Raw genomic sequence first — 50,152 nt, forward strand, 5'->3', positions numbered from 1 at the left:
CAGCTAATTTTTTTACCCTTTTTGGGTGGTTTTTCTTTTGCCCAATCTCCAATTGTTGATTCTTTAAAAATAGAATTAAGCAAAGCCAAACACGACACTACTCGCTGTAATATCTTAAACCAAATGGTTGAAGAAGAATTGGACGATGAACTCTGGCCAAAATACAATGAAGAATTGAAGCAACTTGCAGAAAAAAACCTTAAAAACAATCTTTCTCTAGAGTTAAAAAATATATATAATAAAAATTTAGCCACAGCATTTAACAATATCGGGTACCTAAATGCCTCTAACGGCCAAATGGCTGATGCCATTGAGAACTACTTAAAATGTATTGAAATTCAGAAAAAGATAAACGCAAAAGAAGACCTTTCTTCTACACTAAGTAGTGTTGGTAATGTTTATAGAAAAAGTGGGGATTACCCTAAAGCATTAAAATATTATAATCAAAGTCTAGCTATAAGCAATGAAATAAGTGATAAAGAAGGTGAGGCTAATTCCATGTATTTTATTGGATGGGTTTATGATAATCAAGGAGATATTACAACCGCTTTAGAGTTCTATATTAAGAGTTTAAAAATTCAAGAGCAATTAAAAAATACGGATGGAATGGCTCGTGCCATAAACAACATTGCCTACATATACAATAATCAAGGCGACACAAAAACCGCTATTGATTACTATTTAAAGAGTTTAAAATTATATACGGAAATTAACGATGTGGTTGGAGTTGCCTCAGCATTAAATAACCTTGGTAATATTTATGATAAACTCAATGATTTGTCTAAAGCTAAAGAGTATTACAATCAAAGCTTTGCAAAATTTAGTTCCATTCCATATAAAACTGGAATAGCATATACCTTGAATAACTTAGGAAATGTATGGTACAAAGAAGGTGATTTAAATAAAGCTTTTGAGTATTATACCAACAGTTTGGCTATTCGATTAGAAATAAAAGACATGCAAGGAGTAGCTATTACAAGTTCAAATATTGGTGAAATATACTATAAACAAAAAAATTTAATTGAAGCTCAAAAAAACTGTTTGTATGGGTTAACTGTTTCTCAAGAAATTGGTTATGCTTCGGGAATAAAAATGGCTTCGGGAATTTTGTATAAAATTTACGAAAAACAAAACAAAGGAATGCAAGCGTTAGAAATGCATGTTTTGTACATACAAATGCGTGACAGTATTAATAATATTGAAACTCAAAAAGCAGTGATAACTCAAGCAGCAAAACATACTTACGAGAAAAAAGCTGCAGAAGATAAAATTCGTGCCGATGAAGAGAAAAAATTAAATGAAATCAAACTAAAACAAGAACGAACACAACGCTACTCATTGTATGGTGGATTAATATTGGTTTTGGCATTTTCTGGCTTTATATACAGCCGTTTTAAAATTACTCAAAAACAAAAAATAGTTATTGAACAACAAAAAGCTGTGGTAGAAAAAGCGCATGTTTTGTTAGAGGAAAAAAATGAAGAAATTATTGCCAGTATTCGCTATGCAAAACGCATACAAGATGCATTGATGACTTCACAAAAATACATTACACGAAATATCGAGCGGTTAAAAAACAATTCCAATAACTAAATGTTCTCTTAATTTATATTTTAAAGGATTTAGGTCTTGTTTTAATCCCCTTTTTGATTGTTTCTTTTCGTAAATTTGCATAAAAATTATACCCATGGATTTTCAAGAAAAAGATATATTAGAAGCTTTAGGTTATGTAATAGAGCCCGATTTAAAAAAAGACATCATCACATTAAATTTAGTTTCAAACATTGCTATTGAAAACAATGTTATCAAGTTCGATTTACAAATTAACAACCCTGCAATGCACAACAAAAAACGTATTGTTGAGGCTTGCGAATTGCATTTAAGCAAAGTACTTAAAACACCTATAACAGCAGAAATAAATTTTTCTGCTATACCAAAAGCACCAGAAATGCCTAAAAGCAGCAAGGTGTTGCCACAAGTAAAAAACATCATTGCTATTGCTTCTGGCAAAGGTGGTGTGGGTAAATCTACCGTTACAGCTAATTTAGCGGTGGCATTGGCACAAAAAGGTTATAAAGTGGGATTGGTCGATGCTGATATTTATGGCCCATCCATGCCCTTAATGTTTAATGTAGAAGGTGAAAGACCTACTTCTGTTGAAGTAAATGGTAGAAACTTAATTCAACCTATTGAGAGTTATGGTGTAAAATTGCTTTCTATTGGCTTTTTTGCTGGTACCGACCAAGCTGTAGTTTGGCGTGGACCAATGGCTACCAAAGCGCTTTCGCAATTGTTTACCGAAGCAAACTGGGGTGAATTGGATTACATGTTAATTGATTTGCCTCCAGGAACTGGCGATATTCATTTATCATTAGTACAAACTGTTGCTGTAACTGGCGCAGTTGTGGTAAGCACACCTCAAAAAATGGCGTTAATTGATGCCCGAAAAGCGGTGGGCATGTTTAAGCTTTCTCAAATTAATGTGCCTGTTCTAGGGTTTATCGAAAACATGGCTTATTTCACACCAGAAGAATTACCAAACAACAAATATTACATTTTTGGTAAAGATGGTTTAAAAGAATTGGCAGAAAAAGAAGGCTTACCCTTGTTAGGCGAAATACCATTAGTACAAAGTGTTAGAGAAGCTGGAGATGTTGGTCGTCCAGCAGTATTACAAGAAAACACTCCTCAATCAAAAGCCTTTTTAGCCTTTGCTGATAAGGTAATTGAGCAGGTGGAATTACGTAACCAAGCTATGGAACCAACCAAAAAAGTAGAGATAACCACCATGTCTGGTTGTTCAACTAAATAAAAAGTTTAATTTTAACTACTTTATTTTCAGTTATGAATAAATCAGAAATAATAGAAAAAGTAAATCAAGCACTCGACCAAATTCGTCCGTTTTTGAACGATGATGGCGGAGATATTGAATTGATTGAAGTTACTGATGACTTTATGGTTAAAGTAAAATTATTGGGCGCTTGTAAAAGTTGTTCCATGAGCCCAATGACCTTAAAAGGTGGTGTTGAAGAATCTATTAAACGAGTGGTGCCTGAACTTAGAGGTGTTATTGCAATTGAAGACGAGGCTATCGTTTAGCCGAAACTATTCGTCATTACGAGAGAGGAACGAACAAAGTAATCTTTCAATAAATAGAAAATACAATTCATGAAAAAAATTATTTTCCCAAGCATGGTGGTTTTAACCCTATTTTCTTGTTCAGAACAAGAACAAAAAGTGAAAAAAACAGCTATAATTTATCCTGAAACCAAACAAGGCGATGTTATTGATAACTATTTTGGGTTTGAAGTTCGCGACCCTTACCGTTGGTTGGAAGACGACCGAAGTGCTGAAACAGAAGCTTGGGTAATTGCCCAAAACAAAGTAACCTTTGGTTATTTACATGCCATGCCACAGCGCGAAATTTTAAAAAACAGAATTTCGGCATTGTGGAATTACGAAAAAGTAGGCACTCCATTTTTTGAAGACGGTGTAAAATACTTTTACAAAAACGATGGTTTACAAAACCAATATGTATTGTACAGTCAAAAAGGTGAAGAAGCTGCACAGGTTTTCTTAGACCCGAACCAATTTTCAAGCGATGGAACAACCTCTTTGGGTGATGTAAGTTTCTCGAAAAACGGAAAACTATTGGCTTATTCCATTTCTGAAGGTGGTAGCGATTGGCGCAAAGTGATAATCATGAACGCCGAAACCAAAGAAATTTTAGAAGACACCTTGATTGATGTGAAATTTAGTGGCTTATCGTGGAAAGGAAACGAAGGATTTTATTACTCGAGCTACGACAAACCAAAAGGAAGCGAACTTTCGGCTAAAACCGACCAACACAAATTGTTTTACCACAAATTGGGTACAGCTCAAAAAACCGATGAATTGGTTTTTGGTGGAAAAACTGAACAAAAACGTCGTTATGTGGGTGGTTACGTTACCGAAGACGATAGTTATTTAATTGTTTCTGCTGCCGAATCTACTTCTGGCAATGAATTGTACATTAAAGATTTAACCAAACCAAACAGTGCAATTGTACGTGTGGTTGATAATTTTGACTCCGACAGTTATGTAATGGAAAACAAAGGTTCGAAATTGTTTATTTCAACCAACTTTAATGCTCCAAACAAACGAGTAGTAACCGTTGATGCAAAAAACCCAAAACAAGAAAATTGGGTAGATTTTATTCCTGAAACAGAAAACGTGTTGAGTCCTTCTACTGGTGCTGGATACTTTTTTGCACATTACATGAAAGATGCGGTTTCGCAAGTAAAACAGTTTGATTACGACGGTAAATTGGTACGTGAAATTGCTCTACCAGGCATTGGTACAGCAAGCGGTTTTGGTGGTAAAAAAGAAGATACTACCATTTACTTTTCGTTTACCAACTACAACACTCCTGAAAGCAATTATGTTTTAGCTCCAAAAACTGGCGAATCATCATTGTACTGGAGTCCGAAAATTGATTTTAACCCTGCTGATTTTGAATCGAAACAAACGTTTTATACCTCGAAAGACGGAACAAAAGTGCCGATTATTATTACGTACAAAAAAGGGGTGAAATTAGACGGTAAAAACCCAACCATACTTTACGGTTACGGAGGTTTTAACATCAGCATTACACCAAGTTTTAGTATTGCTAATGCGGTTTGGATGGAAAACGGTGGGGTTTATGCGGTTGCCAACTTGCGTGGCGGCGGCGAATACGGTAGAAAATGGCACGATGCAGGAACGCAACTTTTAAAACAAAATGTGTTCGACGATTTTATTGGTGCTGCCGAATTTTTGATTAAAGAAAATTATACTTCGAGTGATTACTTGGCGATAATGGGTCGTTCAAACGGTGGTTTGTTGGTGGGTGCTTGTATGACTCAACGACCAGAATTGTACAAAGTAGCTTTCCCGGGTGTTGGTGTTTTAGACATGTTGCGTTACCACACCTTTACTTCTGGTGCAGGTTGGGCTTACGATTACGGAACATCGGAGCAATCGGAAGAAATGTTTAAGTACTTGAAAAATTACTCGCCAGTACACAATGTAAAAAAAGGAACAAAATACCCAGCAACGTTGGTAACCACTGGCGACCACGACGACCGTGTTGTACCAGCACACTCGTTTAAATTTGCTGCCGAATTGCAAGCCAAGAACGATGGTGCCAACCCTACTTTAATTAGAATTGAAACCAATGCCGGACACGGTGCTGGAACTCCAGTTTCTAAATTAATTGATGCCAATGCCGATGTGTTGGGTTTTGCTTTTTACAATATGGGAATTGAGTTGAAATAATCTATTCATGATTAAAACAGTTTTCATTTATATAGATAAGTTAATATCCTATATTGTAGGGGCATATTTAATTTATTTACTCATTCTATTACCGTACACATTTAGTTCTTTTAATCTATTTCATTTTATTGGCATTTATAGCTTAACAATTATTTTATTATTAATAATTCTATTTTCTTTAAAAAACTCAAATAACAAGCTGTTATTCGTATTAAGATTGATTATTAACTATGTGTCTTTGTTGATTTTTATTGTTAGTTATTATCAATGGTCTTTGACAGGATTTGACCATTTTTAAATTATGAGAAATATCCCACTGCTACCCCCCCCGCTACCGCGAGTGTCCCGCTCGTGGGTTAAAGACTAAAACTACCAAAGCAATAAATAACTATATTTGAAAAAACATTGAAAAAAGCAATGGCAAAGAAGCAAGCAGCATTAGCAATACCAAAAGATATAATCTTAAGCAAGATTTTTGAAATTAGAGGTCAAAAAGTAATGTTAGATAGAGATTTAGCAGAACTCTACGATGTAAAAGCTATCCGATTACGTGAACAAGTAAAAAGAAACTTGGAGAAATTCCCAGAACATTTTATGTTCCAGTTAACTGAAAAAGAAACTGATAACATGGTATCGCAAAATGCGATACCTTCCAAACAACATCTTGGAGGTTATTTGCCTTACGTATTTACAGAGCACGGTGTGTTACAATTAGCAAATGTTTTAACAGGTACTAGAGCAACACAAATGAGTATTAAAATAATAGAGGTTTTTGTTAAAATGCGTGAAATACTCCTAACCCACAAAGATATTTTAGCAGAGCTGGAAACTATAAAACAAAAATTAGGTTCGAATAGCAACGATATTGAATTAATCTTTAACTATTTAAAGCAGTTTGAACAAGCTAAACAACAAGAATTTGAATACCAGAATAGAGAAAAAATAGGTTTTAAACCCACGAAAAAAGATAACTAATTCTCAAAAAATATTATCAATCAATCAAGCCCAACAACTTGCTTTACACAGCCAAGGTTTGTTAGGTGCTGGTTTTGGTAAAGGTAAAAACGGCGTTTTAACTGCTATCGAGCATTTGGGTTATGTGCAAATTGATACGCTTTCGGTGGTGGCTCGGGCACATCATCATACCCTTTGGAGTCGATTACCAGATTACGCAGAAGCATTCCTCAATGAATTACTTGAAAAAGACAAAACCATTTTTGAATATTGGAGCCACGCAGCATCGTATTTACCCATGTGCGATTATCGGTTTTCCTTACCACGTAAGCAATTGTTTGCATCAGGCAAATCACACTGGTTTGAACAAGATAAAAAACTAAACCAATACGTTTTAGACCGTATAAAAGCCGAAGGACCTTTACAATCGAAAGATTTTGAGCACAAACGAACATCGCCAGGCAACTGGTACGAATGGAAACCCGCCAAAAAAGCCCTAGAACAATTGTTTATGCAGGGCGATTTAATGGTGGCTAAACGACAAGGTTTTCAAAAAGTGTACGACATTGCTGAACGCGTTTTACCAAAAAAGGTAAACACCTCTACTCCAACTGAACAAGAATACGCCAAACATTTGATAAAAAAAACCATACAAGCTCATGGCTTGGTTGACGAAGCTCAAATAACCTACTTACGACCAAAAGCGAAAAAAGCAGTAACGAACACATTAAAAGAATTGGTAGAAAACAACGAAATAGTAGAAATAAGCATAGAAAACCAAAAAAACACCTTCTACTCCACCAAAGAGCAGTTAAGTGTTTTAAACTCGATTAAACCAACCGAAAACATTCATTTTTTATCTCCTTTCGATAATGCGGTGATACAACGCAAACGATTACAAACTTTATTCAATTACGATTACCAAATTGAATGTTATGTACCCGAAGCCAAACGAAAATTTGGTTATTTCTGCTTACCCATTTTATACAACAACCAATTTGTTGGGCGTTTCGACCCCAAAGCCGACCGCAAAACAAAAACTTTTCATGTAAAACAACTTTATTTCGAAAATGGCTTTAAACCCGATGCTAAATTTAATACTGCTTTTACAACAAAGCTGAACGAGTTTGCAGCATTTAATGGATGTAACAAGGTTGTTTTGCCATAGTTTCGTCATTGCGAGGCACGAAGCAATCCCACATTTTAAACAATAAGACTGCTTCATTTTACCCCAAAAGTAAAATTCGCAGTGACGTAAGTTCTTAACATAAGCTTAACAAATAGATAAAGATTTGTTTCCAATTATGATTAAAGTATGGCGTTACTTTGCATTGTAAAAATTAAGAAACTATGAAAAAACAAATCACCCTTATATTAATGTTAGCCTTAACCACAGGTTTATTCGCTAACAATAACAACGAAAACAAAGCAAAATTAGCTGTAGTTAAAGGAAAAGTGTTAGACCAACAAGAGTCGCTAACCGGCGTTAAAATTATGGTTGACAACGTTCCTACTACAGTTTATACCGATTTTGATGGTAATTTTATTTTAACCAACCTTACACAAGGAAAACACACCATAAGTTTTAGTATGGTTGCTTACGAAAACAAGGTAATTGAAATAGATTTAACCGAATCGCAAAACATTGAAGTTAAACTTGATTCAAAATAAATTACCCTCTTAAAAGATTAAAAACCTCGCTAACTGCGGGGTTTTTTTATAACTTTCAGTACTTTTTTTCGTACACTTACTCAATTAAAAAAATCATTTTATGAAAAAGTTGTGTTTTATACTTGCTTTATTAGCCTCTCCAGCCATTTTCTTTGCACAAGAAGTAACCAATAAAGAAGGAGTTTTTGTTGGAAATAATGGCGAAAAATATAGTGGAAATCTGGTTTCTTATTTTGAAAACGGAAACAAAGAATACGTGTATGAAATTAAAAATGGCATCCAGCACGGAAAAGCAGAATTTTTTTACTCTTCAGGAAAATTAATGGAAAGCGGAATGTTTGCTAATGGATTAAAAGCTGGTAAATGGACAAAGTGGTCGGAAAAAGGACTAAAACTGGCTGAAGCAAACTATACCAATGGCGAAAAAGATGGCACATGGATTATTTGGGATGAAAATGGTGTGAAAAGATATGAAATGCTTTACAACAAAGGACAAAGAGCTGGAGCATGGAAAAGCTGGGACGAAACCGGAAAAGAAGGAGAAACCAAAGTGTACACCTCCAATTAACTTCATTTAATACAACCTTAACCTTTAGTTAATCAATAAAATTGGGCATTGGCTTAATTTTCTGTTCTAATAACAGAGAATTAAAATGTGCCCTAAAGTTGTCATTATTTCTAATCATCCTACCGAACACAAAAAGTTGGAACATCTTTTAGTGCAAGAAGGGTATGAGGTTTTTCAGCTTTCAGCAATCAACGCTAAAAATGTAGCATTAATTGATAACATTGCTCCTCAAATTATTTTGCTTGAAATGGATTTGGGAGCTTACGATGGCATTGAGGTTTGCTACCAATTAAAAATTGAGAAGAAAATAGATGCGTTTATTGTAATTAATTCTACCCAAGAAGAAGATTACGTTCAAATTGAAGCTTTTAAAGCTGGTGCTGACGATTACATTATCAAACCCATTAGCAATAGGATTTTATTAAAAAAGATACAAGCATTACTGAACAGGTCGTCTCAAAAAACAATCAACAATAACATTAAAGGCACGTTAATGCACAACGACATTGTTGTTGATATTGATGAATATGCCGTATACAAAGGACAACAAAAGATTGAGTTGCCTCGAAAAGAGTTTGAGATTTTGTGTCTGTTGTTTAAAAATCCACGCAAAGTTTTTTCTAGAGACACCATTTACCAATCGGTTTGGGAAAACACAGAAAACTTAAACCCTCGAATTATTGATGTACACATTCGAAAAATTCGTGAAAAAATTGGTGATGAAATTATCCACACCATAAAAGGTGTAGGATATCAATTAGCAAAATAAAAACAGTTACTTCTTTATTGTGGGTTTAACCCGCAATCATTTTCCGAAAAATAGATTCCTGATGTCCGCTATCGCTACCTCAGGAATGACGAGAATTATATTACATTTAACTGTACAAATCCTTATTTAAAGGTATAAGCATAGCTAACTCCAAAGAATCTTCCTTCGGTAAACGATGAGAAAATTTCGTCGTTGGCTCTAAAGGAAGAATAAATTCGTTGACGTTTTTGGTTGAGTAAATTGTTTACATTAAAACTCACTTTATGTCTTTTTAATTCACCACCAAACGACTTGCTCGCCTTAAATGTTACATCATGGAAAGTGTTGTCGTAAATATCAGGTATCCTTCCAATACCAACTATTGCTAAACTTTTTCCTTGAACATTGTAACTCACATTAACATCCAACCCTTTATCGATGTTGGCATAACCAATAAATGTGTTGATTAAGTAAGGTGCTTGTCCTTGAAAAGCCCTAGTTTTTTCAACATTTTCACCATCACGAGCTTCTAAAACTCTAAATTGGTATTCTACATCACTCATTTTTACTTGCGATTTTGCAAACGTAACATTACTACCTATCGAAACATTTTTAAGTCTAGTATGAATAAACTCTAGTCCTTTTTTAACCTCAAACTCAATACCTAAAACCGTAGCATTTTCTACATTTCTTGGAATAATATTATCAGCACTGGTTGCATTGTATGAAACAATTTCAATAGGATTTTTAAAATCTTTATAAAAACCACTTACCGAAACCAAATCGGATGAACCCATAAATTTCTCAAAACGTAAATCGTAGTTGTTAACGTATGTCTGAACCAAATCTAAATTTCCAATAAAGGTTATTTGAGTAACCGCATCATAAATTTGGGCTCCAGATTTTTCTTTAAACGATGGGCGAGCTAATGTTCTGCTGTAATTTGCCCTTATATTAAAATCTTTAAACAGGTTGTAAATTACACCAACCGAAGGTAAAAGGTCTGTTTTATCTAACACCACTCTATCGTCGAACTTATCCAGTTTTGGGTCAACAACGGTTTGTTTTTCTCCTGTGTAACGCATTTCGGCTTTCTCTACTCTTGCACCGTAAATAACTTTTAACGAACTATCTAATGGTAATTCATTCATTAAATAACCTGCAATTATGGTTTGACTAGCCTGATAAATGTTTGAAGAATCAACCTGACCAATGGCATAAATTCCATTTCCTGTTTTTGGAGAGTTTGCCGCACTAAACAAATAATCGTTGGTAAAAAGTTGATTAGGGTCTCCACTATATTCTTTTTTCCCAATGTTTCTAAAGTTGTATTCTACCACATCAAACGAACGGTCTTTATAAATATAGTTTGCCCCTCCTTTCAAGGTACTTTTTAATCCCGACCACTGATTAAAATCCCATTTAACATCAAGTTTAGCATTGATATTTATTTCTTCTAAATTTCTAAATATTCGATTAATTAAAGCGCCCTCACCTGTTGCTAGGGTGTATTTTCCATCAGGAGTAACACTAAAAATGGTTTGGCGTAAATCTGGTTCTTTGTTTAGTGCTAACGATGGGGAGATTGCTGTTTTAATTTCTAAATTTTTATTTACTTGATGTTTTGAACTCAACAATACATTGGAAATACTTCGTTGGTTGTAGTATAAAATGGTTTTATCAAGAGTTACATAGTTGTCTGAAAATTCTGTGTTTTCTTGTAATAATCTTGTTGCTGTTTTAATTCCGTTTTGAGTATGAAACATGGTTAACGAATATTTAGCTTTTTCACGTTTTACAGAAAAACTAGCTAGTCCATTCCACATGGTTTCTTCTCTTCCAACAGCACCAGTATTAAGTTCTACGGGCTGTAATTTTGATATAGAGGTAGAATCGCTTTTTTGGAAGGTGTTGAACTCAAAATCATCATAATAAGTATATCGCATACTATACCCCAAAGCCATTACATAACCATACGTAGTTTTTTCTCTTTCGTGTTGATTACCATAGCTGATACTATAATTTTGATTTAAATAGCTATTGCCTTTAATAGTAGCCATTTCTTTATCAAACGATTTTGTAACAGCCTCTAAAACCGCATTGTTTTTTGGTGTTATCAAAGGTCTTGGTATAACTTGTTTAGGATGTAATGGGTTTGATCTAGGTGCTGCTCCATCTGCCCATAAATCAGAAGTTACACCTTCATAAGTCAAGAAATTTGACTTAAAGTGCATATCAGGATTGTAATTAAACGAAGCGCTCAATGCAAACATTTTGCTTTCTGGAAAGTCTTTAGTAACAATGTCAACCATACCACCAGTAAAATCTCCAGGTAAATCAGGTGTAAAGGTTTTGTAAACCACAATATTGTCGATAATTTGTGTGGGGAAAATATCTACTTGTACAGAGTTTCTATCTGGGTCTAACCCAGGAATGGTTATGCCATTTAAGATGGTTTTAGTATATCTATCTCCTAAGCCTCTAACATAAACATCTTTTCCACCTTGAATAGAAACTCCTGTAACTCTTTTTAATGCTCCTGCTGCAGAATTATCGCCAGTTTTTGCAAAAGTTTGAGCCGAAATACCATCAACAAGGTTGACTGATTTTTGTTTTATGGTTGATATTGCAGCTTCATTGTTTCTAATTTGTTTTGCTGTTAATTCAAAAGTTTCTCCAGTAATCGATTGGTCTTTCATTCGGATAGCAACAACAGTTACTCCTCCAGGTTTAACCACAACATCGCTAATTTTTTGAGTTGCAAACGATATGTAAGAAGAAATCAAGGTGTATGTTCCTGGTTCTACCGAAATGGAGTAATTTCCATCAAAATCAGTAATTCCTCCAATTGTTGTTCCTTCTATTACTACACTACAGCCAATAAGTGGCAACCCTGTTCCGTCTTCAATAATTGTTCCTCTAATTTTTCCTTTTTGTGCACTTACTCCAAGTGTTATCATTATCATTAATCCGGAAAAAATTGTCTTTTTTAAATTCATGTTGTTTGTTTTTAAAATAGAAATTGCCACAGCTAATTCCTGTGGCAATTTTACGACCTTAAGATAGTCTGAATATTAGGCGAATATTAACTAATTGTTAATTAGCCATACGAGCCAATCCTGTTCTTCCAGCCAATGTCCATCCAACAAATTGTGAAGGATCAAATCCATTTGTTAAACCTGTATTAACCGTATTGTTATTTAAAAAATTGGTAGCATCAGCACCTGGTTGGTCGCTACCGAAAACACCTGTTAATGATGATAGGTTAAATGTGTTACCAGTTATTATTAACGGATAAGCACCCGCACCAGAATAATTTGCATAAGCTTCAGAGCCATTTACCGAAACTTTAGCTCCTGCCATAAAGTTGGTGAAATAAACATTTTGTAATGTCCCTTGAGCATTTGATTTAAACACGGCAAACTTTGCATCATTACTTGGATGTCCCACCACATAAGCTTTATTAACAGTAAACACTCCTGCGTTATTTGCTGAGCCTTCTGGACCATCAATTTCAAACGCATCACCATCTTGGTTTTCTCCAATAATTGCCATCACATTGGTTATTGTTCCTGAATATGCTTGATCAATATCGTAACAATCGTCATCAATTTTTACCACTATAGCATGATTAAGATTTACTGTTCCACCAAAAAATTCAATGCCATCATCTAAGTTTGCGTAAATTTCTATGTGGTCAATAGTAGTTCCGCTACCTACTCCACCAAGTGTTAATCCATTAATTTCGTTATTAGAACCTATAATAACTCCGCTATGTCTAATCGAAACATATTGTAATTCTCCCGAGTTATCTGTAGCATCAGAACCACCGTAGGTTGTACCAACAGTTCCCGCTGGAATACCTTCAATTTCAGCAGTAGTTCCAGAGCTTGGAGAAATTGGAGCATCTCCCAAAATAATAACACCTCCCCACAAACCTTTATTTGCAATGGTTAAGTTTGGACTAGTAATTTGTCCTGGTAAAATTTGGTCGTCAGTTGATGTAAAAATAATTGGCTCTGCAACAGTTCCTGTTGCATGAATTTTAGCTCCAACACCAATAATTAATGCCGAAGCACTTGCGTCAGAACCTGGCTTTGCTTTAATTACTGTTCCCGCTTGTATGGTTAATTCTTTACCTGGCTCCACAATAACTCTACCATCTAATACTATTATTCTATCTTTTGTCCAAATGGTATTTGTTGTTATGTTTCCTGATACGGTCAACGTTGGGAAAGAAGCATCAGGAGTGTTTTCAACCGGTACATCTATCGGGTCAGGAGTTTTTTCTTTAGAGCAAGAAGTGAAGAAAGTAGTTGCACCTATCAATAATATCGATGCAAGTAATACATTTTTTGTTTTCATTTTATTTGTTTTAGTTATTATCACATTTATTTTCGATGCAAAATAACGGCAAGCAAATTATCTGAACTTAACCCTAATTTTATTGTTGTTTTATGATGCTGTTAACAGAATGTTACCAGATGAATCTAAAAAGCCTATTTTTATTGTTTAAAGCTCTTTTTATAATGCACCTACAATTTAATGTTTACTTAACACGTGAAATAAATTTAGGGCGTAACTTCGTAGAAACAAACAAGTAATCTGATTATGGAAAAAATACTTTTGGTTGATGATGAAAGTGATATACTAGAATTCGTTAGTTATAACTTAACTAAAGAAGGTTTTCAGGTGTTAACTTGCAGCAATGGCAAGGAAGCTATTAAAATTGCTCAACAAGAAAACCCTGATTTAATTATTTTAGATGTAATGATGCCAGAAATGGATGGCATAGAAACCTGTCATGAATTAAGAAGTATAGACAAATTAAAAGATACCCTTATTATATTTTTAAGTGCACGTGGCGAGGATTATTCCCAAGTTGCAGGATTTGATGCTGGTGCTGATGATTATGTTTCTAAACCAATAAAACCAAGGCTTTTAGTAAGTAGGGTAAAAGCTATTTTAAGAAGAAAAGGAGGGAAAGCGGAGGAAGAAGAAGTACATGGTAACATTAAAATTAACCGTGAAAAATATTTAGTCTATAAAGAAAATGAAGAATTCTCTCTTCCAAAAAAAGAATTTGAACTGCTCGCCTTATTGTTTTCAAAACCAGGAAAAGTATTTACTCGAGAGGTTATTCTTGAAACGGTTTGGGGCGGAGAAGTTATTGTTGGCGACAGAACCATAGATGTTCATATTCGTAAATTACGCGAAAAATTGGGCGATGAGTTAATCAAAACCATTAAAGGTGTTGGTTATAAGTTTGAAATCTAATTAGATAACTATTTTCTAATTAAGTTTGTAGCATGAACAATCTAACCCCAAAAGGTATTGCTCTCAGAATATCATTATTTGTAGCTACTACAGTAACTATCATTGTATTTTTTGCTGAATATTTCTCCGAGTCTATTCACTTTTTAACCCTATTTCTTGTTTTCGTATCATCACTTATCATTTCCTATTTTGGTTTTTTAATGGCTATCGAAAAGTTTATTTACAAAAAAATTAAACTTATTTATCGTACCATTCACAACCTAAAACTAAAAAAAGAAACTGCTTTATCTGATTTTAGCCTAGATAAAGATATTATCAGCCAAGTTCGTGAAGAGGTAATTGATTGGGATAAAAAAAACCAACTGGAAATAGAGCGTTTAAAAGAAATGGAATCGTACCGTCGAGAATTTGTTGGGAACGTTTCGCACGAATTAAAAACCCCTATTTTTAGTATTCAAGGCTACCTACTTACTCTTTTAGAGGGTGGTATTTATGATGAAAAAATCAATGTCGATTACTTAACACGTGCCAACAAAAGTGTTGACAGAATGATTGCTTTGGTTGAAGATTTAGATGTAATCAGTAAATTAGAATCAGGCAATTTGGCCATGAATTTTACAAAAATTAACATATTGGATTTAACCAAAGAAGTGATTTCATCGTTGGAGTTTAAAGCTCAAGAAAAAAACATTAAAACAACCATAGAAAACAGCCTTAACAAACCTATTTGGGTGATGGCTGATGAAGAAAAGATTAGTCAGGTTTTAACCAATTTATTAGTAAACGCTATTAAATATGGTAAAGAAAATGGCGAAGTAAAAATCAAATTTTTTGACCTAGACGAAAATATTTTGATTGAAGTAGAAGATGATGGACAAGGGATTGAAGAAAAACACCACAAACGATTGTTTGAACGCTTTTATAGAACAGATCGAGGTAGGGCAAGAGATTCGGGTGGAACAGGTTTAGGGTTGGCTATTGTTAAACATATCATTGAAGCCCATAACCAAACCATTAATATAAGAAGCACTGTTGATGTTGGGTCAACATTTTCTTTTACACTCAAGAAAGCAAAACAATAAACCAAGTATTTTTTGGCTATATTTGATTATATAAGTTTTTAGTTTTTACTTAGTACATTTACTTGAATCTAAATATTTTTAATAGTGGCGATAAAAGTTCTTTTGCAAAAAAAAGCAGAAGTATGGCTAAATTCTTAGCCATTGGAGCAGGCTCTCTAGCTATCGTATTTAGTTTATTTATATGGTTCTACTTTTCGTCTTCTATTTCCATTCGTGCTATATCCATTTTTTTACCCATAACTTATTTTATTGTTTACTTACTAAGTTTTACTAAACGTACTAATCAACAGCTATATAAAATCATTTTTTACAACTTTATTTTAACCTCCTATTGTCTATTATATATTGCTTATCAATTTGATTTTAATAGTGAATATGTTATTATAATGTTGGTAATTTATAACATTACCTTAATTGCTTTACCAACTCCAAAACAGGTGCTGCTTTATTTTGGATTAGTGTTTATCCCTTTAGAAGTTTTGTTATTATTCTCTTCTATTTCTATTGGGTTTGCATTATTAATTACTGTTTTCTTTGGATACGCTTTTGCTTTGAGTTATTTTATTTCACTCCAAAAAAAGAAGCTTAATAAAAGAAGTCATCAAAATGGAGAAATTCTAAAGACCTTAGCAAATAACACAAAAGGGGCAATTTTTTTAGTCGATTATTTTTCTAAAGAAATCTGGGATGCTAACGAAAAATCGAAAGATATTTTTGGATTAACTGATATTGATGAATTGCTCAATAAACAATACTATACCATATTTTCTGATGAAAATTATACTCGTTTAAATAAAAATGAAATAAGTCAGCATATTTCAGCACTTGGTCATTTTCAATCGGAGGTTTTATTAAAAAAATTAGATGGTACTGAATTTATGGGTGATGTTATGATCTCTCCATTTAAAGCTGCTAAAAACAACTATTATTTAATTCAAATCCACTCCCTATCAGCAAAAAAATAAAGAAGAACCAATATCTATTGATATTGACTGTTTTAAATTTATTTTAATAATCAGTAATCCTATATTTGTATCATGCAAATCCAATTATCAGTGGTCATTATCACATTTAATGAAGAAAAAAACATTAAACGATGTTTAAACTCTGTTAAGAATGTTGCAGATGAAATTGTTGTGATTGATTCATTTTCAACCGACCAAACAAAGGAGATTTGCTTAAAACATGGAGTAACATTCATTGAAAAAGAATGGGAGGGTTATTCTGGCTCTAAAAACTTTGGCAACCAAAAAGCAAGTTACAACTGGATATTGTCTTTAGATGCCGATGAAGCACTTTCGGAAAAACTGATTCAATCCATTATAAGTTTTAAAAACAACCCAATAGGTTCGTGTGGTAAATTTAATCGATTAACCAACTATTGTGGAAGCTGGATTAAACATGGGGGCTGGTATCCCGATGCAAAAATTAGAATATTTGATAAAACCTTAGCAAAATGGGATGGGTCAATACACGAAGAATTGGTTTTTTCAACTCCTACAGCTGTTAATTATTTAAGTGGCGATTGTTTACACTATAGTTACTATAGCCTCGAACAACATTATGCTCAAGCTGAAAAATTTACTAGCATTGCTGCACAAGATTTGTTTGAAAAAGGTAAAAAGCTTTCTTTTATCAAACTTTATTTTAGCCCTATCATAAAATTTTTGCGTGATTATATTTTCAAATTAGGGTTTCTTGATGGAGCAGCAGGATTTACAGTTGCAAGAATTTCTGCTTATGCCACCTATTTAAAGTACGCCAAACTAAAAAAATTACACTCAACACATGGAGTATAAAACCATAATGATAAGCCGAACCGATAGTATTGGCGATGTGGTGCTTACATTGCCAATGGCTGGTGTAATAAAAAAGTTTTATCCCAACTCAAAAATTATTTTTTTAGGAAAAACGTACACTAAACCTGTTGTAGCATTAAGTGAACACATTGATGAATTTATAAATTGGGACGAATTACAAAAAACATCAAATCCAGTTGATGAATTGAAAAAGTTTAATGCTGATGTTTTTATTCATGTCTTTCCAAATAAAGAAATAGCCAAAATGGTAAAAGCTGCAAACATTCCGCTACGAATTGGAACATTTGGAAGGCTACACCATATACTTACTTGTAATAAAAAAATACTTTTTACACGTAAAAAATCCGATTTACACGAAAGTCAACTTAATTTAAAACTCTTATCTCCTTTGGGTATAACTCAACACGTTGAGTTAGATGAATTAGCCACTTTTTACGGTTTTTCTAAATTACCAACACTTCAAGCTGAATTAAAAAATAGCATTGACAGTAATCGAAAGAACATTATTCTTCATCCAAAATCGAAAGGAAGTGCTAAAGAATGGGGCTTAGACAACTATTTACAATTAGCCGAGTTATTACCAAAAGACCAATTTAAAGTGTTTATTTCAGGGACAGAAGAAGAGGGTAAACTAATTGGCAACACTTTTAAGTTTGACGAAAATATTGTTTCGCTTATCGGTAAATTAAGCTTAACTGATTTTATAGCTTTTATTGCAAACACAGATGGATTAGTTGCTGCAAGCACAGGTCCATTGCATATTGCTGCAGCTTTAAATAAAAAAGCAATTGGTTTATATTCGCCAAAACGACCCATTCATCCTGGAAGATGGAAACCTGTCGGGCAACATGCTCAAGCCGTGGTTTTTGAGCCAACTTGCGAAAAATGTTCGAAAGGATTGGATTGTGATTGCATCAGTAAAATTGAGCCAAAAACCGTTATAAAATTGCTTTCAAAATAATCAGTAATTTTTCTTTCATTCAGTATTCAATAATTTCCGAACTTTATAAGTTATATTAGTACCAAGTGTTTATAAATGAATAATTACCAAATACTCATCAACAAACTCGATGCTTTTATCAGAAAGTATTACAAAAACCAGCTTTTAAAAGGTGGTATTTATGCTGTTTCGTTGGTATTGGCTTCGTTTGTTTTATTTACTTCGGTAGAATATTTTGCCCAATTTAATATACTGGGTAGAACCATTTTGTTTTATTGCTTTTTTATTATTGTAGCTTATGTAATGGCTTATTACATTATTTTACCCATTAGTAAACTGTATAAGTTTGGAAAAATAATTAATCACCAACAAGCTGCCGATATCATTGGAAAACATTTTACAGAAGTAAAAGATAAATTAACCAATGTGCTTCAACTCAACGAATTGGCTTTTAACAATCCTAATCAATTGGTTTTAGCGAGTATCGATCAAAAATCTGCCGAACTTAAGCCTGTTCCATTTGCTAATGCCGTAGATTTTGCTGAAAACAAACGCTATTGGAAAATTGCTCTATTTCCATTGTTGTTTTTATTGTTTATTTCTATTTTTTCACCCGAAATTTTTAAAGTCGGAACAGAACGATTGGTTAATCATAACAGCATTATCAAGCCCATTGCTCCATTCGAATTTAATATTAAAAACACCGCTCTAAGTGTTTTAAAAAACAAGGATTTTCATTTAGAAGTTGTAATAAGCGGAAACCAACTTCCCGATAAGGTTTTTCTTGTTCAAAATGGCATGAAAACAGTGTTAACGAAAACCGACAAAAGAAATTTTTCATACACGTTTAAAAATGTAACCGAACCGATAACATTTAAATTACTGGCTTCTGGTTTCGAATCGGAAGAGTTTATGTTGAACGTGCTGCCAAATCCGTTGTTAACCAATTTTAAAGTTCATTTAGATTATCCTAAATACATAGGTAAACAAAACGAAACCTTAGAAAATGTTGGCGATTTTACCATCCCAGAAGGAACAAAAATTAAATGGGAGTTTTTTACCGAAGATGCTGATAATTTGTTGTTTAGTATATTAGATACTTCTTTTAAATTACCATCGACAAACAAACAAGTTACTTTTAATACCATAGCGAAAAAAAGCACCAATTATGCAGTTTTACCAACCAACAATCTTGCTTCTGCACCCGATACGCTTAAATATGCTTTTCAAGTTATTAAAGACCAGTTTCCTACTATTGATGTGGAAGAAACAAGAGATTCGACCAACAACAAAAGGGTTTATTTTAAAGGGTTAATCAACGACGATTATGGTTTTTCAGGATTGTCGTTTCATGTTAAAATTGTTACCATAATTGATTCTTTACCAAAACGAAACGAACCACAACAAGTGTTTTTGCCTTTTAATAAAGCCAATAATGCTGATGAATTTTTTCATTTTTGGAACTTGGAAACACTTAATATATTACCTGGTGATGAGGTGGTTTATTATTTTGAGGTGTTTGACAATGATGGGGTTAATGGTCGTAAATCAGCAAAATCAGCTATAAAAACATTTAAAGCAAAAACAGAAAAAGAGCTTGATGAAAACATTAACAAAAGCAACGAAAGCATTAAAAGTTTGCTTACCGAGAGTATTAATGATGCAAAGAAGCTCCAGAAAGAGCTAAACGATTTAAAGAAAAAACTAACCGATAAGAAAGAATTAGGCTGGGAGGAAAAGAAAAAAATTAAAGATTTGTTAGAAAAACAAAAAGAGCTGGAGCAAAAAATCAATGAATTAACTCAAGAAAATCAAAAGAACAACAACCAGCAAAACGAGTTTAAACCGCAAAATGAGGAATTGTTGAAAAAGCAAGAGCAGCTTCAAAAACTTTTTGATGAGTTAATGACCGATGAGATGAAGGAGATGATGAAGAAATTGGAAGAAATGATGCAAAAACTGGATAAAAACATGTTGGGCAACGAACTCGAAAAAATGGATTTATCGAACAAAGATTTAGAAAAAGAATTAGACCGTTCATTAGAGCTTTTTAAACAATTAGAGTTTGAACAAAAACTAGAGGACGTTAAAAACAAACTCGAAAAATTAGCTGATAAACAAGATAAACTTGCTGAACAAACCGAACAAAAAAAAGCACCGAACGAAGAGTTGAATAAAAAGCAAGACGAATTAAACAAAGAATTTGATGAGCTAAAAAAGGATTTAGACGAGTTGAAAAAGAAAGACGAAGCGTTGGAAAGACCAAAAGGAATGGGAGATACGAAAGAAAAGCAGCAAAATATTTCTGAAGAAATGAAAAAAGGGTCTGAACAAATTCAGAACAATAAAAACAAAAAAGCTGCTGAAAGCCAAAAAAGTGCTGCTGAAATGATGGATGAATTAGCAGATGATATGAAAGCCATGCAATCAAGTTCATCAGAATCGGCAGAAGACATGGAATCGCTGCGTCAGTTACTCGATAATCTACTTTACATATCTTTCCAACAAGAAGACTTAATGGAGCAGTTTAAAGCCGTTAAAAATGAAAGTCCAGAATATGTAAAACTAGTTCAAAAACAAAAAAAACTGAAAGATGATGCAAAAATGGTTGAAGATTCATTGTTTGCATTAAGCAAACGAGTGGTTCAATTAGAATCAGCCATCAACAAAGAAATTAGTGCTGTTAATTTTAACATGCAAAAAGCCATTGAATTTATGGCAGAGCGTTTAAAGCCAATGGCTACATCAAAACAACAATATGTAATGACTTCAATAAACAATTTAGCCCTATTGTTTGACGAAGCATTACAACAAATGCAACAACAAGCTAAACAAAAACCAGGCGAAGGTAGTTGTGATAAACCAGGAAGTAATGGAAAACCAAAACCTGGAGCTGCTTCAATGAAAAAACTTCAAGAGCAATTGAACAAACAATTAGAAGATTTAAAGAAAGCTTTAGAAAATGGTAAAAAACCAGGTTCTAAACCGGGAGAGAAACCTGGTGGAGAAAATCCAATGAATATGCCAGGAGGTCAAGGTGGATCAAGCGAATCGTTTGCTAAAATGGCTGCCGAACAAGCTAAAATTAGAGAGCAATTACAGAAAATGAGAGAGTCGATGGATCAAAATGGTAAAAACGGAATCAATCAATTATCAAAATTAATGGAAGAAACTGAAACCGATTTAGTTAATAAACGTATTACACAACAAACGATTAATAGACAAAAAGAAATTTTAACACGATTATTAGAGTCAGAAAAAGCAGAACGGGAGCGAGAGCTAGATGATAAAAGAGAGTCAAAACAAGGCTTAGACAAACTGACCAATAATCCTGAAAATTATTTTAAATACAACATGAAAAAAGAAACAGAGGTAGAATTACTAAAAACAACTCCACTGAATTTCAATAATTTTTATAAAAATAAAGTTTCGATGTATTTCCAAAATTTATCAAAATGAGTGTTTTAGAAAGAATTGCAGATAACTTAGAGTTTGAATCCCAACTCAACAACATCAACCAAATAGAACAATTAATCGACGAGGTGTGCGACAAACTAGCTATCCACGAAGATTATTATGGAAACATGTTAATTGCATTAACAGAAGCTGTAAACAATGCAATTGTACATGGCAACAAACAAGACCCAAATAAACATGTAAAACTCCAATACGAAACAAAAAACAATCAAGTATTTTTTACCGTTCAAGATCAAGGTTTTGGTTTCGACTTAGCTAAAGTACCAGACCCTACTAAACCAGAAAACATCCATAAACTAAGTGGAAGAGGAGTTTATTTAATGAAAAATTTAGCCGACGAAGTTATCTTTGAAAATAACGGTTCAAAAGTTTGTCTAAAGTTCACCATATCAAACAATTAAGCCTTGCCACAAAACATTACTTTTCATTCTGAAGACGTTGATTTTCATTTAGTTAACGAAAAACAAATCATTAAATGGCTACAAAACACCATAAAAAACGAAGGTAGAACTGTGTCAGAACTTTCGTATATATTTTGTTCTGATGATTATCTTCATAAAATGAATTTAGAATACTTAAATCATGATACCTATACCGACATTATTACCTTTGATTACACTGAGGGAAGTGTTGTTGGAGGAGATATATTTATCAGTATTGACAGAGTTAAAGAAAATGCTTTAAAATTTAAAACAGAATTCGTAAATGAACTGTCTAGGGTAATCGTTCATGGCGTGCTGCATTTAGTTGGTTATAAAGACAAAACCAACAAAGAGAAGGAGTTAATGAGAAGTAAGGAAGATTTTTATCTAATTTTGCTTTCTTAATGTGTTCCACGTGAAACAATAATTAATATTTATGGAAAAAACATACGACGTAATAGTTGTAGGAGCAGGTCATGCAGGTTGTGAAGCTGCTGCTGCTGCTGCAAACTTAGGTTCAAAAACATTGTTGATTACAATGAATATGAATTCAATTGCTCAAATGTCATGTAATCCAGCCATGGGTGGTGTAGCTAAAGGACAAATTGTTAGAGAAATAGACGCACTTGGAGGTTACTCTGGGATTGTAAGCGATAAAAGTGCTATACAATTTAAAATGCTAAACAAGTCTAAGGGTCCAGCCATGTGGAGTCCAAGAACACAAAACGACCGCATGATGTTCTCTAATATTTGGAGGTTAAAATTAGAGCAAACCAAAAATTTAGATTTTTGGCAAGATATGGTTACGGAATTGATTATAGAAAAGAATACTTGTACAGGTATAAAAACACAAATAGGAATAGAATTTAAAGCTAAATCTGTAATACTTACCAATGGCACATTTTTAAATGGATTAATACATATTGGTGAAAAACAATTTGGAGGCGGTAGAGCTGGAGATAGAGCGTCAACTGGCCTAACAGAACAACTAATCTCAGCAGGATTTACATCTGGAAGAATGAAAACGGGAACACCACCAAGGGTGGATGGTAGATCATTAAATTATTCTAAAATGGAAGAACAACCTGGAGACGAAAAACCATCTAAATTTTCTTTTTCTTCAGAAACAACTCCATTATTGAAACAAAGAAGCTGCTACATAACATATACCAACGATGATGTTCATGATATATTAAGAACAGGCTTTGAACAATCTCCTATGTTTACAGGTAGAATTCAAGGTTTAGGACCAAGGTATTGTCCTTCAATTGAGGATAAAATTGTTCGTTTTTCGGAACGAGAAAGACATCAATTGTTTATAGAACCAGAGGGTTGGGATACCGTAGAAATATATGTAAATGGATTTTCAACTTCTTTACCAGAAGATGTCCAATACAAAGCCATGCGATTAATTCCTGGTTTTGAAAACGCCAAAATGTTCCGCCCAGGATATGCCATTGAATATGATTTCTTTCAACCCACACAATTAAAAAACACACTTGAAACAAAGGGTGTGGATAACCTATATTTTGCAGGACAAATAAACGGAACAACAGGTTATGAGGAGGCAGCTGGACAAGGAATGATGGCTGGAATAAATGCTCATTTAAAATCCACTGAAAATGAACCATTTATACTTAAAAGAGACGAAGCTTATATAGGAGTATTAATCGATGATTTAATTACCAAAGGGACAACTGAGCCTTATCGTATGTTTACATCAAGAGCTGAATATAGAATACTTTTACGACAAGATAATGCAGATGTAAGGCTTACCCCGTTATCAAATAAAATAGGTTTAGCTACTGATGATATGCTTAAAAAGGTAGAACAAAAAAACAGCAATATAAATTCAATAATTTCAAAATTTGAAGAGACTAGTTTATTGCCTGAAGAAGTAAACGATTATTTAGACTCACAAAACTCATCAATTTTAAAACAAAAAGTTAAGGCAAATACTGTAATCACACGTCCTAATATAGAAATTACCAACATCATCAATTCAAGTGTTAAGCTAAAAGAAACCCTTAAAGCATATTCGAATGAAGAATTGGAAGGAGCAGAAATATTGATGAAATACGATGGCTACATTTCTAGAGAAAAAGAAATTGCAGACAAAATGATGCGATTAGAAAATATTAAACTTTACGACAATATCGATTACAAATCGTTATCTTCTCTTTCTGCAGAAGCAGTTGAAAAACTAACCAAGATAAAACCAAATACTCTAGGGCAAGCTTCGAGAATAAGTGGAATTTCTGCTTCTGATATTTCTGTGTTAATGGTACACATGAATAAGTAATTGTTTCACGTGGAACAAAAAAGAAACATAAAACAATAATTATTATTAACTATTTGTTTTACAGGTGTTTAACAATATATGATTGTTTCGAATTAAAAAGAATAGTCCATTTTAAATAAGTACAATCAATTATAAGTTCTCCAAAGTATTATGTATTGATTTTCAGGAAATAATTCGTTAAAACAAAACACCATGTAAAATACTGACTATCAAAGGGAAAGCCTAGTCTTGAGATAATCCACTTGCAGTAATCGTAGACTTTTCTTGGTAATCCTCATAATCTGTATTAATATCCCACAAATTATGATTAGAGCCATTAACAATGTTTTCCGCAGCTAAATAACCCATGAGTATAGAGTGATCTTGATTGTTGTATTTAAAAGCACCATACCGTCCAATAATGCTTAGGTTATTGATTGAAGTTAAATATTCTTCAATTGGCTTTAATCTCTCTTTATATCCTTTTGAATAAACAGGGTAACAACTGTTGATTTTGTGTACATAACCTTCAGAAATATTCTCATTTTTAACCAAGCCAGTAATTTTTATCTCTTTTTTTGCTCTTTCAATTAATGAAACATCAGAATCATTCCATAAATCATCCTCGTTATAACACCAATACTCTAAAACAACAATAGTTTCTTTCTGATTACCGTTAATTTCAGGAACCCAATTACTAAAATTGGTAATTCTACCAGTAAGTACTTCTGTTGAATGAATATATAACCAATTATCAGGAAACAAATTTTCCCCATCAATTTTTAAATAAACCAATATTGTATTGCGGAATTTTAAAGAAAATGCTAACTGTTTAATATCATTTGGAACTTCTGGCAAACGAGTAACCATTTGTGTAAAGGGCATAGAAGAAATAATATGATCGTATGCCTCAATTTTTCCACCCTCAAATTCAATACTTTTAGCTATATTATTTTCGGCAATTATACGTTCTACAGGAGTGTTTAAGAAAACTGACCCATTATTTTCTGAAACATATTTTGCCATTCGTTCATAAACCATTCCTGTACCCTCTAATGGATAAGCAAATTGATCAACCAACGTTTTGTGTTTATTACTTTTGTTTCCCTTAAAAGCTCCAATTACAGCCTCCCATAATGATAATTTTTTTATTCGTTGCGCGGCAAAATCAGCATCTAACTCTTTACAAGAAATACCCCATAATTTTTCTGAATATGTTTTAAAAAAAATTGAAAACAGCTTGTAACCAAATCTATTTGTTACCCAGTTTTCAAAAGTTCCATCAAGTTTTGTTGGTGATACTTTTTCTTTAAAAAATGATAGCAAACAAAGAGTAGCAGTCCCTACACCTAATTTAAATAAAGCATCAAAGGGTTTTAGTGGATAATAGTAGAATTTATTTTTATAATAAATTCTAGTTAGTCGATCAACCATTTTATAATCATCCCCAACAACCTCCAGCCACAATTTATTTATTCGGGTATCATTACTAAAAAAACGATGGGGGCCCAAATCAATTTTTTGTTCCCACAAATCAATGGTTTTTGCCATACCGCCCACTTGATTTGAAGCTTCATATAAATCAACTTTTACACCCATCTTGGTCAGTTGATATGCTGCTGTTACCCCTGCGGGCCCAGCTCCGATAATTGCAATTTTTTTAGTACTCATAGTTTTATAAAGATGTAAAAGTATTAAATTTTGTGTTTAAATATAGGTTCTTAGTTAAGAAACAAAATTTTAGCGTAAAATTGCTAAAAATTAATTATGCGAATATTTGTAATTTTTCTCTTTTTCTCCGTTACATTTCTTTCTTGTGAGACAAAAAACGACTCAACTCAAAAAAGTCAATCTATTGAGCATTTTAAGAATGAGATAAAGTCAAATGCAAATTGGTATAATAGTATCTCAAAAAAAGCAAAAGAACGAAATATTTCCATAGAAGAAATGTTAGCTTTAGATGCTCAATTTATGTATGAAAATCAAGTTTTTGTAACAGAGAAAACAACAGAAGAAGCTTCTCCTTTTAAAAGAGAATACACATTATTTTCTTTTAACCAATTAATTCCTTTAATACTTGGGCTTATATCAATAATTATAAGTTTATCACTGTTTTTTAACAATAAAAATTATACTTGGTCATTAATTTACTTAACTATCGGAGGGGTATTTTTGCGTGTTTTTGTTTTATTATTAAATAACTATATCAATGGTTGGGATGAGATTTTTCATGCGTTGGTTGCAAAAAACATGTCTTCAAACCCATTTCATCCAATGCTATATAAAAACCCCATACTAAATTTTGATGAGTTTAGTTGGGTTTCTGGACAAACATGGTTACACAAACAACCTTTGTTTTTATGGCAAATAGCATTGTCTATAAAATTATTTGGTGCAAATGTTATTGCGCTACGAATTCCTAGTATAATTATGTCTGGATTACTCGTGTTAATAATCTATGATATTGGCAAAACAACAATAAACTATAAAGTTGGGTATTACGCCGCACTACTTTTTGTTTTTTCAAGTTATAGTATCGATTTAGCAAACGGGGCTGTCCATACAGACCATAATGATATGGCTTTCTTATTTTATGTTAGTGCAAGTATATGGGCTTGGACAAGGTATGAAAACACAAACTCAAAACACAAACAATTATTTTTAATTTTAATCGGAGTGTTTTCTGGTTGTGCTGTATTAAATAAATGGTTAGTCGGCTTATTGGTGTATTTTGGATGGGGGCTTTCAATACTATTAATAAAAGAAAGAAGAGTTGAATTTATTAACTATAAAAACATAATTATAAGTTTTGCTATATCTCTAATCATATTTATTCCTTGGCAAATTTATATTTTTTTTACATTTAAAGAATTAGCATTACACGAATACAAATTAAATACACGACATCTATTTGAGGTGATAGAAGATCACGGAGGTGATTTTTGGTATCATTTTTTTGAAACAACAAACCTATATGGTATTAATAAGTTTTACGTGTTATTAAGCCTAATTTTTTATATTTTTTATGTTAGAAAATCTACTTATAAAGTCGCATTTTTAAGTCTTATTACATGTATTTTTCTTTTTTATACTATAGCATCAACCAAAATGCCAACATTCACTTTTGTATTATTAAGCATTGGATATGTAGTTTTGGGGTTGGTTTTTGAAAGATTAATGTCTTTTTTTATTGAAAATGTTAAGGTTAAATATAAGGGTGTAAAAACTTTTATAACTATAACTTTTATAGCTCTTATAATGATACCCATATTCAATTTAAATAAAATTGAAGAGCAACATGTAAAATGGTATTATAAAAAAGAAAAAACGCATCCATTATATATAAATAAAAACAACACCAAGATAATTAATAGTCTTAATAATGAATTTGATAATTTAAAGGGATATGTTGTTTTTAATTGTTGGGGTTTAGACAATATATCTGTTATGTATTTTACAGATGCCGTTGCAGCTTATTCATTTATTCCAAATGAACAAGATTACAATAAAATTAAAGAACAAAACCTCAAGATTTTCGTGTTTGATAATGGAATACTTCCTGATTTTTTAATTAACAATCCTGAAGTAATTAAATACAAAGGAAATTATATGTGGTAATTAAAAAACATATTTTATTTTTAATTAAAATTGCACAAATAAATAACTATGAAAAAAATATTGTTACCTGTTTTTGTGTTTGGTTTTACCATCACATCATGTTTAACAGAAAACCCAACTACTGATAATCAAATCAATAATAATGAAACAGTTTCTCTTCCTTTAAGAGAAGTACAAACATTAGAGTTTTTTATTAACAGAGTAAAATCAGACTCTACCTGGATGTATTTAACTGAAGAGAAGGCAAAAAAACAAGGTATAACCCTAGATGAAATGTTAAAATTAGAAGGGCAATTTTTGTTAGACCAAGATGCTGCTATTGTTAAAATTGAAAATGAGATTATTAAAAACCCCGAATGGTTAGAGTTTGTTAGTAAAAAAGCTGAAGAGCAAGGTACTACATTAGATTCAATGATTAGAAATGATGCAAACTATATGTATTTAGAAAACCTGAATAAAGTAAAATAACTAATTAACTTTAAAAACAGTACAATTAGACCCCTGATAAACTTTTTCATATTTATACAGGATGTTTGTTTGAACGCATGCATCATAAATTGTACTAAGGTCGCCTAATACAAAAACATAATCGATACTTTTTGGGTTATTCTCTGAATCAGTTTTCCACCACAAACACTCTATTTCATCTGGGGTTTTTCCTGATAATAGAAAGTTTGGGAACTTTTCTTCATTCCATAACAAAGGAAAATAACCTTTACTACACTCGTAATTTTCTAATATAACTAACGATTTATCGGCACCAAGATAATTAGAAAAATGTCCTTGTAGCCAGTGATTAGAATAATCTAAAGGCAAAACAACACTGTTTTCTGGTATAAATTCAGCAGCTTTATAACATTCTTGTGCCTGAAAATCCAACTCTTTGATAACAGTTGAATAATAATTATTTAATTTAAAATGAAAGAAGATGACTATTGAAACCGCTACAATATTCATCCACTTAGATACTTTTAGGGTTGAAATCCAAATAATGAGCAATATAAAAAACAACAACCCTAGTCTAACTTTGAAAAAACCACCAGCATCTGCATCATCTGCTATATTCAGGTAAAAATACATGATAAGTACGATAGAGAAGATAAAAAACCATGGGTTATTTACAGATAAAATAGTTGACACCAACGTTTTTTTACTGAATTTAGTAGAAAATAACTTGTTTAATTCAAGATAAACACCTATTGCAACTAGTGTTGCGATTACGTAAAATATTTTTGTTGTAAAAGCTTCCTCAAGAGGGGGATTATAGGCAATTATTGGTCTAATATTTTTAATCCAAGAAATAAGCTCCTCAATTGGAACTACGCTATTGTTTTGAAGCGAATCTCTTGAAATCACATAAAATAGAAAAAGGGAAAGGGGTATGGTTGAAGCTGCAACAACGGCAAATGTTGCTTTTAGAAAACTACTAAATATTCTTTTGAATTCTTTAGGACTATTAATGTATTCTGATAGTCTTGAAATAATAACATAGAGGGCAATTGACATTAATAAGAGTGCAAACATAAAAATATGGGAAAAGTATGTTGCAGTAACCAACAAAAATAGAATGACCATTTTTTTGATAGTTATTTTTTTTCTTTCTATAATAATCCAATAATTTAATGTGATTATAAAAAATATAATAGCAATTGAAAAGTTATAAAACCCAAATAAGAAAACCGCAGAATAGGTAAAAGGGAAAATAAAATAACTGTAAATTATATTTTTGGGAGAAATGGTTTTAATGAGCGCTCTAAAAGCAATAGGCAGTCCAATAAAGTAAATTAACAATAATGCCTTTTCTGCAAGATATGATGGTAAAAACAATTTAAAAAACACTAATAAAAAATGTCCTATCCAGTTTGGAACTGGTTCTGGATTAAAAACAAAAAAATCATTTAAAAAATTATTAGAGCCAAATAAAAGCTCTTTTATTATGTGTGAGTTATTGAGGTGGGATGCCCCATCCATCGATGGAAAAAATTTACCAGAAAATACTGGAATAAGATTTAATCCAATTATAATAAAGAAGATCAATCTCTCAATATTTTGGTTAAGTTTTTGTTTAAAACCACTCATCATCTTTTGATTTTATTATTCTATTTCTATTTCTAATATTTCTCCCGTTATTTCTTTTGAAGGAAATGGAATAAAATTTTGATTAAAAGGAGCTTCTGGCCACCAATTTTCTAAATGCCACTCTTGAGTTACAATTAATAACATTTGATTGTTTGGGATTGAAGAAACAGATGAATTTACATATCCTATGTCTATCATTTTATCTTTTTCTGCTCCTATTCTCCAAATAATTTCATCTGGTTTCCACTCTATTTCAAACCAGTAATATGGGCCATTAAATAGTACATCGTTTAACTCACCATACTTTCCCGTAATTGCCTGATACCAATTATCCCATCTATGCAATGAGTAAGAAGTATTTCCTCGCTTTAAATCAAAAACACCCCGATTAAAGTTTTCAGGATCCTGACAAGCTAAATCCCAATTAGTATATGTGACCATAACTTTGTTAGAGTCTGTTATTGGGTCTTTTGGTTTTTTCGTCACATCACCACCATAAGAAGAAAGCGGCCAGTTTCTTGATCCTTTAACAATTTCAATATCTATTTCGGAATAAATATCGTTTGGTACATAACTAATTTCACCTGTTCCTGGATAAGATCTAGGCACATAACCACCGTTAGCATTACAAGTTCGTCTTTTATTCCAGTCACCTTGCTGATAAATTAACCAAATAGCATTTGTCAATCCATTCCATAAATTATCTTTATTTAATAGTGATGGTAATTTTGCTTTAACTCTATACTTACCATAAGATAATCCGTGTCGAGTAATTACCCCAACATTTTCTTTTTTCCATTCTCCTGGTTTTGTAGCTGGGTTTTTAAGTATTATTTTATTGTTATCTAAAGAAACCGTCTTACAAGGACAATCGCTTACCGCTATAGGTGTTTTAATTGCATCGTATTTTTTATTTAATGATGAATAATAGTCGGATTTTACATATTCTCCCCCAGTAACATCGGCCACTACAGGTATGTTGTTAAATTTAAAATCGGCCACATGTGTGCTTATAAATTGTTCAAAACAAGCATTGTGGAGTAAATCTTTGGAAGCATTACAAGAAAGAGAGTAGTGTGAAGTATCAACATTCGGCTTTGTAAAGCTTGACATGTTTACGTAAATTCCATTTTTAATTTTGGGCCTTAAAACTACCTTAAGGTCGTCTTCAGTATAAAACGTTTTAATTTTGTTATCGTTTAACTCTTTGAAGTATTTAAATGGGTTTAAAAAAGTATCGTCTGAATTTTTTAATGAAATATTCTGAATGTGCATAGGTATTGACCGCAGCGAACTACTATCGTCAACCATAACTAACAAGAACTTATACTGACCAACCCTAGGGTTTCTTTTCCAACGATTATTATAATCACCTTCATTTCTTTTATTTTTAGCAACATACAAACCATCCATATAAAGTTGTGTGTTAATGTCTATTTTGTTGTTTTTTGCCTTCTCCACAACACCTGCATACCATTCGGGAGAGTTTTTTATGGCAATAACTATTGACTCTATTTCTTCTTGAGTAATCGGTCCTGTAAGATTTGATCCATAATAAATTTTTTCATTCCTTGGGTTTCCAACAATTCTAAATTTGGTTTTTATAGTATGAAACTCTCCATCTGAAGGAATTACATCTGTTTGTTTAAATGTGATTTCTGTATCTTCCCAGCTACCATAAAAATTTTCATTCGAATAGGGGTGTTCTTCAGGAAATTTATAAGATTCATTTTGATAATAAATCTTATAAAAGTAAACTCCGTCTTTATTTGTGTTGTTTTTAATATCAAATTTGAATTCAAAAAATCCATCTTTTGATTGATTGATAGAAGGTATAACAAACCCATTCTCAAAAGACCCTTGATAATCCATTTCTAGAGTCTTGTTATTTTCTGTTGTGTTAAGGTTGTTGATTGCAAAAATATTCTCAATTTCAAATGCTTCTTGTTTTTTTGTGCAGGAAACCAAAATCGAAATTAAAAGCAATATATTTATTATTCTTTTCATATTAAAATTAAATCTTTACGAAATTAACATTAAAATAATACAAACTCATACTAATTTCTTCTGTTCTAAATCCAATTTTTATTTTATAATAATTAGGTGGTAATTCTCCTTTAAGATATAGATTAGATTCTCCTTGATATATTTCATTGTAAAAATATTGTTGTTCAATTCCAGTAAAAACAAATTGTTCGTGCCAAAAAATACTATTACCATCAGCATCAAAAACATTTATATACATTTTTTGATTGCCTTTATTTAAATCTACATTGGTTTTAATGTGTATTAAATTAAAGTTGTCAACTAAACTGTCTTTTTTAATATCAATGAATTCAGACCAACGGTAACTAGGTAGTTCTGCAAAGGTGTTAAGCTCAATTTTTTTAACAACTTGTTTGGATGTATAATCATAATTCTCTTTCCATAGGATTCCCCTATATTTTTCATCAGTTTTAAGAAATATTTTCCAAAAAGATGTTTTACTCATTGCTTCCCAACTCATAATATACCTACTGTATTGATCTACTTGAATAAAACAAAGAACAATAAGAATAACAAATAAGCCGCTCCATAAGACCTTTTTAAGTAGACAAATATTGTTAAACAAATAACCGCCCATTATGGCAAAAATAACATAGAAATCGACAAAAGCTCGTTGACCGAAAGAGGCTCCATACCACCAGCTCCACCAGCTAGACAAAACATAAATAACCATAAAAAATAGAAAAGCTAGTACCAATCCTTGATAATATTTTTTTTGTAGAATAAGCCTTGTTAAGCCTCCAACAGACAACACAAAAAGTGCTGGGGAATAAATAAATAATCCCTTTTTGTAACTAAATAAAATGTTTAAAATTTGAGGGTTTAAAAAGTTAAATGTTTCGTTGTTGTATGAATCAATAAATAAATGACCTGTTTGAATGTTCCAAATTATAAACTGTAAAAATGAAATAGCGACAAAAATTAAAAGAGCAAAAATAGTATGTATAGTGTTTAATTTTATGTACTCCCCCATAAATTTGAAACACTCTTTAAGAGAAGAAAAAAACAACGGAAAGATAAAGATTATCGTCAAATTAGTGGGTCTAATTAAAAACACCAACCCTAATAGCAACATCGATATCAACAAGTAACGAAACTGTGAAGTGTATGAAAATTTGTATAAAAAAAAACTAAACACACTAATTGTTGAAAACGAATAAATGTGAGAATATGCTGATTGAAAATAAGCATAATGTACTATCGGGGTAGCAAAAACAAGTATAGTTTGAGTGAGTAATATCGCAAAACGGTTAATTTTAAAAGCAACCAAAAGTTTTCTAATAAAAAGCAACCCAACCCACAAATAAAATAAAGCACTATAAAAAATAAAATCTTGAAATATTTGTGAATAGCCCGTAATTTTAAGATCATTAATGCTTTCGTAAAGACAGGCTAAACCAAAAAAGGGGCTCATTAAAATAGCTGTTCCAACAAAGTATTTATTTACCTTGTTGCCATTAATTTCATTATAAATACCTGGATAGTTTTTATGATTGTATCCATCTGTTTGTAGGGTATCTAAAAATTTCCAATTTAAATCCTGATATATAAATGTTGCTGGTAAATATTCATAGTAACCTTTTCCGTCGGAATTAATGTGTTGTGGCTCTGCTACAAAATACAATTTACAAAATAATAGCAACAATAAAACCAAAATAATCTCTTGTACTATATTAAGGGTATTTTTAAAATTAGTATTCAATGTTTGATAGATTATATGTAAAAATAAATGATTTATTTTGTTCTTTTCTATGGTTTTATGGATTTAATCAACAAAAAAACAACTTTTGAACATTGGGTTTTCTATGTTGGTGTGCTCTTTTTTATTTACATTGGTTTTTTATCTTTATATTTTTATCTAGAAAGAACCACTTCGTTTGATTCTGCTGCTTTTGCTTTTGAGCTAATCCAAACAAAAAAATTTGTTACTCCATTAAATAGGTGGGGGTCAATATTTTCTCAAATCATCCCCTTGTGGCTTATAAAAAAAGGAGTGTCATTAAGTTTGTTTTTAAAAGCCTACTCTTTTAGTTTTGTGTTAATCAATTTTATTATATTTCTTATTATAAATCTTGGTTTAAAAAATAAAAATGCTTCTATTGTATTTTTACTGACAAATTGTTTGTCTTTTAGAAATACTTTTTATTTTTCAGTAAGTGAATATGCTCAAGCATTATCTTTAGCTATATTAGTTTATGCATTATTAGAACAATTAGTTAACCAACAAGATAGATTAAAACAAATATTATATTTATTTATCTCGACACTTATTGCATGTATGTTGTTCTACTACAATCAATTAATTATCGTTCCACTTGTTTTTATCTATTCATACATAATTATTGAAAAAAACGCCTTTAAAAACCCTTTTATCTACGTTGGTTTTATCATTACAATTACTTGGTTTGGTATTAATTTAATGATGTTGCCTAAAGATGGATACGAAAAAACAAAAATGGTTGGTATAGATGTTTTTATTGAACAAATTCCAGGTTTTTTTTACTTACCTAGCTGGGAATATCTAATTTTTTTTTGGGAGAGAGAGTTCTATATTTTACCTACAATTATATTGGTCTTATTAATAACTCTATTTGTTAATAAAAAGATTCTATCTTTTTTTTTGTTTATTGGTTTTATTGTTGGATATCTTATTTTAATTACCATAACATATTACAAAGGAGCGTCTGAAAACATGTATGAACAATATTTCATCGTTTTAGGTTTTATCATTGCTTTTATGTTAAACTCTACCGTGTTAAAAACAACAAAAATCAAATCAATTACTACAACCATTCTGCTTTTAATTTATGGTGGATATTTTATTTACAATGCTCACATTTACCCCACCAAGAGGGTCAATTATTTAACCCTTTTAAGTAAAAATGGCAATAAATACACCAATAAAAAATTTATAATACATCCTGATGATTTCCCTTGGGGCTACTCATGGGTAAGGTGGGCTTTACCAGCTGAAACACTGTTAGTATCATCTATAAAAGGTCCAAATAATTCTATAACTTGTTATTTAGCTGAATATGGAGAGAAAATAGATGTTTCAAGCAATAATGGTCAACTTTTGGGCGCTAACTGGATGAAGCATTTACTCAATGCCAATAATTTAGATAGTAATTATTTTAAAATACCAAAAAATAGTAATTATTTAATAACCAATAGAATTGATAAAAACATATTTTTTGTAAAAGAAACTATACGACACAATAGACAGTGGTTGAATGAAGTACAAAAACAAGCTAACGAGAATAATCAAACCCTTGAAAAACAAATCCATAATAATGCACAATATAATATTGAAACACGACCACCTAGTCAAAAGATTGACTTTATTATTGGAAAAAAAGACCTTAGATTAACTAAAATTGAAAATGAAATTAAATCTAACTCTGATTGGATGGAAACAATAAAACTAAAAGCAAAAGAAAGGGGTGTTTCTGTAGAAAGCATGGTTACATTAGATGCACAATATCTTTTGTCTCAACAAAAAGAATAATCTTATTTACTTCCCTTTTCCAACTTTTAAAGGATTCTCATTTATTTCTGTGTCCATTTGTCGGTTTCTAAACACATCTATGGCTTGGTAAACTGCCGAACGAAACGATTGCTCGTTCGCTATATTTTTTCCAGCAATATCGTAAGCAACTCCATGGTCTGGAGAGGTTCTAATAACGTTTAATCCTGCTGTAAAATTAACTCCCTCGCCAAACGATAAGGTCTTAAATGGCACCAACCCTTGATCATGGTACATAGCAAGTATGGCATCAAATTTTCTGTAACTGCCCGAACCAAAAAACCCATCAGCAGGGTAGGGACCAAAAACTTGTAAACCGATACTTTTTGCACTATTAATTGCAGGAGTAATTATTTCTTGTTCTTCTTTACCTATCAAACCATTATCACCAGCGTGTGGATTTAATCCTAAAACAGCTATACGCGGACTATTAATAGCAAAATCTTGAACCAAGCTTTTACTTAAAATTTTTAGTTTGGTAAAAATTTTATCAACTGTAATGTTTTTTGCTATTTCTTTAACAGGAATATGGTTTGTTGCTATTCCAACTCGTAACGAATCATTGTTTAATAACATCAATGATTCTCCTTCAAATTTCTCTGTTAAATACTCTGTGTGTCCAGCAAAATTAAATTCCTCTGATTGAATATTATCTTTGTTTATTGGTGCAGTTACTAAAGCATCTATTTTGCCATCGAACAAGTCCTTACACGCTGCTTCCAACGATAAAAAAGCATATTTTCCAGCACTTTCAGTTGATGTGCCCAAGTTTAATTCAACTTCTTCACTCCAACAACTAACCATATTCGCTTTTTTAGGACTAGCTTCATCTGCATTATTTATTTTATTGAAGCTAAATTCACCAACATCCAACGTTTTTCTATAATTGTTTGCCAGTTTGGTTGAGCCATAAACTATTGGTGTACACAATTCCAATATCTGCTGATCCATAAAGGTTTTAATTATTACCTCTAAGCCAACACCATTGTGGTCGCCAATACTTACGCCAATTCGGATTTTATCGTTTGTTCGTTTCGACATGTTTTTCTAGTTGCTAGTTTCTTGTTTACTTCCGACTTCGGTCTTCCAACTTCAATCTTAATTAATAATTTTTAATAAAATCATAGAATAATCTAACACCAACACCTGTTCCACCTTGTGAAATATAATCAACTGGCTTTTTGATAAAAGCTGGACCAGCAATATCTAAATGGATGTATGGATAATCGGTAAATTTCTCTAAAAACTTCCCTGCTGTTATTGCTCCTCCTGCACCATTTCCAAGGTTGGTCATGTCAGCAATACTTGATTTTAATTGCTCGCTATATTCGTCCCAAAATGGGAATTCAACAATTCTTTCGTAAACTTTATTTCCACTGTCTTTTAGTTTTTTCATGATTTTTTCATCAGCATTTCCCATTGCAACAACGCCATAATGACCAATTGCATTTGCTGCCGCACCAGTAAGTGTTGCTGCATCTAAAACCAATTCGGGCTTATATTTTTGTGCATAACTCAACGCATCAGCTAAAATCATACGTCCCTCAGCGTCGGTATTTAATACTTCAACAGTTTTTTTATTGTGCATAGTTATAACATCTCCTGGAGCATAAGCATTGCCTCCTGGTCTATTATCTGTTGCTGGAACCAAGCCTATTACATGATAAGGCAGTTTGTTTTTGGAGACAGCATATAAAGCACCAATAACAGCTGCTGCTCCACCCATATCGCACTTCATCATATCCATCGAATTTGGGGTTGGTTTTAAACTCAAACCACCTGTGTCATAAACAACTCCTTTTCCAACCAAAATAATTGGTTTTTTATTTTTTGCCTTAGCAGGTTTCCATTCTAAAATTGAAAATGTTGGTGGGTCAATACTTCCTTTATTCACCGCTAACAACCCTCCCATTTTAAGTGCTTCAATTTTTGATTTACTTAAAACTTCTATTTTATAACCAGCCTCTTTGCTAAGCTTTTTTGCTTCGTTAGCAAGTTGATTCGCATTTAAAAAGGATACTGGTTCGTTTACCAAATCTTTTGCGTGGTTAGTTGCTTTTGAAACATTAATAATCTCTTCTAACTCTGTATTGGTTATTTTAGAAAGTAGATTAACCTTTTGAAGACTGTTAACTTTTTTCTCGGAATAGTATTTTAAAAATTGATAGTTGCTTAATAACATTGCTTCAACAAAAGCAGGAGTAATCTCTAAATTTGAATTTACTGTTAGCTCTTTAACCTTTAATTCATTCGCTTTTTCTACCAACTTATTAGCCGATTTTCTAGCATTTTGGTGTGCTTTATAATCATCTCCTTTTTCAACAAAGACAACAAAAACAACTTGTGAAAACCTGTTTATTACAACAAGCTTAACATCTTCTTTTAGCTGACTTTTAGCGTAATTTAATTCGTTTTTTGTAAAGAAACTTTGGTCTATTTCTTTTTCAGTATTTACAACAAAAGCAATGTTGCTATTCGTATTTGCTTTGGCAATTTTTTTTATTTCCATTAACGATGATTTTTGTAGTAACTTTGAGTTGTTCAAAAGTAGGAATAATTAAAGATTTTACAACTATTTGAACTGTTTAATAGATACCACATGCAAGTACATTTGTTATTAGAAAGGGCTTTAAATTTTGAGTTTTTAAGTGCTGAAGAAGGTGAATTTTTGTTTAAAAATGCACCAACATCGGAGTTGATGTATGTAGCTAACGAGCTTCGAAAAATTAAAAAAAACAACAGCAAAAAGGTTACTTGGATAATTGACCGAAACCTAAATACAACAAATGTTTGTATAGCCAACTGTAAATTTTGCAATTTTTTTCGTGTTCCCGGTCATCCGGAGTCTTACATTACTTCAATGGATCAATATAAAATTAAAATTGAAGAAACCATCAAGTATGGAGGAGAGCAATTGTTGCTTCAAGGGGGTCATCACCCTGATTTAGGTTTGAAATTTTATATTGATACTTTTTCTGGGATTAAAAAAATGTTTCCAAACATTAAGCTTCATGCTTTAGGGCCGCCAGAAATTGCACACATCAGTAAATTAGAGGGTTTAACCCATATCGAAGTGTTGTCTGAATTAAAAAAAGCTGGATTAAATTCATTGCCTGGTGCTGGTGCTGAAATATTAAACGACAGGGTTCGACGATTGATTTCTAAAGGAAAATGTACTGGTAGGGAATGGCTAGATGTAATGCGAGCAGCACATCAGCTTAACTTAACCACCAGCGCAACCATGATGTTTGGACACATCGAAACCATTTCAGAGCGTTTTGAACATTTGGTGTGGCTAAGGGAGGTTCAAGCAGAAAAACCCAAAGAATCGAAAGGATTTATTGCGTTTATTCCTTGGCCGTTTATGGATGATGGCACTCTTTTAAAAAGAGTAAAGGGTGTTTCTAACAATGTAACTGATGACGAATACATTCGAATGATTGCTTTAAGCAGAATTATGCTTCCCAATATTGAAAACATTCAAGCTTCGTGGTTAACAGTTGGAGAAAAAACAGCTCAAATTTGTTTACATGCGGGAGCGAACGATTTTGGCTCAATAATGATTGAAGAAAATGTAGTTTCTGCTGCAGGAGCTCCACATCGATTTACTGCTGATGGCATTCAAAAAGCAATAAAAGAAGCCGGTTTTGAGCCACAACTTAGAACTCAAGAATATGAGGATAGAGCGCTTCCTGAAAACATGGAACAACAAGTAATTAATTATTAAAGAAAGTATAGAAGGTTAGGAGTTTATAAGTTTAAGCGACCAGTAAACAAATATTTAAACAACTAAAAAAGGTTTAATTTTAAATTTGGATTTGAAAAAACTGCTCTACATATTATTAATCTTTGTTTCAACAAATACCTTTGCTACCCACAACAGGGCGGGAGAAATCACTTATAGGCACATATCTGGGTTTACGTATGAAATTACAGTAACCACTTACGTAAAAGAGTCTAGCCCAGCAGACAGGCCAAATTTAGAGGTTTTTTGGGGGGATGGAACATCGGTTGATTCTATTCCAAGAACATCTTCTGTTTCACTTGGAAACGATATTGCTAAAAACATTTACATTCAAAACCATACTTACCCAGGGTCAAACCCTGTTCCTTATGTGATTAGGATAGAGGACCCTAACAGAAATGCGGATATTGCAAACATCCCAAACTCGGTTAATGTGGTGTTTTATATTGAGTCTTCATTAATTATTAATCCATTTGTTGGAATCAACAACTCGCCAATATTACTTAACCCACCTATTGACAATGCTTGTGTTGGTAAAATATTTGTTCACAATCCTGGTGCGTGGGATGTAGATGGGGATAGTTTATATTACACCATCCAAGATAGCAAACAGGCTGGTGGTAACCCAATTCCTGGCTACACTTTACCGCCAGCATCAAACTCTCTTACCATTAACAGCCATACTGGTGATTTGATTTGGGATTCGCCATTAATGGCAAGAGAGTTTAATGTAGCAATCCGCATAGATGAATACCGTAATGGCATAAAAATAGGAAGCATCCTTAGAGATATGCAAATAACGGTTGCACCGTGTAGCAATAACCCGCCTACAATTTCTGGTTCTATCGACACGTGTATTGTTGTTGGAGACACCTTAAACTTGTTGTATAATGCCTTAGATGTTGATGGAAACAGTATTACATTCACAGCTACAGGTGGACCTCTTTTTACATCGTCAAGCCCCGCAAGTTTTTACCCGTCATCATCTTCAAGCAATATGAATGGAAATTTTATTTGGGTTCCTGGTTGTTTAAACATTAGAAAAAGTAGCCACATTGTTTCTTTTAAAGCAATTGATAATGGCAACCCAAACCTTGTGGATTTTCATTCTTTATCGGTAAAAGTTATAGCGCCTGCCCCAAAAAGCTTAAACGCAACAGTACTAAGCAATGCCATAGCGTTAAATTGGGACAAAACCCCTTGTAGTCAGGCAGTTAAATATAAAATTTATAGAAAACAGGGTTCTTCTGGTTGGTCTCCAGCGTACTGCGAAACTGGCGTGCCTGCCTACACAGGTTTTCAATTGGTTGGAGAAACAGCAAATATTAATGACACCAATTACATTGACAACAACAATGGTCTTGGGCTAATTGCTGGTGTAACTTATTGTTATCGAGTAATCGCTATTTATCCTGATGGAAGCGAAAGCAAGGCTTCGGATGAGGTTTGTGAACAATTAATAAAAGATGTGCCAATCATCACCAATGTAAGTGTTAACAACACATCGCCTACAAACGGGTCAATGTATGTTGCCTGGTCAAAACCTACCGAATTTGATTTGGTTTTGTATCCTGGTCCTTATAGATATTTAATTTATAGAAGCCAGCAGTCTTCGTCAGCTTTTACTTTAATTGATTCAACAGCAACAATAAACGATACCATTTATACCGATACATTAATCAACACACAAAACTTTCAGTTTTATTACCGTGTTGATATGTATAACCTTACATCAGGAGCGAGAGAGTTAATGGGAAAATCAACTGTTGCTTCATCAAGCTTTCTTAATATTGTTCCATCTGACAATAGAATTACGCTGGTTTGGAATGAAGCGGTGCCTTGGACCAATACCGAGCATGTTATTTATAAACTAAACACAACAACATTAAACTACGACTCTATAGCCATTACCTCAAATATAAATTATGTAGATACGGGTTTGGTTAACGGGCAAACATATTGTTATCAGGTAAAAAGCATTGGTACATACTCATCACCAGGCTTGATAGACCCTATCATTAATTACTCTCAACAAAACTGTGCAGAACCTGTTGATAATGTAAAACCGTGTGCTCCATCGTTACAAGTAGAAGCGCTTTGTGAACAACAACAAAATAATATTACTTGGTCGAACCAATTTAGTAGTGTTTGTGATGACGATATTTTAGGATATAAAATTTACAAAAAAGACACCATGAATGGTGATTACTATTTGGTAACAACATTAAATGGAGGTTCCACACTATCTTTTGCCCACGAAAATTTAAAATCAGTTGCAGGTTGTTATATTATTACAGCTTTAGATTCTGTTGGAAACGAAAGTATATACAGCGACTCTGTTTGTGTAGACAATTGCCCAAAGTACGAACTACCAAATGTATTTACGCCTGGAACTGACGGAATGAATGATTATTTTAAACCATTTCCTTATCGATTTGTTGAGTCTGTTGAGATAAAAATATACAGCCGTTGGGGTAATTTGGTTTTTGAAACAACTAACCCTGATGTAATGTGGGATGGTAAAAATCAGAAAGGTGGAAAACTAAGTTCTGATGGGGTTTATTTTTACACCTGTAAGGTAAACGAAATATACTTAGATGGTATAAAGCCTCGTGTAATAAAAGGTTTTGTTCATTTAATGAGTAATAAGTAGGAAGACCGAAGCGGGAAGACAGAGGTGAGAGGCAAACAAGAAACAGATAATTGGAAAAATATGTTTACAGGAATAATTGAGGGTTTAGGCATCTTAAAGAATATTAAAAACGAAGGTGATAACATTCATTTTACTTTTGAGTGTGATTTTACAAACGAATTAAAGATTGACCAAAGTTTGGCGCACAACGGTGTTTGTTTAACTATTGTTGATATTAACAATAAACAATATACTGTTACTGCAATTAAAGAAACTCTAGATAAAACCAATTTGGGGTTGTTAACCGTTGGTGATGAGGTTAATTTAGAAAGAGCTATGTCGGCATGTGGTAGATTTGATGGGCATGTGGTTCAGGGGCATGTTGACCAAACAGCAACGTGTAAAAGTGTTGTTGCTAACAATGGTAGTTGGGCCTTTACCTTTGAATATCAGCCTAAAGAAAAAACATTTGTTACCGTAGAAAAGGGCTCTATAACTATAAATGGGGTTAGTTTAACTGTTGTTGATTCGAAACCGAATGAATTTTCTGTTTGTATTATTCCTTATACTTTCGAAAACACTGTTTTTAAATCAATTAAAAGGGGTAGTGTAATAAACCTAGAGTTTGATATAGTTGGGAAATACGTTGCACGACTGATGAATCTTAACTAAACAAAAAAGGTGCTTAACAAATATTAAACATCCTTTTTGTTTAGCTTATATTTCTTACTGAATACCTTTTACACCTTCAGAAACATTTATAATATGATCACCCACTTTTTCTAGTGCATTAAACAATTCGCTATAAGCTGTTGCGCTCTTAAAGTCGTACTCGCCTTTTTCAACATTTTTAAAGTGTTCTTTTCGTAACATCGTTCTAAGATTGTTAATGGCTTCTTCCAATTCTTTGGCTTTTTCTATATTAACTTCATCGTAGTTATTGTTAAGATTCAAACACATGTTTTTAAGTGCCTCTTCAACAACATCAAACATGTCTAAAATGTTTTTACGTTGCTCTGGTGTAAACCAAACTTTGTTTTCATGTTTTCTTTCTACTGTTTTCGACATTTGATAATAGATGTCTCCAACACGCTCCAAGTTCGTTATTATTCTTAACATTCCTCTAATTTTAAGAGAAAGCTCCTCGCTCATTTCACCTTGAGAAATTTTGGTTAAATAATCAGCTACTTCAGTCTCTATCTTATCTGTAATGTCTTCATACTTTTTAATTCTAGCTAATGAAGTACTTAGTTTTTTTGAGTCTTGCTCCATTAACAACTCACGAACAAAGCCGTTCATTCTTCTAGTTATTTCACCAAACTTTGCAATTTCTTTTTGGGCTTCAAATATGGATAAATCAGGAGTTGTGGTTATTCCTGTATTAATGTGTTCCAGGTGATACTCTTCGTCAAACTCCCCTTTAGATTTAACTGTTTTGGTGGCAACTTTAACTAACCAACCTAAAAACCAAATCATAATTGTAACATTTAATAAGTTGAAAGTGGTGTGGAATATTGCTAATCCCATTGGCGTTCCTTCAATGTTTAATCTTGGATCAACACTTCCTAACACATCAACAGCAAACCAGCTTACTAAATCTAAAAATGGGGTAAAAGAAATAACAAACACCATCCAAGTAACTCCTATTACATTAAACAATGAATGGATGCGTGCCGAACGTTTTGCGTGAACGTTTGCTGGAAGCGACGCTAGTTCTGCGGTAATGGTTGTCCCGATGTTTTCACCCAAAACCATTGCTATTGCTGCCTCGTAAGGAATAATTCCTGTAAAACAAAGCGTTTGTGTTAAAGCCATTGTTGCAGAAGACGATTGAACTACAATGGTTAATAATGTTCCAACTAACACAAACAGCACATTACTTAAGAAATTTGTATCGGCATATCTCCCTAAAAAATGTAACATTTCTGGGTTACTTTTAATATCAGGCACAGCATCTTTTAGTTCTGCCAATCCCCAAAATAAAATAGCAAACCCTAAAAGAAATTCACCGGCATATTTTATCTTCGATTTTTTTACAAAAAGCATTGGTACTGCAATTGCCAATAAAGGAAGAGAAAGTGCCGACATTGACACCTTAAATCCTAATAAAGCTACCAACCAAGAGGTAATGGTAGTTCCAATGTTTGCTCCAAGCATAACGCCCGCAGACTCTACTAATGTTAATAAACCTGCATTAACAAAACTTACGGTCATTACGGTTGTAGCAGATGATGATTGAACTATACAGGTTACAATGAAACCAGTAAACAACCCCATAAATCGGTTTTGAGTCATCATGCTCAACATTTTTCTTAAACCACTACCAGCGGCTTTTTGAATACCCTCGCTCATTATTTTCATTCCATAAATGAAAAAACCAAGAGCACCTATAAGTGTTAATACTTGTACAAAACCAAATTCCATGTGTTGTTTTTTTAATTATTATACAAATTTAGTAGCTTAATTTTTAACGATGTTAAGTTAATGTTAAGTTTTAAAAATACAGGTCAATTTGTAGTCTATACATCAACTCATTATCATTGCTTCCTTGAACATCTAAATAGCTAAAGTCTGATTGTACTTTTAATTTATGCCCCACAATATATTTAGAAACACCAAGGGTATATTGTCTAACAATATCTTCTTTGGTAATTTTTTTATCCATTTCAATGTAGGTAAAACGAGTTGCTACTTCCCAGTTGTTTTTAAATAAATAACCCATTTGAGTATTTAATCCTTTACCAACATTTACTACGGCTCCAGTTTTTGAGCCATCACTGTTTTTAGCAATGGCTTGTTCTGCTTCACGGTTGGCATATTCTGCCATAACAGAAAAACCCTTGTATTTAAACATCATGTCAACAAAAAGAGTGTGAATATCTGTTTCAAAAAAACCTTTATCTGTAACCATGTAATTACCCATGTTGCTTCGTGTTTTTACAGCTTTGTTATTAACATCGTAGCTTACTGCAACTGATAGTTTTGGTTTTTTTTCTCTACTTAAATCACTACCTGAATAATCACCATCTTTTTCGAAAGAACCAAAAGGTAATATTTCAACTTTGCTTGACCATTGGTAGCCTCCTAAATTATCTGCGGTAACATTTCTTCCTTCGCCTTGAGAAACCGCAACAATTTCTCGCACTTCAAACTTTTCTCCTATTTTAAAATTATGTCTCAATTGCGCGCCCATATCTCTATCAATATTAAATGCACTATTTAATAACGATCTATCAACAAACTGCATATTACCTGAAGAGATAATCCTTTCTCTGTTTCCTGGTAGTTTGGTTTGACCTACCCATAAAGTAAATTTTTTATAAAAATTCCATTTTAAAACAGCGTCATAAATATAATTTGGAGCATTACTTGTTTGTGGGCTTGCTCCAGAAATATCTCTATTACTTAAACCAAGTTCAATCTTGTATTGAAGTTTAGGCGAATAGGCAAATCCATTAAATTTTAAACGAGCTCTTCTTATCGAAAAATTAGAGTTTCCATTTGTAAAACCAGCTGTATCGTTTAAATTCCATTCACCTATAAATAAGGTTTGAAATCTTGCACCAAAATTCATGCTCCATGAACTGTCGGCAGCAATTACATTAACAATACCTTTTCCAAATTTTTGGTTGGTTACTTCTTGTGCTATTGCTGTGCTAGAAATTAATGTTATTAATACTAATTTGATTTTATACATCTTATTAATTTATCTTTAATTTTTAGTTTACTGAGTTTATAACAATAAACCTTTAATTGCGACAAATGTATAACTATAGGTTTAGTAACCTATTAAGCAATAATTAAATGAGTGTTAACTTAATGTTAAGGTATTATATACAAGCTATTTTATTAACTCTATCTGCATGTCTGCCTCCTTCAAAATCAGTTTTAAAAAAAACATCAACACATTTTAAAGCTTCTTCTATAGAAATATAGCGGGCAGGTAAAACTAAAATATTAGCGTTATTGTGTAAACGAGCCAATTCTGCAATTTCGGGCATCCAACACAAAGCACTTCTTATTGCTTGATGTTTGTTTGCAGTCATGTTAATACCATTTCCACTTCCACAAATTAAAATGCCAAAAACATCTTGGTTATTTTCAACATAAGTAGCAACCGGGTGTGCATAATCTGGATAATCTGCTCTTGCATCAGAGTTTGGACCAAAATCTTTAACTTTAATATTGTTTTTTAATAAGTGTTTTTTTACTGTTTCTTTTAAATCAAAACCTGCATGATCGCTACCTATTGCTATTTCTTTTACATTCATATTGTTCGGTTTTTGTACTTATTAACAGCTTTGTTTATATTAATTTTAATAACCTGATTTTTAACACTGTAAAATTAACTACTTTGATGTTGATAATTAAATATTATGCTGGTAAATAAAAAAAAATTAATGTAGGAATATCCAAAATTTATTTTGATTGATATTAATTTTTAAAGTGGAAAATATTTAACCATTTTTTTAAATAGAAGTTACAAACAATCCTTTTAGGGTTATTAATGGTAACTTTTAATTAACTTTTATTAAAAACAAAAAAACTAACATTTGTTAATTAAAACCTTAATAATCACAAAATCAAAAAACTAAAATTAAAAAAGCTGTTAGTTAATTCTTATAAATTACATCATTTTAAAACTGCAAGAAAACTATTTGCTAATTTTAAACAGTTTTAACACACTAAATATAATAGTAGATTAAAATTTATATTTAAATACTTATATTATATATATGTTTCGATTACTTGTTGTCATTTTTATTAGTCTTCCAATTTTTTTAATTTCACAGAATAGGATTAGTGATGGTGTAAAAAAGTTTTATTACGAAAATGGTAATGTATCAAGTGAGGGTTTAATTAAAAATGGAAAACCAGAAGGTTATTGGTTTAATTACTATGAAAATGGTTTAATAAAATCGGAAGGAAACAGGTTAAATTATTTATTGGATAGCACTTGGATATTTTACAATGAAAAAGGTAATTTTTTATCTAAAATAAATTATAAAAATGGTTTAAAAGAGGGTTTAAAAATTCAGTATAGCGATAGTTGCAATGTAATTGTTGAAGAAAATTTTGAAAAAGACATTAAACAAGGTTTAACTGTTTATTATTTTGATACCATTGGAAAAATAAAATGGAAAGAACAACTATTTGTTGATGGTTTAGAAGATGGAGTTGGTTATGAATATGCTCTAGACAACAGAATAATAACTATATTTAATTACAAAAAAGGAACATTTATAAGTAAAGAATCCATTAATAGAATGGATAAAAACAATTTAAAACAAGGTGTTTGGAAAACATTTCATGAAAACGGAAAAACTAAAATTGAATCAACTTATAAAAATGATTTGTTAAATGGTTATTACAAAGAGTACGACAACAAAGGAAAGTTATTAAATGCAATATTGTATATTAATGGTGTTGCTCAAAGTTTTGCTGACGAATTGCAGGTTTTAAACATTAAAAAAGAGTATTACAGTAGCGGACAAATTAAAAAAGAAGGTCCTTTTGATATTAATGGTAAAGAACACGGAACATTCAAGTATTATAACGAAGTTGGAGAAATAACATTTTCAGAACAATATTTTCATGGAATATTATTAGCAAAAGGCATAATTGATGAAATGGAAAGAAGACAAGGAATGTGGGAAGAATATTATGTAGATGGGCAATTAAAATCGAAAGGAAAATACATTGATGGAAAAAAAATAGACGATTGGGAATATTTTTTTAATAACGGTAAATTAGAACAAAAAGGAAAATATGTTAATGATGAAAAATTTTCTGGTTTGTGGATTTGGTATCACCCAAATGGTGCTGTATTAAGAGAAGAAAATTTTAGAAAAGGCTTAGAAGATGGTTTATTACAAGAATTTGACGAAAATGGTGTGTTAATAACCAAAGGAGAATATATTGATGGACTAAAGGATGGATTTTGGTACTTTGAATACGGAGATCATAAAGAAGAAGGAGAATATAGAAACGGAGAAAGAAATGGAATGTGGCATTATACTTATCCAAACAACAAACCAAATTTTGAAGGAAAATTTGTGGATGGATCTCCTGATGGTAAACACAAATATTATTATGAAAATGGTAAGCTTAAAAGAGAAGAATATTATTTAATGGGAACAAAAACAGATTCTTGGAAATCGTACAATGAACTAGGAGAATTAATTGTAACCATACACCATAAAAACGGAGAAGAAGTTAAGTTAGATGGAACAAAATTAAAGTAACTGACGAGTGGATTATTCAAAAAAAACGAAAGAAGAATTAATACAAGAAATTTCACTTCTTAAACAAAAAGAAGATAATTTTTCGTTGATTTTGAATAAAATTAATGAGATGTTTTATAAAATATCTATTGATAAAAATGAGAAAAAAACGATAGAATATTTAAGTCCTCAAGTAGAAGAAATTTTTGGACTATCCATAAGAGAGTACATCAATCATCAACACAAACTTTTCGAGCATTTTCATCCAGAAGAACTGGAAAAATTAAAAAAGGAAGTAGAGCTTCAAAAAAACTGCCATGCACCAAAATCGCTAACATATAGATTTTATAACAAGAAGAAAAAAAAATATGTTTGGATAGAAGAAACATTGGTTAACATTTTTAATAGTAAAAATGAGCGTATTGGAGTTTTTGGAACAGCCAAAGATGTTTCTGAAAAAAAAGAAGCAGAACAAAATTTAAACTTTATTTTAGAAAACATTAACGAATGTATTTACAATGTAAAGTTTACCGAAAAAGAAAAAAAACTTACCTATATAAGCCCACAGATAGAACAATTGCTTGGCTTAACTATCAATGAATTTAATAACGAAGGTAAAACAGGCAAAATTTTAAAAAGAATACATCCTGACGACATAGAATTAATTAATGACAATGTTAAAAAGGGTATGTATGTAGATAAACTACCACAAATAAATACGGTATTTAGGTTTAAACCCAAAGGAAAAAAAGAATACATCTGGGTTGATGAAACAATACACATTAAGTACAACAAACAAGGCGAGGCTTTAGAAACCACAACAGTTATTAGAGATATTACTGAAAAAAAGAAACTAGAAGAAAATCTTTATGATTCGGAAAGAAGTTACAAAGAACTTTTTGAAAGTAGTCCAGATCTTTTATATATTCAAAACGGAAAGGGAGAATTTATAGATGTTAATGAAACAGTAATAAAAAAATATGGCTACAAAAAAGAAGAAATTATTGGAAAAACACCAGAATTTTTAAGTGATAAAAAGAGTAATAGCGGCTTTAATTTAGAGCCTATTTTTAAAAAAGCTTGGGCAGGAAAAGTTCAAAAATTTGAATGGTGGGGATTAAAAAAGAACAATGAACGATTTTTAAAAGAGGTTATTTTAACTAAAGCAACCTACCTGAACCAAGAGGTGTTAATAGCTAACGGAAGAGATATTACCGAAAAGAAAATAATAGAAGAACACCTTAAACAAAACGAAGAAAGATACCGACAGTTGTTTACTAAGAATATGGCGGGTGTTTTTATTACAGAAAACGGAATTATTGTAGAATGCAATAATGCTTTTGCTAAAATATTTGGATATAATTCAAGAGTTGAGCTTATTGGTAAAAAATCAATAGACCTTTATTTTAACAAAAAAGATAGAGAAAACTACATAAAAGACCTTAGAAAAAAAGGGTCTCTGTCTAACTATAAACTTCGTCACAAAAACAAAAGCGGTAATGAAATTTGGATTTCTACCAATGTAAACATTCACGATTTAACAGTTGGCAAGAAAAATATTACCAGGTTAGATGGTACGTTAATAGATATCACCAGTCAAGTTATAAAAGAAAAACAATTACAACAAAGCGAAGAAAACTATAAAAACCTTATTGAAAACTCACCATACGGAATTATTATACATGTAGATGGTAAGATAATTTTTGCCAATCAAAAAGCAGCACAAATTGCTGGATATAAAGATGCC

37 protein-coding genes (1 of these 37 only partly in view) are annotated in these 50,152 nt (G+C 32.1%); 26 read left to right on the forward strand and 11 right to left on the reverse strand.

Annotated features, from left to right (window positions below):
- The 9 genes from H6589_11595 to H6589_11635 form a co-directional block, all read left to right on the forward strand.
- A protein-coding gene (locus H6589_11595) for a tetratricopeptide repeat protein (protein ID MCB9175242.1) crosses the window boundary here: on the forward strand, positions 1 to 1,593 show its 3' portion. It extends 24 nt beyond the left edge of the window; only the last 1,593 of its 1,617 coding nucleotides appear in the window; the start codon falls outside the window, past its left edge; its stop codon occupies positions 1,591 to 1,593.
- Between the two features lie 94 nt (positions 1,594 to 1,687).
- The gene (locus tag H6589_11600) at positions 1,688 to 2,812 is read left to right on the forward strand and encodes an Mrp/NBP35 family ATP-binding protein (protein ID MCB9175243.1); all 1,125 of its coding nucleotides are present in this window, start codon (positions 1,688 to 1,690) and stop codon (positions 2,810 to 2,812) included.
- A gap of 32 nt (positions 2,813 to 2,844) precedes the next feature.
- A complete protein-coding gene (locus H6589_11605; protein MCB9175244.1) occupies positions 2,845 to 3,099 on the forward strand; it encodes a NifU family protein in 255 nt (84 codons plus the stop codon).
- A 69-nt stretch (positions 3,100 to 3,168) separates the two neighbouring features.
- Positions 3,169 to 5,295 carry a S9 family peptidase gene (locus H6589_11610; GenBank protein MCB9175245.1) on the forward strand — a complete coding sequence of 709 codons (2,127 nt, stop codon included), beginning with the start codon at positions 3,169 to 3,171 and terminating at the stop codon, positions 5,293 to 5,295.
- A 417-nt stretch (positions 5,296 to 5,712) separates the two neighbouring features.
- A complete protein-coding gene (locus H6589_11615) occupies positions 5,713 to 6,270 on the forward strand; it encodes an ORF6N domain-containing protein (protein MCB9175246.1) in 558 nt (185 codons plus the stop codon).
- 58 nt (positions 6,271 to 6,328) lie between these two features.
- Positions 6,329 to 7,417 carry a YcaQ family DNA glycosylase gene (locus H6589_11620; protein MCB9175247.1) on the forward strand — a complete coding sequence of 363 codons (1,089 nt, stop codon included), beginning with the start codon at positions 6,329 to 6,331 and terminating at the stop codon, positions 7,415 to 7,417.
- A gap of 182 nt (positions 7,418 to 7,599) precedes the next feature.
- On the forward strand, positions 7,600 to 7,920 hold the full coding sequence (locus tag H6589_11625) for a carboxypeptidase-like regulatory domain-containing protein (GenBank protein MCB9175248.1): 321 nt from the start codon (positions 7,600 to 7,602) through the stop codon (positions 7,918 to 7,920).
- Positions 7,921 to 8,020: 100 nt separating this feature from the next.
- Positions 8,021 to 8,488 carry a toxin-antitoxin system YwqK family antitoxin gene (locus H6589_11630; GenBank protein MCB9175249.1) on the forward strand — a complete coding sequence of 156 codons (468 nt, stop codon included), beginning with the start codon at positions 8,021 to 8,023 and terminating at the stop codon, positions 8,486 to 8,488.
- A gap of 85 nt (positions 8,489 to 8,573) precedes the next feature.
- A complete protein-coding gene (locus tag H6589_11635) occupies positions 8,574 to 9,257 on the forward strand; it encodes a response regulator transcription factor (protein MCB9175250.1) in 684 nt (227 codons plus the stop codon).
- Between the two features lie 122 nt (positions 9,258 to 9,379).
- Here H6589_11635 and H6589_11640 read toward each other — a convergent pair whose 3' ends face one another.
- Entirely contained in the window at positions 9,380 to 12,235 is a 2,856-nt protein-coding gene (locus H6589_11640) for a TonB-dependent receptor (protein MCB9175251.1), read from the reverse strand.
- 97 nt (positions 12,236 to 12,332) lie between these two features.
- Positions 12,333 to 13,601: a hypothetical protein gene (locus H6589_11645; protein ID MCB9175252.1), complete on the reverse strand. Its 1,269-nt coding sequence runs from the start codon at positions 13,599 to 13,601 to the stop codon at positions 12,333 to 12,335.
- A gap of 246 nt (positions 13,602 to 13,847) precedes the next feature.
- Between H6589_11645 and H6589_11650 the strand changes: the two genes are divergently transcribed.
- From H6589_11650 to mnmG, 9 genes are all read left to right on the forward strand, one after another.
- On the forward strand, positions 13,848 to 14,513 hold the full coding sequence (locus H6589_11650; protein MCB9175253.1) for a response regulator transcription factor: 666 nt from the start codon (positions 13,848 to 13,850) through the stop codon (positions 14,511 to 14,513).
- Positions 14,514 to 14,545: 32 nt separating this feature from the next.
- The gene (locus H6589_11655; protein ID MCB9175254.1) at positions 14,546 to 15,595 is read left to right on the forward strand and encodes a sensor histidine kinase; all 1,050 of its coding nucleotides are present in this window, start codon (positions 14,546 to 14,548) and stop codon (positions 15,593 to 15,595) included.
- A gap of 122 nt (positions 15,596 to 15,717) precedes the next feature.
- Entirely contained in the window at positions 15,718 to 16,560 is an 843-nt protein-coding gene (locus tag H6589_11660) for a PAS domain-containing protein (protein ID MCB9175255.1), read from the forward strand.
- 72 nt (positions 16,561 to 16,632) lie between these two features.
- Positions 16,633 to 17,394 (forward strand): glycosyltransferase family 2 protein, encoded by a 762-nt coding sequence (locus tag H6589_11665; protein ID MCB9175256.1) that lies wholly within the window; start codon positions 16,633 to 16,635, stop codon positions 17,392 to 17,394.
- Positions 17,384 to 18,376, forward strand: coding sequence for a glycosyltransferase family 9 protein (locus H6589_11670; protein ID MCB9175257.1), 993 nt, complete (start codon positions 17,384 to 17,386; stop codon positions 18,374 to 18,376). Before H6589_11665 ends, H6589_11670 begins: the two co-directional genes overlap by 11 nt.
- Positions 18,377 to 18,451: 75 nt before the next feature.
- Positions 18,452 to 21,814, forward strand: coding sequence for a hypothetical protein (locus H6589_11675; protein ID MCB9175258.1), 3,363 nt, complete (start codon positions 18,452 to 18,454; stop codon positions 21,812 to 21,814).
- Positions 21,811 to 22,233 (forward strand): ATP-binding protein, encoded by a 423-nt coding sequence (locus H6589_11680; GenBank protein MCB9175259.1) that lies wholly within the window; start codon positions 21,811 to 21,813, stop codon positions 22,231 to 22,233. Before H6589_11675 ends, H6589_11680 begins: the two co-directional genes overlap by 4 nt.
- 15 nt (positions 22,234 to 22,248) lie before the next feature.
- Positions 22,249 to 22,659 (forward strand): rRNA maturation RNase YbeY, encoded by a 411-nt coding sequence (ybeY, locus tag H6589_11685; GenBank protein MCB9175260.1) that lies wholly within the window; start codon positions 22,249 to 22,251, stop codon positions 22,657 to 22,659.
- 31 nt (positions 22,660 to 22,690) lie between these two features.
- A complete protein-coding gene (gene mnmG / locus H6589_11690) occupies positions 22,691 to 24,556 on the forward strand; it encodes a tRNA uridine-5-carboxymethylaminomethyl(34) synthesis enzyme MnmG (protein MCB9175261.1) in 1,866 nt (621 codons plus the stop codon).
- Positions 24,557 to 24,778: 222 nt separating this feature from the next.
- Here mnmG and H6589_11695 read toward each other — a convergent pair whose 3' ends face one another.
- Positions 24,779 to 26,206 carry an FAD-dependent oxidoreductase gene (locus H6589_11695; protein ID MCB9175262.1) on the reverse strand — a complete coding sequence of 476 codons (1,428 nt, stop codon included), beginning with the start codon at positions 26,204 to 26,206 and terminating at the stop codon, positions 24,779 to 24,781.
- Between the two features lie 96 nt (positions 26,207 to 26,302).
- Here H6589_11695 and H6589_11700 point away from each other — a divergent pair, with 96 nt between their 5' ends.
- On the forward strand, positions 26,303 to 28,153 hold the full coding sequence (locus tag H6589_11700) for a glycosyltransferase family 39 protein (protein ID MCB9175263.1): 1,851 nt from the start codon (positions 26,303 to 26,305) through the stop codon (positions 28,151 to 28,153).
- A gap of 48 nt (positions 28,154 to 28,201) precedes the next feature.
- Positions 28,202 to 28,621 carry a hypothetical protein gene (locus H6589_11705; protein MCB9175264.1) on the forward strand — a complete coding sequence of 140 codons (420 nt, stop codon included), beginning with the start codon at positions 28,202 to 28,204 and terminating at the stop codon, positions 28,619 to 28,621.
- Here the strand turns inward: H6589_11705 and H6589_11710 are convergent, their stop codons facing one another.
- Genes H6589_11710 through H6589_11720 form a run of 3 tightly spaced genes read right to left on the reverse strand, consistent with a single transcriptional unit; the run spans position 28,622 to position 33,980 of the window.
- On the reverse strand, positions 28,622 to 30,232 hold the full coding sequence (locus H6589_11710) for a hypothetical protein (protein MCB9175265.1): 1,611 nt from the start codon (positions 30,230 to 30,232) through the stop codon (positions 28,622 to 28,624).
- Positions 30,233 to 30,247: 15 nt separating this feature from the next.
- On the reverse strand, positions 30,248 to 32,239 hold the full coding sequence (locus H6589_11715; GenBank protein ID MCB9175266.1) for a hypothetical protein: 1,992 nt from the start codon (positions 32,237 to 32,239) through the stop codon (positions 30,248 to 30,250).
- Between the two features lie 7 nt (positions 32,240 to 32,246).
- Complete coding sequence (locus H6589_11720) at positions 32,247 to 33,980, reverse strand: hypothetical protein (protein ID MCB9175267.1); 1,734 nt, start codon at positions 33,978 to 33,980, stop codon at positions 32,247 to 32,249.
- A 27-nt stretch (positions 33,981 to 34,007) separates the two neighbouring features.
- Here H6589_11720 and H6589_11725 point away from each other — a divergent pair, with 27 nt between their 5' ends.
- Positions 34,008 to 35,786 (forward strand): hypothetical protein, encoded by a 1,779-nt coding sequence (locus tag H6589_11725; protein ID MCB9175268.1) that lies wholly within the window; start codon positions 34,008 to 34,010, stop codon positions 35,784 to 35,786.
- A gap of 6 nt (positions 35,787 to 35,792) precedes the next feature.
- Here the strand turns inward: H6589_11725 and pdxA are convergent, their stop codons facing one another.
- Both pdxA and H6589_11735 read right to left on the reverse strand, forming a co-directional pair.
- Positions 35,793 to 36,845 (reverse strand): 4-hydroxythreonine-4-phosphate dehydrogenase PdxA, encoded by a 1,053-nt coding sequence (gene pdxA / locus H6589_11730; GenBank protein MCB9175269.1) that lies wholly within the window; start codon positions 36,843 to 36,845, stop codon positions 35,793 to 35,795.
- A gap of 61 nt (positions 36,846 to 36,906) precedes the next feature.
- Positions 36,907 to 38,313: a leucyl aminopeptidase gene (locus tag H6589_11735; GenBank protein ID MCB9175270.1), complete on the reverse strand. Its 1,407-nt coding sequence runs from the start codon at positions 38,311 to 38,313 to the stop codon at positions 36,907 to 36,909.
- 90 nt (positions 38,314 to 38,403) lie between these two features.
- Here H6589_11735 and H6589_11740 point away from each other — a divergent pair, with 90 nt between their 5' ends.
- The 3 genes from H6589_11740 (at position 38,404) to H6589_11750 (ending at position 42,853) form a co-directional block, all read left to right on the forward strand.
- Positions 38,404 to 39,531 carry a CofH family radical SAM protein gene (locus tag H6589_11740; GenBank protein MCB9175271.1) on the forward strand — a complete coding sequence of 376 codons (1,128 nt, stop codon included), beginning with the start codon at positions 38,404 to 38,406 and terminating at the stop codon, positions 39,529 to 39,531.
- A gap of 91 nt (positions 39,532 to 39,622) precedes the next feature.
- A complete protein-coding gene (locus tag H6589_11745) occupies positions 39,623 to 42,202 on the forward strand; it encodes a gliding motility-associated C-terminal domain-containing protein (protein ID MCB9175272.1) in 2,580 nt (859 codons plus the stop codon).
- Between the two features lie 60 nt (positions 42,203 to 42,262).
- Entirely contained in the window at positions 42,263 to 42,853 is a 591-nt protein-coding gene (locus tag H6589_11750; protein MCB9175273.1) for a riboflavin synthase, read from the forward strand.
- Positions 42,854 to 42,907: 54 nt separating this feature from the next.
- Here the strand turns inward: H6589_11750 and H6589_11755 are convergent, their stop codons facing one another.
- The 3 genes from H6589_11755 to rpiB form a co-directional block, all read right to left on the reverse strand.
- Positions 42,908 to 44,605 carry a Na/Pi cotransporter family protein gene (locus H6589_11755; GenBank protein MCB9175274.1) on the reverse strand — a complete coding sequence of 566 codons (1,698 nt, stop codon included), beginning with the start codon at positions 44,603 to 44,605 and terminating at the stop codon, positions 42,908 to 42,910.
- Between the two features lie 70 nt (positions 44,606 to 44,675).
- The gene (locus H6589_11760) at positions 44,676 to 45,878 is read right to left on the reverse strand and encodes a porin (protein MCB9175275.1); all 1,203 of its coding nucleotides are present in this window, start codon (positions 45,876 to 45,878) and stop codon (positions 44,676 to 44,678) included.
- Positions 45,879 to 46,011: 133 nt separating this feature from the next.
- On the reverse strand, positions 46,012 to 46,452 hold the full coding sequence (rpiB, locus tag H6589_11765) for a ribose 5-phosphate isomerase B (GenBank protein MCB9175276.1): 441 nt from the start codon (positions 46,450 to 46,452) through the stop codon (positions 46,012 to 46,014).
- Positions 46,453 to 46,917: 465 nt separating this feature from the next.
- Between rpiB and H6589_11770 the strand changes: the two genes are divergently transcribed.
- Together H6589_11770 and H6589_11775 are read left to right on the forward strand one after the other, a co-directional pair.
- Positions 46,918 to 48,426 (forward strand): hypothetical protein, encoded by a 1,509-nt coding sequence (locus tag H6589_11770; protein ID MCB9175277.1) that lies wholly within the window; start codon positions 46,918 to 46,920, stop codon positions 48,424 to 48,426.
- A gap of 7 nt (positions 48,427 to 48,433) precedes the next feature.
- Positions 48,434 to 50,152, forward strand: a 1,719-nt coding sequence (locus H6589_11775; GenBank protein MCB9175278.1) for a PAS domain S-box protein, incomplete at its 3' end; no start/stop codon positions are given.

It is taken from the genome of Flavobacteriales bacterium (assembly GCA_020635795.1).
In the GTDB taxonomy this organism is placed as follows: Bacteria; Bacteroidota; Bacteroidia; order Flavobacteriales_E; family Vicingaceae; genus Vicingus.

What these genes read in the sequence shown, in the direction of transcription:
- H6589_11625 (MCB9175248.1), top strand. Translation starts at nt 7,600, where the DNA reads ATGAAAAAACAAATCACCCTTATATTAATGTTAGCCTTAACCACAGGT.
- H6589_11635 (MCB9175250.1), top strand. Translation starts at nt 8,574, where the DNA reads ATGTGCCCTAAAGTTGTCATTATTTCTAATCATCCTACCGAACACAAA.
- H6589_11615 (MCB9175246.1), top strand. Translation starts at nt 5,713, where the DNA reads ATGGCAAAGAAGCAAGCAGCATTAGCAATACCAAAAGATATAATCTTA.
- H6589_11665 (MCB9175256.1), top strand. Translation starts at nt 16,633, where the DNA reads ATGCAAATCCAATTATCAGTGGTCATTATCACATTTAATGAAGAAAAA.
- H6589_11640 (MCB9175251.1), bottom strand. Translation starts at nt 12,235, where the DNA reads ATGAATTTAAAAAAGACAATTTTTTCCGGATTAATGATAATGATAACA.
- rpiB (MCB9175276.1), bottom strand. Translation starts at nt 46,452, where the DNA reads ATGAATGTAAAAGAAATAGCAATAGGTAGCGATCATGCAGGTTTTGAT.
- H6589_11630 (MCB9175249.1), top strand. Translation starts at nt 8,021, where the DNA reads ATGAAAAAGTTGTGTTTTATACTTGCTTTATTAGCCTCTCCAGCCATT.
- H6589_11735 (MCB9175270.1), bottom strand. Translation starts at nt 38,313, where the DNA reads ATGGAAATAAAAAAAATTGCCAAAGCAAATACGAATAGCAACATTGCT.
- H6589_11670 (MCB9175257.1), top strand. Translation starts at nt 17,384, where the DNA reads ATGGAGTATAAAACCATAATGATAAGCCGAACCGATAGTATTGGCGAT.
- H6589_11760 (MCB9175275.1), bottom strand. Translation starts at nt 45,878, where the DNA reads ATGTATAAAATCAAATTAGTATTAATAACATTAATTTCTAGCACAGCA.
- H6589_11610 (MCB9175245.1), top strand. Translation starts at nt 3,169, where the DNA reads ATGAAAAAAATTATTTTCCCAAGCATGGTGGTTTTAACCCTATTTTCT.
- pdxA (MCB9175269.1), bottom strand. Translation starts at nt 36,845, where the DNA reads ATGTCGAAACGAACAAACGATAAAATCCGAATTGGCGTAAGTATTGGC.
- H6589_11650 (MCB9175253.1), top strand. Translation starts at nt 13,848, where the DNA reads ATGGAAAAAATACTTTTGGTTGATGATGAAAGTGATATACTAGAATTC.
- H6589_11645 (MCB9175252.1), bottom strand. Translation starts at nt 13,601, where the DNA reads ATGAAAACAAAAAATGTATTACTTGCATCGATATTATTGATAGGTGCA.
- H6589_11680 (MCB9175259.1), top strand. Translation starts at nt 21,811, where the DNA reads ATGAGTGTTTTAGAAAGAATTGCAGATAACTTAGAGTTTGAATCCCAA.
- H6589_11725 (MCB9175268.1), top strand. Translation starts at nt 34,008, where the DNA reads ATGATTTATTTTGTTCTTTTCTATGGTTTTATGGATTTAATCAACAAA.
- H6589_11700 (MCB9175263.1), top strand. Translation starts at nt 26,303, where the DNA reads ATGCGAATATTTGTAATTTTTCTCTTTTTCTCCGTTACATTTCTTTCT.
- H6589_11660 (MCB9175255.1), top strand. Translation starts at nt 15,718, where the DNA reads ATGGCTAAATTCTTAGCCATTGGAGCAGGCTCTCTAGCTATCGTATTT.
- H6589_11675 (MCB9175258.1), top strand. Translation starts at nt 18,452, where the DNA reads ATGAATAATTACCAAATACTCATCAACAAACTCGATGCTTTTATCAGA.
- H6589_11605 (MCB9175244.1), top strand. Translation starts at nt 2,845, where the DNA reads ATGAATAAATCAGAAATAATAGAAAAAGTAAATCAAGCACTCGACCAA.
- H6589_11695 (MCB9175262.1), bottom strand. Translation starts at nt 26,206, where the DNA reads ATGAGTACTAAAAAAATTGCAATTATCGGAGCTGGGCCCGCAGGGGTA.
- H6589_11740 (MCB9175271.1), top strand. Translation starts at nt 38,404, where the DNA reads ATGCAAGTACATTTGTTATTAGAAAGGGCTTTAAATTTTGAGTTTTTA.
- mnmG (MCB9175261.1), top strand. Translation starts at nt 22,691, where the DNA reads ATGGAAAAAACATACGACGTAATAGTTGTAGGAGCAGGTCATGCAGGT.
- H6589_11600 (MCB9175243.1), top strand. Translation starts at nt 1,688, where the DNA reads ATGGATTTTCAAGAAAAAGATATATTAGAAGCTTTAGGTTATGTAATA.
- H6589_11705 (MCB9175264.1), top strand. Translation starts at nt 28,202, where the DNA reads ATGAAAAAAATATTGTTACCTGTTTTTGTGTTTGGTTTTACCATCACA.
- H6589_11710 (MCB9175265.1), bottom strand. Translation starts at nt 30,232, where the DNA reads ATGAGTGGTTTTAAACAAAAACTTAACCAAAATATTGAGAGATTGATC.
- H6589_11750 (MCB9175273.1), top strand. Translation starts at nt 42,263, where the DNA reads ATGTTTACAGGAATAATTGAGGGTTTAGGCATCTTAAAGAATATTAAA.
- H6589_11755 (MCB9175274.1), bottom strand. Translation starts at nt 44,605, where the DNA reads ATGGAATTTGGTTTTGTACAAGTATTAACACTTATAGGTGCTCTTGGT.
- H6589_11655 (MCB9175254.1), top strand. Translation starts at nt 14,546, where the DNA reads ATGAACAATCTAACCCCAAAAGGTATTGCTCTCAGAATATCATTATTT.
- H6589_11770 (MCB9175277.1), top strand. Translation starts at nt 46,918, where the DNA reads ATGTTTCGATTACTTGTTGTCATTTTTATTAGTCTTCCAATTTTTTTA.
- H6589_11715 (MCB9175266.1), bottom strand. Translation starts at nt 32,239, where the DNA reads ATGAAAAGAATAATAAATATATTGCTTTTAATTTCGATTTTGGTTTCC.